This is a genomic window from Maribacter aurantiacus (assembly GCF_005780245.1).
GTDB lineage: Bacteria > Bacteroidota > Bacteroidia > Flavobacteriales > Flavobacteriaceae > Maribacter > Maribacter flavus.
The window spans coordinates 57672-115342 of record NZ_VBUK01000011.1; the positions used below are offsets into that span (position 1 = coordinate 57672).

General features: G+C 42.4%; 47 protein-coding genes and 1 tRNA gene (2 of these 48 cut by a window edge). 26 read left to right on the top strand and 22 right to left on the bottom strand.

Features of this window, described 5'->3' with window-relative positions; genetic code table 11:
* The 15 genes from FEK29_RS15435 to FEK29_RS15505 form a co-directional block, all read left to right on the top strand.
* Positions 1–90, top strand: partial view of a UDP-N-acetylmuramoyl-L-alanyl-D-glutamate--2,6-diaminopimelate ligase gene (locus FEK29_RS15435; RefSeq protein WP_138259338.1) — the end only. It extends 1374 nt beyond the left edge of the window; 90 of the gene's 1464 nt are visible here — the last part of the coding sequence; its start codon lies off the left edge, out of view; the stop codon is at positions 88–90.
* 76 nt (positions 91–166) lie between these two features.
* The gene (gene mraY / locus FEK29_RS15440) at positions 167–1387 is read left to right on the top strand and encodes a phospho-N-acetylmuramoyl-pentapeptide-transferase (protein WP_138259339.1); all 1221 of its coding nucleotides are present in this window, start codon (positions 167–169) and stop codon (positions 1385–1387) included.
* Positions 1388–2722: a UDP-N-acetylmuramoyl-L-alanine--D-glutamate ligase gene (gene murD / locus FEK29_RS15445; RefSeq protein WP_138259340.1), complete on the top strand. Its 1335-nt coding sequence runs from the start codon at positions 1388–1390 to the stop codon at positions 2720–2722.
* Between the two features lie 3 nt (positions 2723–2725).
* Positions 2726–3928, top strand: a complete 1203-nt coding sequence (locus FEK29_RS15450; RefSeq protein ID WP_138259341.1) for an FtsW/RodA/SpoVE family cell cycle protein — start codon at positions 2726–2728, stop codon at positions 3926–3928.
* On the top strand, positions 3915–5003 hold the full coding sequence (gene murG, locus FEK29_RS15455) for an undecaprenyldiphospho-muramoylpentapeptide beta-N-acetylglucosaminyltransferase (RefSeq protein ID WP_138259342.1): 1089 nt from the start codon (positions 3915–3917) through the stop codon (positions 5001–5003). The genes FEK29_RS15450 and murG overlap by 14 nt, the downstream gene beginning before the upstream one ends.
* 5 nt (positions 5004–5008) lie before the next feature.
* The gene (gene murC, locus FEK29_RS15460; RefSeq protein WP_138259343.1) at positions 5009–6361 is read left to right on the top strand and encodes a UDP-N-acetylmuramate--L-alanine ligase; all 1353 of its coding nucleotides are present in this window, start codon (positions 5009–5011) and stop codon (positions 6359–6361) included.
* Positions 6351–7070, top strand: coding sequence for a cell division protein FtsQ/DivIB (locus tag FEK29_RS15465; protein WP_138259344.1), 720 nt, complete (start codon positions 6351–6353; stop codon positions 7068–7070). The genes murC and FEK29_RS15465 overlap by 11 nt, the downstream gene beginning before the upstream one ends.
* A 4-nt stretch (positions 7071–7074) precedes the next feature.
* Entirely contained in the window at positions 7075–8400 is a 1326-nt protein-coding gene (ftsA, locus tag FEK29_RS15470) for a cell division protein FtsA (protein ID WP_138259345.1), read from the top strand.
* Between the two features lie 40 nt (positions 8401–8440).
* Positions 8441–10351 carry a cell division protein FtsZ gene (ftsZ, locus tag FEK29_RS15475; RefSeq protein WP_138259346.1) on the top strand — a complete coding sequence of 637 codons (1911 nt, stop codon included), beginning with the start codon at positions 8441–8443 and terminating at the stop codon, positions 10349–10351.
* 85 nt (positions 10352–10436) lie between these two features.
* Complete coding sequence (locus FEK29_RS15480) at positions 10437–10886, top strand: GatB/YqeY domain-containing protein (protein ID WP_138259347.1); 450 nt, start codon at positions 10437–10439, stop codon at positions 10884–10886.
* Positions 10887–11003: 117 nt separating this feature from the next.
* Positions 11004–11077: transfer RNA gene (locus tag FEK29_RS15485), tRNA-Arg, on the top strand.
* Positions 11078–11381: 304 nt separating this feature from the next.
* Positions 11382–11840, top strand: a complete 459-nt coding sequence (locus FEK29_RS15490; RefSeq protein ID WP_161595367.1) for a GbsR/MarR family transcriptional regulator — start codon at positions 11382–11384, stop codon at positions 11838–11840.
* Between the two features lie 20 nt (positions 11841–11860).
* Positions 11861–12982: an efflux RND transporter periplasmic adaptor subunit gene (locus FEK29_RS15495; protein ID WP_138259349.1), complete on the top strand. Its 1122-nt coding sequence runs from the start codon at positions 11861–11863 to the stop codon at positions 12980–12982.
* Between the two features lie 29 nt (positions 12983–13011).
* Positions 13012–16149, top strand: a complete 3138-nt coding sequence (locus FEK29_RS15500; protein ID WP_138259350.1) for an efflux RND transporter permease subunit — start codon at positions 13012–13014, stop codon at positions 16147–16149.
* Between the two features lie 15 nt (positions 16150–16164).
* The gene (locus tag FEK29_RS15505; protein ID WP_138259351.1) at positions 16165–17568 is read left to right on the top strand and encodes a TolC family protein; all 1404 of its coding nucleotides are present in this window, start codon (positions 16165–16167) and stop codon (positions 17566–17568) included.
* Here the strand turns inward: FEK29_RS15505 and FEK29_RS15510 are convergent.
* Complete coding sequence (locus FEK29_RS15510; RefSeq protein ID WP_138259352.1) at positions 17565–18548, bottom strand: YpdA family putative bacillithiol disulfide reductase; 984 nt, start codon at positions 18546–18548, stop codon at positions 17565–17567. The two genes, FEK29_RS15505 and FEK29_RS15510, sit on opposite strands and share 4 nt — an antisense overlap.
* 299 nt (positions 18549–18847) lie before the next feature.
* On the opposite strand from FEK29_RS15510, the gene FEK29_RS15515 reads away from it, so the two are divergent.
* Positions 18848–19273 carry a CBS domain-containing protein gene (locus FEK29_RS15515; RefSeq protein ID WP_138259353.1) on the top strand — a complete coding sequence of 142 codons (426 nt, stop codon included), beginning with the start codon at positions 18848–18850 and terminating at the stop codon, positions 19271–19273.
* A gap of 59 nt (positions 19274–19332) precedes the next feature.
* On the opposite strand, the gene rpe is transcribed toward FEK29_RS15515, so the two are convergent.
* The 12 genes from rpe to tamL all read right to left on the bottom strand — a co-directional run bounded on the left by rpe (position 19333) and on the right by tamL (position 37887).
* Positions 19333–19998: a ribulose-phosphate 3-epimerase gene (gene rpe, locus FEK29_RS15520; RefSeq protein WP_138259354.1), complete on the bottom strand. Its 666-nt coding sequence runs from the start codon at positions 19996–19998 to the stop codon at positions 19333–19335.
* 67 nt (positions 19999–20065) lie between these two features.
* On the bottom strand, positions 20066–21049 hold the full coding sequence (locus FEK29_RS15525) for a tetratricopeptide repeat protein (RefSeq protein ID WP_138259355.1): 984 nt from the start codon (positions 21047–21049) through the stop codon (positions 20066–20068).
* Positions 21050–21051: 2 nt separating this feature from the next.
* Positions 21052–24174 carry a VPS10 domain-containing protein gene (locus FEK29_RS15530; RefSeq protein WP_240042767.1) on the bottom strand — a complete coding sequence of 1041 codons (3123 nt, stop codon included), beginning with the start codon at positions 24172–24174 and terminating at the stop codon, positions 21052–21054.
* A gap of 70 nt (positions 24175–24244) precedes the next feature.
* Positions 24245–26887, bottom strand: a complete 2643-nt coding sequence (locus FEK29_RS15535) for a c-type cytochrome (protein WP_240042768.1) — start codon at positions 26885–26887, stop codon at positions 24245–24247.
* Between the two features lie 159 nt (positions 26888–27046).
* A complete protein-coding gene (locus FEK29_RS15540; protein ID WP_138259356.1) occupies positions 27047–27259 on the bottom strand; it encodes a VF530 family protein in 213 nt (70 codons plus the stop codon).
* 6 nt (positions 27260–27265) lie between these two features.
* Positions 27266–29248, bottom strand: coding sequence for a type I pullulanase (gene pulA, locus FEK29_RS15545; protein ID WP_138259357.1), 1983 nt, complete (start codon positions 29246–29248; stop codon positions 27266–27268).
* 209 nt (positions 29249–29457) lie between these two features.
* Positions 29458–30321 (bottom strand): sigma-70 family RNA polymerase sigma factor, encoded by an 864-nt coding sequence (locus FEK29_RS15550; RefSeq protein WP_073180565.1) that lies wholly within the window; start codon positions 30319–30321, stop codon positions 29458–29460.
* A gap of 152 nt (positions 30322–30473) precedes the next feature.
* A complete protein-coding gene (locus tag FEK29_RS15555; RefSeq protein ID WP_138259358.1) occupies positions 30474–32696 on the bottom strand; it encodes a polyribonucleotide nucleotidyltransferase in 2223 nt (740 codons plus the stop codon).
* A 200-nt stretch (positions 32697–32896) separates the two neighbouring features.
* On the bottom strand, positions 32897–33166 hold the full coding sequence (gene rpsO / locus FEK29_RS15560) for a 30S ribosomal protein S15 (RefSeq protein ID WP_138259359.1): 270 nt from the start codon (positions 33164–33166) through the stop codon (positions 32897–32899).
* Positions 33167–33266: 100 nt separating this feature from the next.
* On the bottom strand, positions 33267–34136 hold the full coding sequence (accD, locus tag FEK29_RS15565; RefSeq protein ID WP_138259394.1) for an acetyl-CoA carboxylase, carboxyltransferase subunit beta: 870 nt from the start codon (positions 34134–34136) through the stop codon (positions 33267–33269).
* A gap of 30 nt (positions 34137–34166) precedes the next feature.
* Entirely contained in the window at positions 34167–35234 is a 1068-nt protein-coding gene (gene fbaA / locus FEK29_RS15570) for a class II fructose-bisphosphate aldolase (protein WP_138259360.1), read from the bottom strand.
* A gap of 61 nt (positions 35235–35295) precedes the next feature.
* Positions 35296–37887 carry a translocation and assembly module lipoprotein TamL gene (gene tamL / locus FEK29_RS15575; RefSeq protein ID WP_138259361.1) on the bottom strand — a complete coding sequence of 864 codons (2592 nt, stop codon included), beginning with the start codon at positions 37885–37887 and terminating at the stop codon, positions 35296–35298.
* 42 nt (positions 37888–37929) lie between these two features.
* Here tamL and FEK29_RS15580 point away from each other — a divergent pair, with 42 nt between their 5' ends.
* Positions 37930–38634, top strand: a complete 705-nt coding sequence (locus FEK29_RS15580) for a TrmH family RNA methyltransferase (protein WP_317129185.1) — start codon at positions 37930–37932, stop codon at positions 38632–38634.
* 15 nt (positions 38635–38649) lie between these two features.
* Here the strand turns inward: FEK29_RS15580 and porT are convergent, their stop codons facing one another.
* Positions 38650–39378 carry a type IX secretion/gliding motility protein PorT/SprT gene (gene porT / locus FEK29_RS15585; protein ID WP_138259363.1) on the bottom strand — a complete coding sequence of 243 codons (729 nt, stop codon included), beginning with the start codon at positions 39376–39378 and terminating at the stop codon, positions 38650–38652.
* Positions 39379–39407: 29 nt separating this feature from the next.
* Complete coding sequence (gene ubiE / locus FEK29_RS15590) at positions 39408–40199, bottom strand: bifunctional demethylmenaquinone methyltransferase/2-methoxy-6-polyprenyl-1,4-benzoquinol methylase UbiE (RefSeq protein WP_262710142.1); 792 nt, start codon at positions 40197–40199, stop codon at positions 39408–39410.
* Positions 40200–40463: 264 nt separating this feature from the next.
* On the opposite strand from ubiE, the gene trkA reads away from it, so the two are divergent.
* Together trkA and FEK29_RS15600 are read left to right on the top strand one after the other, a co-directional pair.
* A complete protein-coding gene (gene trkA, locus FEK29_RS15595; protein WP_138259365.1) occupies positions 40464–41813 on the top strand; it encodes a Trk system potassium transporter TrkA in 1350 nt (449 codons plus the stop codon).
* Position 41814: 1 nt separating this feature from the next.
* Positions 41815–43308: a TrkH family potassium uptake protein gene (locus FEK29_RS15600; protein ID WP_138259366.1), complete on the top strand. Its 1494-nt coding sequence runs from the start codon at positions 41815–41817 to the stop codon at positions 43306–43308.
* Between the two features lie 80 nt (positions 43309–43388).
* Here FEK29_RS15600 and FEK29_RS15605 read toward each other — a convergent pair whose 3' ends face one another.
* The gene (locus FEK29_RS15605; protein WP_138259367.1) at positions 43389–44579 is read right to left on the bottom strand and encodes a pyridoxal phosphate-dependent aminotransferase; all 1191 of its coding nucleotides are present in this window, start codon (positions 44577–44579) and stop codon (positions 43389–43391) included.
* 13 nt (positions 44580–44592) lie between these two features.
* On the bottom strand, positions 44593–45693 hold the full coding sequence (locus FEK29_RS15610; protein ID WP_138259368.1) for a fatty acid desaturase family protein: 1101 nt from the start codon (positions 45691–45693) through the stop codon (positions 44593–44595).
* Between the two features lie 119 nt (positions 45694–45812).
* Here FEK29_RS15610 and rsmG point away from each other — a divergent pair, with 119 nt between their 5' ends.
* Positions 45813–46448, top strand: a complete 636-nt coding sequence (rsmG, locus tag FEK29_RS15615; protein WP_138259369.1) for a 16S rRNA (guanine(527)-N(7))-methyltransferase RsmG — start codon at positions 45813–45815, stop codon at positions 46446–46448.
* A 264-nt stretch (positions 46449–46712) separates the two neighbouring features.
* Here the strand turns inward: rsmG and FEK29_RS15620 are convergent, their stop codons facing one another.
* From FEK29_RS15620 to FEK29_RS15640, 5 genes are all read right to left on the bottom strand, one after another.
* Positions 46713–47228, bottom strand: a complete 516-nt coding sequence (locus FEK29_RS15620) for a DinB family protein (RefSeq protein ID WP_138259370.1) — start codon at positions 47226–47228, stop codon at positions 46713–46715.
* A 107-nt stretch (positions 47229–47335) separates the two neighbouring features.
* Positions 47336–48964 carry an L-glutamate gamma-semialdehyde dehydrogenase gene (gene pruA / locus FEK29_RS15625; RefSeq protein WP_138259371.1) on the bottom strand — a complete coding sequence of 543 codons (1629 nt, stop codon included), beginning with the start codon at positions 48962–48964 and terminating at the stop codon, positions 47336–47338.
* An 86-nt stretch (positions 48965–49050) separates the two neighbouring features.
* Positions 49051–49437 carry a Co2+/Mg2+ efflux protein ApaG gene (apaG, locus tag FEK29_RS15630; protein WP_138259372.1) on the bottom strand — a complete coding sequence of 129 codons (387 nt, stop codon included), beginning with the start codon at positions 49435–49437 and terminating at the stop codon, positions 49051–49053.
* Between the two features lie 5 nt (positions 49438–49442).
* The gene (locus FEK29_RS15635; RefSeq protein WP_138259373.1) at positions 49443–50573 is read right to left on the bottom strand and encodes a DUF3667 domain-containing protein; all 1131 of its coding nucleotides are present in this window, start codon (positions 50571–50573) and stop codon (positions 49443–49445) included.
* Between the two features lie 32 nt (positions 50574–50605).
* Positions 50606–51856: a type IX secretion system plug protein gene (locus FEK29_RS15640; protein WP_138259374.1), complete on the bottom strand. Its 1251-nt coding sequence runs from the start codon at positions 51854–51856 to the stop codon at positions 50606–50608.
* Between the two features lie 152 nt (positions 51857–52008).
* Here FEK29_RS15640 and FEK29_RS15645 point away from each other — a divergent pair, with 152 nt between their 5' ends.
* The 6 genes in view from FEK29_RS15645 to nqrF are tightly spaced (at most 22 nt apart) and all read left to right on the top strand, a layout consistent with a single transcriptional unit that may run on beyond the window.
* Positions 52009–53361: a Na(+)-translocating NADH-quinone reductase subunit A gene (locus tag FEK29_RS15645; RefSeq protein ID WP_138259375.1), complete on the top strand. Its 1353-nt coding sequence runs from the start codon at positions 52009–52011 to the stop codon at positions 53359–53361.
* A 3-nt stretch (positions 53362–53364) separates the two neighbouring features.
* Positions 53365–54627 (top strand): NADH:ubiquinone reductase (Na(+)-transporting) subunit B, encoded by a 1263-nt coding sequence (locus tag FEK29_RS15650; protein ID WP_138259376.1) that lies wholly within the window; start codon positions 53365–53367, stop codon positions 54625–54627.
* Between the two features lie 2 nt (positions 54628–54629).
* A complete protein-coding gene (locus tag FEK29_RS15655) occupies positions 54630–55379 on the top strand; it encodes a Na(+)-translocating NADH-quinone reductase subunit C (protein WP_138259377.1) in 750 nt (249 codons plus the stop codon).
* A gap of 1 nt (position 55380) precedes the next feature.
* Positions 55381–56028, top strand: a complete 648-nt coding sequence (locus tag FEK29_RS15660) for an NADH:ubiquinone reductase (Na(+)-transporting) subunit D (protein WP_138259378.1) — start codon at positions 55381–55383, stop codon at positions 56026–56028.
* Positions 56029–56050: 22 nt separating this feature from the next.
* Positions 56051–56812: an NADH:ubiquinone reductase (Na(+)-transporting) subunit E gene (nqrE, locus tag FEK29_RS15665; protein ID WP_138259379.1), complete on the top strand. Its 762-nt coding sequence runs from the start codon at positions 56051–56053 to the stop codon at positions 56810–56812.
* Between the two features lie 5 nt (positions 56813–56817).
* Positions 56818–57671 carry the 5' portion of an NADH:ubiquinone reductase (Na(+)-transporting) subunit F gene (gene nqrF / locus FEK29_RS15670; RefSeq protein WP_138259380.1) on the top strand. Its footprint extends 454 nt past the window's final position, so only the first 854 of its 1308 coding nucleotides appear in the window; its start codon is at positions 56818–56820; its stop codon lies off the right edge, out of view.

Consider the following 57671-nt stretch of genomic DNA (forward strand, 5'->3'; position numbering starts at 1 on the left):
CATGAAACCTATCAAGAAACCAATGGTACACGCATTGATTTCGATGATTTTAAAATAGTTAAGGAACTGTTGCAAAGCTTGGATAAATAAGAAAACGAAAATGAATGGTTAAGCGTTGATTCGATACTTTTTGAACTTGACACTTGCGCTTGAACTTAAATAAATTATGTTAACCTACCTGTTCGAATATTTGGAGAAACAATACCAGCTACCTGGGGCGAGCCTGTTCCAGTTCAGTACGTTTCGTGCGGGTATGGCCATTTTGTTTTCGCTGATAATCGCTACAGCTTACGGTAAAAAAATCATACTTTTTCTTCAAAAACAACAGGTGGGCGAGACCATCCGAGACCTAGGTCTGGAAGGGCAAAAGCAAAAAGCAGGAACTCCTACAATGGGGGGAATCATCATCATCATGGCCACTTTGATCCCTGTGCTACTTTTTGCCAGATTGGAGAATATCTACATCATTTTATTGATTTTTACAACTGTATGGATGGGGGTTATCGGTTTTATCGATGACTATATCAAGGTTTTCAAAAAGAACAAGGAAGGTTTAAAAGGTAGGTTTAAGGTAATGGGTCAGGTCGTTTTGGGCCTCATTGTGGGTGCGGTACTATACTTTCATCCAGAAGTTACCATGCGAGACCATAATAAGACCATTATTACGGAGCAATTTACGGTTGAAGAGGTACGAGGTGAGGAAATCAAATCGACCATGACCACGGTTCCCTTCTTCAAGAACAATGAATTCGATTACGGCAGTTTTATTGGTTGGATGGGAGAAGGCGCCAAGGAGTACGCCTGGTTGATTTTCATTCCTATTATCATCTTGATCGTTACGGCCGTTTCAAACGGTGCCAATTTAACCGACGGTATTGACGGTCTGGCAGCAGGGACTTCCGCCATTATTGTATTTACATTGGGGGTATTCGCCCTGGTTTCCGGTAACATCATTTTTTCAGAATACCTGGATATCATGTATATCCCAAGGGTAGGAGAGTTGCTAATATTCATCACAGCATTTGTTGGTGCCTTGGTAGGCTTTCTTTGGTACAATACCTATCCCGCCCAAGTTTTTATGGGTGATACGGGAAGTTTGACAATAGGCGGGGTGATTGCGGTTATCGCCATCATCGTTAGAAAGGAACTCTTGATTCCCGTCTTATGCGGTATTTTTTTCGCGGAGTCCCTATCGGTAATGACGCAGGTGGCCTATTTCAAGTATACCAAAAAGAAATTTGGGGAAGGAAGACGTATTTTTTTGATGTCCCCTTTGCATCATCATTACCAGAAGAAAGGCTACCATGAAAGCAAGATCGTGACCCGTTTTTGGATTGTTGGGATTATGCTGGCCGTGGCCACAATCGTTACCTTAAAAATACGATAGATGGCATTTTTGGTGGTGCTTGGCGGTGGAGAAAGTGGCGTGGGTACGGCCATCTTAGGGAAGCAAAAAGGCTATGAGGTTTTTGTTTCCGATAAAGGGAAAATAAAGGAAAAGTATAAGAACGTTCTTGAACATTTTGGAATCGATTGGGAAGAATCCAAGCATACTGAGGACAAACTATTAAAGGCCGATTTGGTCATGAAGAGTCCGGGAATATCGGATACCGTTCCATTGGTAAAAACCATGGTCGAAAAGGGAATTCCAGTAATATCCGAAATCGAATTTGCATCCAGATATACCGATGCAAAAATCATAGGGATTACCGGAAGTAACGGCAAGACTACCACCACGATGCTTACCTACCACATTTTGAAAAATGGTGGACTAAACGTAGGAATGGCGGGTAACATAGGTGACAGCTTTGCAAAAATGGTCGCTGAGAAAAGCTTTGATTACTATGTATTGGAAATCAGCAGTTTTCAGTTGGATGGAATCCAAGATTTTAGACCGCATATTTCCGTCCTAACGAACATTACCCCAGACCATTTGGATCGCTATGAGTACAAATTCGAGAACTACATAGCCTCCAAATTCCTGATAACAAAAAACCAGGATTCGGCCGATTATTTCATCTATGACCAAGATGATGAAGTTATTGGCAGTTGGCTGAGCGAGCACCCGATCAAATCCAAATTACTCCCTTTTTCGGTGAAGCGAACATTGAAGGAAGGGGCCAGTTTAGATAAAAATGAAATTAAAATAACAACTCAAGAATACACGATAAAAATGATGACAGACAGCTTAGCATTGGAAGGCCAGCATAACTTAAAGAATACCATGGCAGCCGCTATGGTAGCAAAATTGGTGGGTATCCGTAAAGAAACCATTCGGGAATGCATTTCCAATTTTCAGGGAGCTCCCCATAGGTTGGAGAAGGTATTGAAAATACACCATGTACAGTATATCAATGATTCCAAGGCCACCAATGTAAATGCCACTTACTATGCTTTGGAGAGCGTAAAAACTCCCGTTGTCTGGATTGTTGGTGGTGTTGATAAGGGCAACGAGTACAAGGAGTTGATGCCCTTGGTGAGGGAGAAGGTTAAGGCCATTATCTGTCTTGGTGTCGATAATGAAAAAATAAAGGAAACCTTTGGTAACGTAGTGGACCTATTGGTGGAAACTTTTGCCATGGAGGAAGCTGTAAAGGTCGCTTATAAAATCGCGGAAAGGGGCGATACGGTATTGTTGTCCCCAGCCTGTGCAAGCTTTGACCTTTTTCAGAACTATGAAGATCGGGGCAATCAATTCAAAAACTGTGTAAAAAACCTATAATCCGTGCGAAACCTATTGCAAAATATCAACGGTGACAAAGCCATTTGGGCCATTGCGGCACTTTTGGCGTTGTTTTCGTTTTTGCCCGTTTACAGTGCCAGTAGTAATTTGGTCTATGTAGTGGGTAATGGCACAACGGTTGGCCATCTAGTGAAGCATGCCTTGTTATTGTTCTTAGGTTTCGGTATCATTTACGGGGTACATAAAATACCCACCCATTTTTTCAAGGGTCTTTCCTTAATAGCCATGCCAATTGTCATCGTGCTCTTGATCTTTGTGCTGGCCCAGGGGACTACTGCGGGGGAAACCAATGCAAGCCGTTGGATTCGTTTACCCTTGGTAGGATTCGGGTTTCAGCCTTCCAACTTGGCAGCCGTAGTTTTGATGATCTATGTTGCCCGGTATCTTTCCAAGGTTCGGGATGTAAAGGTTACCTTTTCTGAAAGTATTGTACCCTTATGGTTGCCCGTCTTTTTGGTAGTGGTGTTGATCCTGCCCGCAAATTTTTCTACGGCCGGGATTATTTTTTCTATGGTCTTGATGCTTTGCTTTTTGGGGGGATATCCCATAAAATATTTACTGGGTATCGTTGGAACGGGCATCGCCTGTTTGGCCCTGTTCATTTTGGTGGCCAAGGCGGCACCCGATTTGTTCCCAAATAGGGTCGATACCTGGATGAGCCGTATCGATAGTTTTAGCAATCCGGAGGATACCGAGGCCAACTATCAGATAGAAAAGGCCAAAATAGCCATCGCTACGGGCGGTGTTATGGGCAAAGGTGCTGGGAAAAGCGTACAGAAAAATTTCCTTCCCCAGAGTTCGTCGGATTTTATCTATGCCATTATTGTAGAGGAATATGGGCTATTGGGCGGATTTGCCCTTATGTTTTTTTACCTGTTTTTGTTGTTCAGGATCGTGGTGGTCGCCAATGGCTGCACCACCATTTTTAGCAAATTGTTGGTGCTAGGTGTTGGTTTGCCCATAGTTTTTCAGGCTTTGATCAATATGGCAGTGGCCGTGGAGCTGTTTCCCGTAACGGGTCAAAATTTACCATTGATCAGTAGTGGGGGAACTTCCAGTTGGATGACCTGTCTGGCGATAGGCATCATTCTAAGTGCCAGTAACAAAAGCATGCAGCAGACGACGGAAAGTACCGTGGATATTGATGAAAGCAACCCTTTAGAAGTATTGAGTGGGCAGTTATAGGTTTATCATATCCGGTGGCGGAACGGGGGGACATATTTATCCGGCGATTTCAATTGCCGACGAACTTAAAAGAAGACATCCCAATGCGGAGTTCCTTTTTGTTGGGGCAAAAGACCGAATGGAAATGGAGAAGGTCCCACAAGCGGGATACAAAATTGAGGGATTGTGGATAACGGGGATACAACGGAAACTGACCCTAAAAAATGTAATGTTTCCATTGAAACTGATAAGTAGTTTGATAAAGGCACATAAAATAGTAAGCAAATTTAAGCCCCACGCCGTAGTGGGTACGGGCGGTTTTGCCAGTGGTCCTTTATTGAAAGTGGCTACAAGCAGCGGAATACCTTGTGTACTACAGGAACAAAACTCCTTTGCCGGAATCACGAACAAACTACTTAAGGACAAGGTGGCCAAGATTTGTGTGGCCTACGATGGTATGGAACGATTTTTTCCTGCCGATAAAATCGTGAAAACCGGAAATCCCGTAAGGGCCGATTTAATTTCCTTACAGGAGGATAGGTCTGATGCGTTACGATTTTTTGGTTTGAACACGCAAAAGAAAACCCTTTTGGTGCTAGGGGGCAGTTTGGGTTCCAAGCGAATCAATGCCTTGATTGCGGATAACCTGGAGTTTTTCAAATCCTTGAACCTTCAGTTGATCTGGCAATGTGGAAAGGGGTATGTAAAGATGTACGAAGGTGAAAATTCGGATTATGTAAAGGTACATGCCTTTTTGAACGATATGGCAAAGGCCTATGCCGCGGCGGATATGATCATTTCCAGATCTGGAGCGGGAGCGGTTTCGGAGTTATGTTTGGTAGGAAAGCCTACCATCTTTATTCCATCACCTGTGGTGGCGGAGGACCATCAGACAAAAAATGCACAAGCCTTGGTGGCCGAAGATGCCGCCGTCATGATTAAGGAAAGTGATTTGGAAGAAAAGTTTAAAGAAGAGTTTTTGTCGGTCTTCGAATCGGAAGAAAAACGGGAACGACTTTCTAAAAATATAGAGGCTTTGGCACTGCCCAATGCCACGAAGGACATTTGTGATGAAATTGAAAAATTGTTGAATTAGCCAACATGAAAATAAAGGATATACATAGGGTTTACTTCATTGGTATCGGAGGTATAGGTATGTCCGCATTGGCCCGGTATTTCAAGTTTATCGGGAAGGAAGTGGCTGGTTACGATAAGACCGAAACTCCTCTGACCATTGAACTATCCGACCATGATATTTCCGTGCATTATAAGGATGATTTGGAATTGGTTCCCAAACCGTTTCTAAACCCAGAGGAAACCTTGGTGGTGTATACGCCGGCGGTAAAAAGTACACATTCAGAATATCAATATTTTCTAAGGAACGATTTTGTTATCAAAAAGCGCTCTGAAGTCTTGGGTTTGATTACCAAGGATTCCTTCTGTTTCGCCGTTGCGGGCACCCATGGAAAGACGACCACATCAAGCATTCTTGCTCATTTGCTTCGTGAAACGGGAACTCCGTTAACGGCATTTTTGGGCGGTATTTCGGAGGATTTTAACAGCAATTTTCTTTTAGAGGGAACCGAGTATTCCGTGGTGGAAGCGGATGAGTTCGATCGGTCCTTTTTGAGATTGTCGCCCAATGTGGCCTGTATAACCTCTATGGATGCGGACCATTTGGATATTTACGGGAATGCCCAGGAACTACAAAAGTCGTTTCTTGACTTTGTGGCCCGAATAAAGCCTGGAGGAAAGCTTTTTGTTCGTAAGGGTTTGCCTTTAAACGGCATAACCTATGGGATAGAGGATGATTCGGATTATTGCATCCGGAATTTAAAAATAGAACATGGTACCTACATTTTTGATTTGGGAACTCCGGAAGGAACATTTATCGGGGTTCGATTCAACAAACCGGGAAGACACAACCTGTTGAACGGTTTGGTCGCTTTTGCCATGGCGATACAAGCAGGTTCCCCACCGTATCGCCTGGCCGAAGCTTTGGCATCTTTCAAGGGTGTTCAGAGACGATTTTCCTACCGTATCAAGAACGAGGATTTTGTCCTCATCGATGACTATGCCCATCACCCCACTGAAATAGATGCCGTGTATGATGCCATTGTTGAAATGCATCCCAACAAAAGGATTTTGGCCATTTTTCAGCCACATTTGTTCAGTCGGACCAAGGATTTTGGGGATGATTTTGCAAAAAGTCTATCAAAATTTCCGAGTGTTTTGCTATTGGAAATTTATCCGGCCAGGGAAGAGCCCATGGAGGGAATTGATGCTGCTTGGTTGATGGGAAAGATGACCAACGCCCAAACAAAAGTTGTGGAAAAAGGGGATTTGGTATCGGAAATAAAAGCCCAAAATCCAGAAGTGCTCGTCATGATGGGTGCAGGTGATATTGGGTTGGAAATAATGAAAGTAACAAAAGAATTGGAGTATGCGCATTGATTGGAACTTATTGAAAATAGTTGCGCTATTGTTCGTAATAATGGCGCTTTACGCGTTTTCTAACAATAGGAGCAATAAGAAGAACGTAGTCCGTTCCAGAGTGGAATTTCTGGGTGACCAAAACCTCTATATTACTGAGGGAGCGGTTAATAAATTGTTAATACAAAATTATGGGCGGCTCGAAAATGTGCCTAAAGAAAATATAGTTTTGAATACTATAGAAAAGGCCCTTGAGGCCAATGAAATGGTGAAAAGTGCCCAAGTCTATGTCACTATAGACGGTGAGCTAACGTCTAAAATTGTTCAACGCAAACCCATTGGACGCATTGAGGGGGATTCAAAGTACTATCTGGATGATGAAGGAAAACGTATGCCGTTTTCATCCAATTATTCGGCTAGGGTGCCTATTATAACAGGCAATATAACGGGTAAGAGCCTTGAGGACGTGTACAGGATTTTGGAGTTTATAAACAAGGACGATTTTTTACGAAAGAACGTGATTGGTATTCATATAAAGGCGGAGGATGATTACCAATTGAAGTTTAGGCTGAACCAGTTTGTGGTGAATTTAGGGGGTATTGAAAATTTGGAAGGGAAGTTCAGCAATTTTAAGGCCTTTTATGCCAAGGCGAACAAGGATAATACCTTGGAGGATTTTGCGGAAGTAAGTTTGGAATTCAATAACCAGGTAGTGTGCACTAAAATATAACAACATGGAACAAGGAAATTATTCGGTAGGATTGGACATAGGGACCACTAAGATCGTGGCCATCATCGGAAAAAAGAATGAGTACGGCAAAATCGAGATTTTGGGAATCGGTAAATCCAAAAGTCTCGGCGTGCACAGGGGCGTTGTTAACAATATCACGCAAACGATAAAATCCATACAGCAGGCCGTGGAACAGGCCGAAACCAATTCCGGACTAAAAATAGGTTCCGTTGTGGTAGGGATTGCTGGTCAGCACATCAGAAGCCTGCAGCACAGTGACTATATTACCAGAAAGGATTCAGAGGAAGTTATCAATGAGGACGATTTGGATTCCTTGGTCAATCAGGTCTATAAACTGATCATGCTCCCCGGGGAAGAAATCATTCATGTATTGCCACAGGAGTATAAGGTGGATGGCCAGGCCGAAATAAAGGAGCCTATCGGAATGTACGGGGGCAGGCTGGAGGCCAATTTCCATGTTGTGGTGGGCCAGGTTTCCTCTATCAAGAATGTAGGCCGTTGTATCAAAAGTGCCGGATTGGACTTGGGGAACATTACCCTGGAGCCACTGGCATCTGCCGATGCCGTGTTGAGCATGGAAGAGAAGGAAGCGGGAGTCGCTTTGATCGATATAGGGGGCGGAACTACAGATCTGGCCATTTTTAAAGATGGCATTATCCGTCATACGGCCGTAATTCCTTTTGGTGGCGGCGTTATAACCGAGGATATTAAGGAAGGCTGCTCCATCATAGAGAAACAGGCCGAAAGTCTTAAGGTACGTTTTGGTTCCGCTTGGCCCGGAGAGAACAAGGACAATGAAATCGTATCCATACAAGGTTTGAGGGGCCGTGAACCTAAGGAAATCACCTTAAAGAACCTTTCCAAAATCATACATGCCAGAGTGGTCGAAATTATAGAGCAGGTATATGTAGAGATCAAGAACTATGGACATGACGAACAAAAGAAGAAATTGATTGCGGGCATCGTACTCACTGGAGGTGGAAGTCAATTGAAGCACTTAAAGCAGTTGGTGGAATATATTACGGGAATGGATACCCGTATAGGCTACCCCAACGAGCATTTGGCAGGGGATTCAGACGAGGAAGTGGCCAGTCCACTTTACGCCACGGCCGTAGGTTTGTTAATGAACGCCATTAGGAAGGAAGAAAGGAAGTCGGCCATCAATAAAAATAAGATCAAGAAGGAGGAGGAACCTGTCATGGCTGGTTTTGAAGAAGAGGTTAAGGTGAATCAACCTATGAAGGAGCGGAAATCCGTTTTTGACCGATGGTCCGAAAAGTTGAAGGATTTTTTGGATAACGCCGAATAAGAACTAGAATAAGCGCATAATAACCAGTAATAATAATAGTATGAGTAATCACAACGAATTTGATAGTATCTCTTTTGATCTTCCAAAAAATCAAAGCAATGTCATAAAGGTCATTGGAGTGGGTGGCGGGGGCAGTAATGCCATAAACCACATGTTCCAGGCCGGTATCAACGGGGTAGATTTCGTCATCTGCAATACGGATGCACAGGCCTTGGACAATAGTCCGGTACCCAACAAGATTCAATTGGGCGTATCATTGACGGAGGGATTGGGAGCTGGTGCCAATCCGGAAATCGGTGAGCAGGCCGCTATGGAGAGCATGGAAGATATCAAAGGAATGCTGGACCGTACGACAAAAATGATTTTCATTACCGCTGGTATGGGCGGGGGAACAGGAACTGGTGCTGCTCCCGTAATTGCCAAGTTTGCCAAGGAAATGGATATTCTAACGGTGGGTATTGTTACCATGCCGTTCCAGTTTGAAGGTAAAATGCGTTGTGATCAAGCCCATCAGGGTATAGAAAAGTTGCGGAAGAATGTAGATTCCTTGATTGTTATCAACAATAATAAATTACGGGAGGTCTATGGAAACCTTGGGTTTAAGGCAGGTTTTTCAAAGGCCGATGAGGTTTTGGCAACCGCTGCTAGGGGAATTGCAGAGGTGATAACACATCATTATACACAAAACATCGACTTGCGCGATGCCAAGACCGTTCTTTCCAATAGCGGAACAGCAATCATGGGTTCAGCCATAGCTTCAGGTTCCTCAAGGGCGAACGAGGCCATTATGAAGGCATTGGATTCCCCATTATTGAACGATAACAAGATTACCGGTGCCAAGAACGTATTGTTGCTTATTGTTTCCGGGGCGCAGGAAATTACGATTGACGAAATTGGGGAAATCAACGATCACATTCAAATTGAAGCGGGTTATGGTGCCAATATCATTATGGGTGTTGGTGAGGACGAGTCCTTGGGCGAATCTATCGCGGTTACCGTTATCGCCACGGGATTTAACGTGGAACAACAGGATGATATCGTAAACACCGAGTCAAAAAAAATCATCCATACATTGGAGGACAACCAAAAGGCGGAAGCTGAACTCTTAACTACAAAACGTACTGTCCATACCTTGGAAGTTGAAGAGGAAGAGGAGGAGATTGAAAAACCCCAGGAGCGCTATCAGTTTTTGGATTCGGGCGATTTTGACTTGATTCCTACTACCAATTATATCCGGAATTTTAACGTCTTCTATGACGAGGTAATTGCCGAATGTGTGTCCGAGGATGATTTTGTAATTATAGATGCAACGGCCAAAATTAGGGATATCGAAGTGGTAGAGCCTGAAGTTTTAAGGTACGAAAGGGAAGAAGAGGACCAATTTGCCATGAGTTTTGAAATGCCCTTGGAGGATGATGAAAAGGACAATGTTGTAGTCTTTAACTTGGATGATGAAATCAAGGATTTGGACGTAAACGATAGCGTGGAGATAATCCCTGTTTTGGAGTACAATAAAAAAGGAGAGACTCGATACAGTTTGGACGATTATATGGAATTGGAGAATAGGTTAACCGGGGCCAAATCCAAAGCAGAGGAATTTGAACCCAAAATTATAGAGGACGAACTGGTTTTTGAAAAAAGAACAGTTGCCCCAAAGGAACATAATAGGGATGAAACCTCTATAGATCCCATGGAGACCCCAATTGAGGAATTGCTTAGACAGCGTGCGGACGAACGAAGGAGAAAGTTAAAGGATTTCAATTACAAGTTCAAAAACAGCTTGAGCAATATTGATGAAATTGAGAAAGAGCCTGCCTATAAGAGGCAGGGCGTTAATTTGAACGAAAACCCTAGGGAAAAAAAAATTTCAAGAACGACCTTAAGTGACGATAGTAACGATGAGATTCAATTGCGGTCCAATAATTCGTTCTTGCACGATAATGTAGATTAGTGTTATTTCGATATCTATTTGAACCCGAAAACAAATTTTGTTTTCGGGTTTATTATTTATCTTTGCAATCCAAAAACCACAAACGATGAGTTTACAGGCAAAAGTAATGGAGCAAATGAAGGTCGCTATGAAGGCCAAGGACACGGTGGCCTTGGAGTCTTTAAGGGCCATCAAATCCGCTCTTTTGTTGGAAAGTACCAGCGGCTCAGGAAAGGAATTAAGCGAAGAGGATGAAATAAAGCTGGTGCAGAAATTGGTTAAGCAACGGAAGGACAGTGCCGCTATTTTTGTGGAACAAGGAAGACAGGATTTGGCGGAACCGGAGTTGGCCCAGGCTGCCGTAATCGAGCAGTTCTTGCCAGAACAGCTTACTGAGGAAGAAATTGAAAAAGTTGTGGTCCAAACCATTGATGCCACGGGTGCTTCTGGCATGAAGGACATGGGCAAGGTAATGGGAATCGTGTCCAAGGAGTTGGCCGGTCAGGCGGATGGTAAGACCATATCAGCCATCGTAAAACAAAAATTAAGTTCTTAGTTTATAATATAATGACCGAGTGGCACTCCCGATAGCTACCGGGAGAATCCAGCATCGGATTTGTGAATTGAATATTGTAACGGTAAATTTGAGTTTTTTACTCATATTGTTAAATAAGGCCGCGTGGCGCAACTGAATAGCGCATCAGATTTCGGCTCTGAGGGTTGGGGGTTTGAATCCCTCCGCGGTCACGAATAAATAGTTCAAAAAGAAAAAACGCCAAGCTTGCTTGAGCGTTTTTTTGTTTGGACTATTTTCAAAGCGGAGCTTTGAGGGAAAGGCGCAGCCAATCCCTCCGCGGTCACTAATTAAATCCAGATTCATTTAAATGTATCTGGATTTTTTGTTGGTATTCCACAAATATCATTCAATTCTCTCGATTCTATTTTTAAAAAATTAACGAAATTTTATTATAGTTAGTTCGGAACAAAACGAACTGTAAGGTAGCTTTGTTACAGAATTTGTACTATGGGGCTATGCTCAGAACATAAACGAATGTTGATAGAGGAATTGGGGCTTTATTTTGAAAGGCGCCACAATTTGCCGCCATTGGCCGCCCGAATCTATGCGATAATGGTTTTATCCTCTCAAGAGGGCTTTTCTTTTGAAGAGCTCATGGAGATTACCCAGGCCAGTAAAAGTTCTGTTTCCACAAATTTAAATCTCCTGTTGCAATTAAAGTACTTGGAATACTATACACGGCCCGGTAAGCGGAAAAGATATTTTAGGAGTTCTGGTAGTTTTTTGCAAAACATGCTAAAAGAGCGGTTTGAAACGATAATTTCTGATCTAGAACTTACCCAAAAAGTAAATAAGTTCAATCAGGAGAACAATCCTGAAAATTATAGAAAAAAGGGGTATATCGGAAATATATTCCACGACTTCCTAGAGCAGGAAAAATTGAATATTGAACAGACCTTACAACGAATAAGGGATTTCAAAGAACAAAATTAAAAACTATTTAGTTATTCAAAATGAAGAAAATCTACACTCTCCTATTTGTAATTTCAACTCTGATCTTAATTTCCTGTGGAGGTAAAACCAATGAAAATTCGGGTAATCAATCCGCAGCCCCTTCATTTCAGGTAATAGAAATACCCACCAAGGATGTCACTTCTTTTACTACCTATCCGGCAAGTATTGAGGGCATTGTTAATAGTGAGGTTAGGGCCAAAATCTCAGGTTATATTACGGATGTTTTGGTGGATGAGGGGGAACAGGTAAAAAAAGGAGAGACCCTTTTTAAATTGGAAACCCAATCCCTAAGTCAGGATGCCGCTGCTGCTTTGGCAAACGTCAATGCCGCTCAAGTGGAAGTGGATAAATTAAAACCTTTGGTTGAAAAGAATATTATCAGCAGTGTGCAGCTGGAAACTGCAAAGGCAAAGTTGCAACAGGCAAAGAGCACGTATAATTCTATCAATGCCAACATCAACTACGGGAGTATTAAAAGTCCAGTTGATGGTTTTGTAGGGTCCATCAGATTTAGAAGAGGAGCTTTGGTCAGTCCAAACAACGCCCAGCCTCTTACTATTGTTGCGGATATCAGTAAAGTGTATGCTTATTTCTCCATGAACGAAAAGGATTATCTGAATTTTATTCAAGATACGAAAGGCAATACCATAAACGAAAAGATACAGAACTTACCCGAAGTTGAATTAATTCTCGCCAATGGAAGGGTATATGATCAAAAAGGGAAAATCGAGACCATAAATTCACAAGTGGACGCCGCTACGGGTGCTATCACCTTTAGGGCCAAATTTGACAACCCTTCAAGGATTTTGACCAATGGTAACAGCGCTAAGATCAGAATACCCAAAAAGTTTGAGAATGTTGTGGTAGTTCCCAAGGAAAGCACTTTTGACAGACAGGGCGGTGTATATGTATACCAGGTCCATTCAGATAGTATGGCCGTATCCAAAAGTATTGCTGTTATTAACGAGGTGGATAATCTCTACATGGTGGAAAGCGGTATCGAAGAAGGTGATAAAATTGTGGGTCTAGGGATTGATAAATTAAGGGGGGATACCAAAATTATTCCAAAATCCGTTGCCTTCGATAGCGTTGCAAAGCCCATTAAAATTTTATTCAGATAATAGTAGAACTGCGGATAACACATTAGAATATGCTAAAAAAGTTTATTGAACGGCCAGTACTTTCAACCGTAATTTCGATTATAATCGTCATCTTGGGATTACTGGGTCTTACTTCACTGCCCATTACCCAATATCCGGATATTGCGCCTCCTACTATTAGCGTGAGTGCCAACTATCCCGGTGCGAATGCCGAGACTATTTTGGAAAGTGTAATTATTCCCTTGGAGGAACAAATTAACGGTGTGGAAGGGATGACCTATCTTACATCCACGGCCACCAATAGCGGTACTGCCACTATTGACGTATTTTTTGACCAAGATGTAAGTCCCGATATCGCGGCGGTAAACGTACAAAACCGGGTAGCTAGGGCCAATTCACTTCTACCACAGGCCGTTATACAGACAGGTGTTACTACACAAAAACAACAGACCAGTGCACTGATGTTTATGTCTTTTTATAGTACCAATCCGGATTATGATGAAACCTTTGTGCAGAATTACCTTAAAATAAATGTAATTCCTGAGATTCAGAGGGTAAATGGTGTTGGTAATGTCAATGTATTTGGCTCCAAGGATTATGCCATGCGAATTTGGTTGCAGCCCGAAAAATTAGCGGCCTATGGATTAATACCTTCGGATGTGGTAACCGTCTTGAACGAACAGAGTTTAGAAGCTGCAGCAGGCTCCCTAGGTGAAAACGACGGTGAGGCCTTTAGCTATGTAATAAAATATGGAGGAAGGTTTAAAACGCAGGAACAGTACAGTAATATTGTGGTAAAGGCTTTGGATAATGGACGTTTTCTGAGGCTTGAAGATATTGCCGAAATAGAATTAGGTGCCCAATCGTATGCGGCAAGCTCCATGACGTCTGGCTATCCGGCAGTAAATATGGGAATCTATCAAACCAAAGGATCTAATGCCAGGGAAATAATTCTTGAAATTGAAAATAGGCTAGAACTAATTAAGGAAGACCTCCCGGCTGGTATCAACGTTTTTGTTCCGTATAACACCAACAATTTCTTGAACGCTTCTATAAAAAAGGTGGCCAGTACCTTGGTAGAGGCCTTTTTGTTGGTATTCCTCGTCGTTTTTATTTTTCTACAGGACTTTAGGTCTACCCTCATTCCTGCCATAGCCGTTCCTGTTTCCATAATTGGAACATTTTTCTTCTTGAATCTTTTTGGTTATTCCATCAACTTGTTGACTTTGTTTGCCTTGGTATTGGCAATTGGTATTGTGGTGGATGACGCCATTGTTGTTGTGGAAGCAGTACACGCCAAATTGGATAAGGGAGCCAAGGATGCCAAGCAGGCAACATTAACGGCTATGAACGAAATATCGGGAGCGATTATATCCATCACTCTGGTCATGGCGGCCGTATTTATACCAGTAACGTTTGTTACGGGACCTACAGGGGTATTTTATGAACAATTTGGTGTAACCTTGATTGTGGCTATCATTATTTCTGCAATTAATGCGCTTACCTTGAGCCCGGCGCTTTGTGCATTGTTCTTAAAGCCGCATACGGAGAAGGATGAAGGAAAAAAGAAAAATTTTAAGGAGCGATTCTTCGATGCGTTTAATAGCGCTTTTAGGGCTACTACCCAGAAATATGGCCGTTCCGTTCATTTTCTGTACAAACATAAGTGGGTAACCGTATTTATTCTTGTCCTGGCCTTTGTTGGTATCTGGTGGTCATCAAGTATGGTCAGGACTGGTTTTGTTCCCGATGAAGATCGTGGTATCGTATTTATGAACATTGAGCTTCCCCCGGGTTCCTCCATTGACAGAACCCATGAGGTCAACGAAGAGTTGTATTCTAAAATCAAGCAGATACCAGGGGTTTTGGATGGGTCCGTTATTGAGGGGCGTAGCTTTTTGGGTGGTGCAGGCAGTAATTACGGTCTAGGTTTTGTTCGTCTTAGGGATTGGGACGAGCGGGGAGCAGATTCGTTGTCTATGGAAGCCATAACCGCAAAAATGTTTGGAGCGGCAGCAACGATTCCTGAAGCCAATATAGTATTCTTTGCCCCTCCAAGTATTCCAGGTTTTGGACGTTCCTCAGGTGTAGAGGTAAATTTATTAGATCGCGCCAGTGGTACTTTTACGGATTTGGATAAAGTGAACAAGGAATTTATTGCCAACTTGACCCAAAGGCCGGAGATTCAATATGCACAATCCTCATTTGATACGGGATATCCACAGTATGAGCTGGAAATAAACGTGCCAAGGGCCAAGGAACTTGGGGTATCCATAAGTAGTATTTTTGCTACCCTACAGGGGTATATCGGGAGTATCTTTGCTGCGGATTTTTCCCGTTTTGGTAAACAGTACCGTGTGTATGTTCAGGCGCTTCCAGAGGATAGGGCCGATCGCGACAATCTGAACCAAATGTTCGTTAGAACTTCCGAAGGTGTCATGACCCCCATTACGGAATTTATCAGTTTGGAAAGGGTGTATGGACCACAATCCGTAACACGGTTTAATCTTTTTAACTCCACGAAGATTACGGCGGCCACGAATCCCGGATATAGCTCGGGAGATGCTATAAAGGCCGTGGAAGAAGTGGCCCAATCCCTACCAACAACGTTTTCAATTGCGTATTCTGGCCTGACACGTGAAGAAGTGAATGCCGGAGACCAGACCACGACCATCTTTTTATTGTCACTGGTCTTCGTGTATTTCCTGCTTGCGGCGCAATATGAAAGTTATCTAATACCTTTTTCTGTATTGCTTTCGTTGCCCTTAGGTGTTTTTGGTGCCTATTTCACTACACAATTGGCGGGACTGCAAAATAATATATACTTCCAAATCGCCTTAATCATGTTAGTAGGACTTCTTGCCAAGAACGCGATTTTAATTGTGGAATTTGCCCTGCAGCGAAGAAAGCATGGGTTATCTATCCTAAACGCTGCCGTGGAAGGTGCAGAATCAAGACTGCGTCCAATTTTGATGACCTCCTTTGCTTTCATACTGGGATTAATGCCTTTGGCGCTCGCAGGTGGAGTAGGGGCAGAAGGAAATAGGTCTATTGGTACTGGTGCCGTAGGAGGTTTGTTCATTGGTACCGTAGTGGGTGTCTTCGTTATTCCCACCTTGTTCATTTTCTTTCAGTGGTTACAGGAAAAAGTATCCGGAGGGCCAAAATTCGAAACGGTAGAAAAATAGAATAACTAATATAGTATGCGATTGTCAAAATATATAAAAATTGGTTGTACGGTACTTTTGCCAATAATCTTGGTTTCATGCTTTTCTGCCAAAATGTATGAAAGACCAAAGGATGTGGTATTGGAGTCACAATATTTTAGAACTGATTCCTTACAGAGGGATAGTGTTTCCCTGGCAACAATTTCATGGAAGGAATTGTTTACAGACTCATATCTTCAAGGTTATATAGAAGAAGGTCTTCAAAATAATATTGACATTAGAAAGGCCATTCAACGCATTTTGATTTCTGAAGCTTATCTGAAACAGGGAAAGGCCGGCTATTTTCCTACCCTGAATCTCAACCCAAAATATACCCATACGGAGATTTCCGGGAATAGTCAGTTTGGAGGTCTTTTTAGTAGGTTGGATCAATACGAGGTAAGTGGTGGACTGTCTTGGGAGGCAGATATTTGGGGTAAAATCAGAAGTAATAAAAGGGCTTTCGAGGCGAGTTACCTACAATCAGTCGCCGCCCATAAAGCAGTAAAAAGTACCTTGGTGGGAAATATAGCTTCTCTCTATTATCAACTATTGTCTTTGGACGAGCAAATCCAGATTACGAAATTAACCATAGAAACCCGTTCCAGCGGATTGGAGACTACCAAAGCTTTAAAAGAGTCGGGAAATGTTACTGAGGTCGCCGTAAAACAAACGGAGGCCCAATTGTATACGGCCCAAGCCTTGTTGATCGACTTGGAAAATTCAGTAAAGCTTTTGGAAAATTCCATGTCCTTGATTTTGGGTGATGAACCAAAGGAAATTGTAAGAAGTACCTTGGAAGAGCAAAAAATAAATACACCACTGAGTATTGGGGTACCCACCCAACTCTTGGCAAACCGGCCCGATGTTATCTCCGCCGAGTATGGCCTGGTAAATGCTTTTGAACTTACCAATGTAGCCCGAAGTAATTTTTATCCATCCATTACCCTAACCGCCAATGGAGGACTTCAAAGTTTGGATTTTAATACATTGTTTGATACAAATTCCTTATTTGCATCCGTAGTTGGGGGTCTTACACAGCCATTGTTCAATGGTAGGAGAATACGAACACAATATGAAGTAAGTCAGGCCCAAAAAGAACAGTCTATGTTGGATTTTAAATTTGCCTTGCTGAACGCCTCTAAGGAAGTATCCGATGCACTTTATTCCTACCATGCGGCCATGAAAAAAATTGAAGTGAAGAAAAAGGAATATGAAGCTTATACAATGGCTCGGGAATATTCCCAAGAACTATTGGATAATGGTTTGGCTAATTATCTGGAAGTATTGAACGCAAGACAAAATGCGCTGAATACAAATTTGGACCTTATCTCTACCAAAAACAATAAGTTACAAGCCGTGGTAAACTTATACCTTGCTTTGGGTGGAGGCTGGAATTAAGGATGTCTTTTATGGTTTTTGTCCAGAATATGTGCAACAATCATTTTTGCATGGATCCTTGAATTTTCTATAAACCATTTGTGGGTTTCCATACCGCCACAGATTACCCCTGCCAAATAAAGATTTTCTACATTGGTTTCCATGGTTTCCGGGTCGTATTCCGGTAATCGCTTTTCATCTTTGGTAATATGTATACCCAGCATTTCCAAGAACTGAAAATTGGGCTTATAGCCTGTAAGGGCCAGTACAAAATCATTGGGAATCGTTTTGGTCTCTCCCTTTTCATTTGTAATTTCCAAGGTGTCTTCGTGAATGGCCTTTACAGTGCTATTGTAGAAGGCGGTAATGCTGCCTTCCTCAATTCTGTTGATGATATCCGGCCGTACCCAATACTTTACGCGCTGACCGACTTCCGTACCCCTAATAATCAACGTAACTTCCGCACCCTTTCTCCAACATTCCAAAGCCGCATCTATGGCACTGTTGCTGGCGCCTACGACCGCTACTTTTTGACCGGCATAATAATGGGGATTATCGTAGTAATGGGATACTTTTGGCAAATCCTCCCCAGGTACGTTCAGTAGGTTGGGAATATCATAAAAACCCGTGGCTACGATACAATTTTTGGACTCATAATTTCCCTTGCTAGAGCGCAATTTAAAAATCCCGTCCAATTTTTTAACACTTTCTACCCGTTCAAAAAGATGGATATTGAGTTTGTTGGTAGTTACGATCCTTCTGTAGTATTCAAGGGCCTCGTCCCGCTTCGGTTTGGCCTCTTTGCTTATAAACGGTATTTCGTCTATTTCCAATCGCTCCGAGGAGGAAAAGAACTGCATGTTTGCTGGGTAGTTGAACAAGGAATTCACAATGGGCCCTTTTTCCAGTATAACATAGGAAAGTCCTTTCTTTTGTGCTTCCAGTCCACAGGCGATACCAATTGGCCCTCCTCCTATGATTGCAATATCCAATAATCCCATTTTCTATATTTTATTGGCACCGTCAAAGGGTTTAATACCCCTTGCTTGCCCGCCTGAACGCTTGTTGGGCAGGCCTCGAAATTAAAAATTCGTTTTCAAAGAATACCTTGTGGGCTTGCCCAGAGGTAGTTTACTGAATTAGACTTCGAAATACCGTTTTGCAAAATTAGCCATTTTAGTTAGAAATAAAGGCCGTAAATAAATTGACAAAGGGACGCAATTTATTGTTGTCTATGATTTATATCATGCTTTATGCCCTTTGTTTACCCGAACTTTAAATATCATTAAAAATCAAAGTTATGAGTCTAAGACATAGAGTACCCGTATCCACCATTATGACAAAAAAGATCATCACCTTAAACAGTAACGATCAATTGGAAACCGCGGAACGCCTTTTTAAGGAGCACCATATTCGCCATATTCCCGTTGTGGAAGGTGATGCCATCATTGGAATGTTGAGCTTGACGGATTTACTTCGTATCAGTTTTGCCGATGGCGCTTACGAAGAGGATTCCGATGTGGAAACCATTGTCTATAATATGTTCACCATCTCACAAGTGATGGCCAAAAACCTGAAGAGTATTTCCTCAAATACAACGATCAAAGAAGTGGCGGAAATTTTAGCAAATAAGGAATTTCACGCCCTTCCGGTCGTTGATGATGAAAAATTGGTAGGGATTGTTACCACTACAGATTTGATAAAATACCTTTTGGAGCAATATTAGTTTTAGGTTACGCAAAGGGTGGTCAAAATCATTGTGATGCATTGGCCACCTTTCGTTTTTTATTTTCCGTCTGCTACCGATTTAAGTTCCAAAATTGTTTGCAAAGGTTTTTCACTTTTGAAGACAAAGCTGCCCGCTACCAATACATCCGCACCGGCATCGGTCAATTTTTTGGCATTTTCCGTGGATACGCCGCCGTCTATTTCAATTAAGGCCGAAGCATTTTTTCGCTGGATAAGCTCCTTTAGGGCCTTAATTTTTTCATAGGTGTTTTCAATGAAGGATTGTCCCCCAAAACCCGGGTTCACGCTCATGATCAATACCAAATCTAGATCACTGATAGTGTCCTCCAACAGACTGATATTGGTATGAGGATTTAAGGCAACCCCAGCTTTCATCCCTGCGGCCTTGATAGCCTGTACTGTTCTGTGCAAATGGGTACAAGCTTCGTAATGAACCGTTAGAACGGTGGCACCAAGTTCGGCAAAGGTGCCAATATATCTGTCCGGATCAATTATCATCAAATGTACGTCCAAGGGTTTAGTGGCATGTCCTTGAATAGCCTTGATAACGGGCATTCCGTAGGAAATGTTGGGAACAAAAACGCCGTCCATGACATCGATATGGTGCCAATCGGCAACACTGTTGTTCACCATTTCAACATCACGTTGCAAGTTTCCGAAATCCGCTGCAAGTAGTGATGGGGCTATTTTTGTTTTTTGCATTTTGTAACTGCTAAATGATCATGCAAAAATAGTGATTTGAGTTTTGCATAACCCAATGTGATTCGCTTTACGGTTTCATTTTGTCAAAGTAATGTATCAAATCACTTTCCGCCGCTATATATCCAAAAGAACTCCATGAAGGGCTATCCACTAAATCCAACATTATCTCTTTGGCTTTTTCTTTATCGTTGTTATAAAAATACCAGTTAGAAAGTCCATAGGCCACTGCATCGTTTGATGGATTACCAGATTTAGTTCGAAGGAGGGAATCTATGGGAATCAAACCTTTGTACAGTTTACAAAGTTCATAATAACTTTGGTTTTCAATAACATCCATTTTTTGGGTAATTGGATCCAGCATTTCATTTGCCATTGTTTCGTTTCCAAGCCTACGTTGAATCATATAGAGCCAATGTGTACTTGAAACAATATTGTCATCCAGCTCTCCTGATTTCCTGCAGTTTAGATACGCATCAAATGCTTTTTCATAGTCGTGTTCCAGATAATACGCCAAACCCAAATGATACCAAATATTTCCGTGTAGTGTGCTTACCGGAATGTTCATGGCATTTGGCATTCCATCGGGTTCTATTTCATTGGGCTTTCCTTCAATGAGTTTTGTCGCAAACTCCAAATCTGAGATTGCCTTTTCGAATTCCCGGATAGAGATGTACCGATGTCCGCGATGGCGATAAAAACGGGCGTCCTCAGGGAATTTCTCGATTCCTCTGGAGTACAAATCGATCGCATCTTGATACTTTCCAAGATAGGCGGTCCGCCTCCCGTACCAAATCAGGGCATTGGCGCTATCTGGATTGCTTTCATACGTTTGTTTGGCCTCTTCGTACTGGGCTATCATTTTTTCGGAAGGTTCAGGTATACTGAATTCCTTTCCCAAGGGCGTTGTGAATCTACGAGGTGTTCGCAAGGAATTGGATACCGTCTCTAGAGTTTCTGTTTTTTCCTTTTTGATTTCTTGGCAACCGGAAAAAACCATCAAAAAACCCAATAGAAAAAATATCTGGCCTACTGTTATTCTGAATTTACTCATGTTCATTCCCCAATTTGAACAGCGTTTTTCCCGGCTTTTTCTAAAATGGCGTTTATCTCGGGCAATTGAGAATCCATTACTTTATTCAAATTAGACAAGTGGGTTTGAAGTTCGGCAGAAAGCTCCTCAAAAACTTTATAGGCCCCGTCAGTGGGTTTTGCATCACCGGTCTCAACACTTCTACGTAAGGAGGCCAAACGGTTGTTTAACTTGATCGGAAAATTCAAGGGATCCTGTGGGGACTGGTTCCTTACCTGATATAGTTCTTCCTCAATGGCTGTCAACTTATCCAAAAACGGAGCGACTTTCCGCTTGTAAGTGGAACCCGAAAGGGCCTCTTTATGCGCGTTCAACTGTTCTCTAACCTTTCGTATTTTAATGACAGCTTCATTGGCGGCACTGGTCTTGTTCATAATCTTGTTGGCCAGTTCAAATTGTTCTTGAAGATTGGCCTTGGTAATGCCCTTTAAATTGGGGTCCATTTCTATATCGAAAGTATATGTTTCTTCATAATCTCCTGTTTTCATTTTCACCTTGTATGTTCCTAAAGGAGCTTTAGGACCACGTTGGGGGCGTCCGCTCCAAATGATCATCCCGTCGAAAACGGTTGCACCAGGGTAGCGCAAGTCCCATGTGAACGTATTCAGGCCTTTTGCCGTTGTGGGTTTTGAGGAGCCCCCTCGTTCCCACCAAGGTGCGTCCGGGTCTTTTTCATATTTAGGCATACTACCTGTAAATGTGTCGATAACCTTGTTAGCTGCGTCCAATATTTCGAAAGTAATCGTGTCCTGTTCAGATTTGAGATAATATTGGATTGTTGCATCGGAAATGCCACGAATGGCGTTTCTTGGCTTAAAGAGAACGGCATCTTGATCCTTCATTTCAGGCGTGTACTGTCGCAAAGGTTGTATGTCGTCCAATATCCAAAATCCACGCCCGTGGGTTCCAAGTACTACATCATTGTCCTTAATGACCAAATCCCTTACAGGGGTGTCAGGCAGTTTTAACTGTAGACTTTGCCATAATTCCCCATCGTTCATTGAGAAGTAGACGCCATGTTCCGTGGCAAGGAACAAAAGCCCTTCCCGAACCGGATCTTCCCGTACCGCCCTTGCAAAATGTCCGTCCGAAATTCCGTTGATGATCTTCTTCCATGTTTTTCCATAATCATGGGTCTTGAAAACATAAGGTTGCCTGTCATCCACCTGATATCGGTTTGCCGCAACATACAAGGTGCCGGGGTTGTGAACTGACTCGTCAATAATGCTGACCCTTGAGAATTTGGGGAGGCCTTCCGGCGTGATATCCTCCCAATTTTTTCCGCCATCCCTAGTAATATGAATTTTACCATCGTCCGAACCGGCCCAAATGGTATTGATGTCATGGGTTGAAGGTGCAAGGGCGAAAACCGTGGCATAAATTTCGGGCCCGTTCATATCCATGGTAATGACTCCGCCCGTTTTTCCCAAAGTGGATGGGTCGGCATAGGTTAGATCCGGGCTTATCTTCTCCCAGGACTGGCCGTCATCCGTCGTTTTCCAAACATGTTGGGAACAGGTATACATAACAGTGGGATCTTGTGGGGCAAACATAATAGGGAAGGTCCATTGCCAACGTTCGGGCAGGGCACTTGCAGGTTCGCCCGAAAAAAACCTTGGATACACCTGTATATCGCGTATCTGTCCGTTGCTGCGATCGTAGCGGGTCAAAAGGGCACCTTGGCTACCTGCATAAAAAATATCCGGATCGGTTGGATGTTGGGTTATCCAACCACTTTCACCACCGCCAACTGCATAATACCAGCCATGGTTAGGGCCTCTTGCCTGCATGTGGTCCCAGCCATCGCTGGGCATGGCCAAGGTACTATTATCCTGTTGCGCGCCTGCTACATGATAGGGGACATCGCTTGTGGCCATAACATGATAAAACTGTGTAGTAACATAATCTTCTTCCGTCCAGGTCTTTCCACCGTTAATACTTACGATTCCCCCACCATCGTTGGAAGAAATCATTCGGTCCGGATTCTTTGGATCGATCCATAGGTCATGGTTATCCCCGTGTGGCACTTTTATTTCGGTGTCGAAGGTTTTTCCACCATCAGTAGATTTCCAAAAATCGACATTTAGGCAATATACCGTTTCCTTATCCAGCGGATCGGCATAAATTCTAGAGTAGTAAAAGGCACGTTGCCGTAATTTTCGCTCGTCGTTGGTTCTCTCCCATGTTTTTCCACCATCATCGGACCTAAAAACACCGCCTTCATTGGCCTCTACGATGGCCCAAACCCTGTTGGAATCCACAGGGGAAACGGTAACACCTATTTTTCCGATCGGTGGTGCGGGCATTCCCTCGTTGCTGGTAAGATCGGACCAGGTATCTCCTCCATCCGTGGATTTCCATAATTTGGAATCGCCACCACCGCCCCACATTTTCCAAGCTTTTCGTTGTACTTCCCAAGTGCTGGCATACAGCACAGTTGGATTATTGCGGTCGATAATCAAGTCCACAGCACCTGCTTTGGGGCTTACGTACAATACTTTTTCCCAGGTTTCGCCACCGTTTTTACTGCGGAAGACCCCTCGTTCCTCATTATCGCCATAGGGATGGCCCAGGGCGGCCACGTAAACCACATCAGGATTCGTAGGATGTATTCTGATACGGGCAACCGCTTGGGTTTCCTTAAGTCCTAGATGTTTCCATGTCTCTCCGGCATCCGTAGATTTATACACACCATCTCCCTGTGTAATGCTTCCCCGTAACTGTACTTCGCCCATGCCTATGTACACAATATCCGGGTTGGTTTCCGCAACGGCCACGGCACCTACGGAAGAACTAGTAACCTGCCCATCCGTAACGGGTTTCCATTCATTGCCTCCGTCCGTAGTTTTCCATAAGCCACCACCGGTGGCCCCAAAGTAGTATTCATTGGCTCTGGAAGGGCTTCCAGCGGCACCTAAAGACCTTCCTCCGCGTGAAGGGCCAATATTGCGCCATTCCAGTTTTTCGTAAAACGATGGATCGATGGGAAGCTCCTCCGTTTGTGAAAAACCCAGCGTAAAACATAAAATGAAAATAAAGAGCAACGGAAATTTATACTTCAGATTCATTAGTGTGTTGGTTTTCATTTTTGGTATAGTTTTAAATTATGTGAGTAGACATTGACTAAGATATTGCTTGAATTTTAAGAAAGGCCACTTAATCCTGACTTTCATTTTCATTATAGGATTCATGGTTTTCATCCCCACCCGATTGTAAATATTTGAACAGGTCCTTAATTTCTTGCGGATTGAGTCGGTTCAACAAACCTCCGGGCATTGGTGAAATGGGCGAAGGTCCGCGTTGGACTACCGTTTCTTTTTTGATAGTTACCGTGTACGTTTCGTTGTAGGGATTGGGCATTAATACAATTTCTTCCTCGTTTTCTGATTGTATCCTACCCGCCAGATTTTTGCCATCCGCCAGCTCCAACAAGGTGTGGGCATACTGATCCGATATTTCATCATTGGGACTGAGAACTGCATGGATGAGGTCATAAGTACCAAATTTCGTATGGGCTTGAGTAAGGTCCGGTCCTGCGGCCCCTCCTTCGCCCCGAATTCTGTGGCATAAAACGCACATGGCCGCTTCAAAGGCTCGCTTTCCTGCTTCAAAATCACCCCCATTCATTTCTTCGTTCCAAACAATATTCTGAATATCTCCCGCGGTATAGATGCCTCCAGGTCCCTGGGGCTGGGGAAGATCCGCTACGGCATCGGTTGGGGAATATTCGCCCGAAATTTCCTTGAAATAGGCCTTTTCTGCTTCGGGAACATGCGTCATGGCCCTTTGGCGTACGTTTTCCATATAGGCTTTAAAGCTCATTCCGCCCTTGCTTCCCAGCACATCATAGAACCACGAGAAATAGGTTTCCCTTAATTCTTTGTTCCATCCTTTTTCGGCATTGCTCAAAAGCATCCCGTAATAAATGGCCTCACTTGGCGGCATTTTTGCCAGCACTTCCCGTATGATTTCTCCATATTGTTCGCTCCTAAGGGTGGTTTCCTCATCTAAAAGTCCAACCCCTTCCGAAACCGTCCTTTCTTCAGTATGTTTTACCAATTGGTTGACCAAACCTTCCGTTATGCCATCCGCTTCCAAATACAGTAGAATCTGACCCAATTCCTTGTTTACGCTGTTGTTGGCATGGGGGAAAGAATTGTTCAGTTTTTTGGCTATCACATTTCCGGCAGCATTTGCTGGTTTGCCCATCCTGATGAAGGATAGGGAATAGGCGCGCAAGAGGGCCAACTGGTTTTCTTTGGTAAGTGTTTCTAGTTGAATGGGCTCCAATTTTTTATAAAGCAGTTGTTGGTGCTGTGGGTCATCCGTTCTGGCAAGTGCAATACTGGCATTGATAAGTTTTGTAGCCTCGGTTTCTGAAGAAAATCGGTCTTTCCAAGTATCGAATTCGGCATGCTCCAAGACCATACGCGCAGCATAACGAATAAATCGGTCCTCATGGTCCAAATTTTCCCACGCAAGGGAAAGACCTTCTTCCAGTGAGCTTTTCTGGAAGGATTCCAAGGTGCGTCTCAGCTCCCTCAATTGTTTGTTTTCGGCATTTTCGACAGTATCCGCTTTGGCAGTAGCATCACCGGTATAGGTCAACCGGTAAAAATGGGAATCCAAATTTCTGCCTCCAGTAGCAAAGTAGAGGTTACCGTCAGAGCCGGAAATCATATCCGTTAGCGGCAACGGGGTCCCTGAAAAAAACTGTTCCCTCGTGGCTTCGTAGCTACTGCCTTTGGGAACCAAATCGATAAAATACACCGTCCCAAAGCTCCAATCCATGACCAAAAGCCCGTTTTTGTATTTCGATGGAAAATTTAGGGAAGCGGCGGAAAGGACGGCCGTCGGCGAACCTTGCTCCAAGTTATGAACGGCCGGTAAATTATCGGGATAATAGGCCGGCCATTTACCCGAACCGGTACGCCATCCATACTCACTTCCAGGGACTACATGACAAATGCGGGTGGGCCTGTACCAAGGCATACCTATGTCCCATTCCATGTCTGAATCGTAGGTAAACAATTCTCCATCGTTGTTAAAGGCAATATCAAAGGGGTTTCTGTAACCGGCGGACAGCAATTCCCATTCCGTTCCTTCCGGATTAAACTTAGCGACCCAACCCCCTGGCGCCTTGATATCGTTTGCATGGCCCCTGGCATCCAAATAGGTAGGTAACAGGTTGTCCTCGTTCCAGTTGTTGGGCAACCTGCTGTTGTTCTTTAAAACATCTGGAACCAAGGTATGGTTGCCCGCGATGAAATAAATTTCATTTCCATCGGGCGAAAGAACCAGACTGTGGGGCCCGTGTTCCCCATTGCCCTGCAATTTTAAAAGCATGGTGCTTTGGTCCAGAACTCCGTCACTATTGGTATCCTCAATTTTGTAAATACCGCTTCCATAGTCCGAATCTTCCTCCCATCTTTTATTCACGGAAACATACAGGCTATTGAAAGCCCAAAGTAGGCCGTGAGCCTGTCCTATTTCAATATCCAACGGTGTAACATCCACTTTGGAAAGTTCTTCCCCTTTTTTAGGTGGGGTAAAGGAATAAATTTTGCCGTACTGATCACAGGAATAAATAATGCCATTGGGTCCCTGGGCCAAAGCCACCCAAGACCCTTGTTCATTGGCACTGGGATGATAGATTTCCTCCAATGAGAAGCCATCGGGAATGTTGAACTTGATTTCGGAATCTTGTGTCGTTGTTTCGTTTTGGGTATCGTCCTTACAAGCAATTAATATCGTGATACTAAGGGCCATCACGATATATCTGAAGAAAGTTCTGTTCATGGATGAAAAAGTTGGTTTTACGAATAGGTAAAAGATACAAAACTTGCACTAAAGAATTCAATAGTTATTTTTTTGAACTGCCCATTTTACTAAAGAATATTTACCACAATGTTGCCCACATTTGGGCCCACCTTAAAAGGGCCTAAAAAATTGCAGTATCTAGGCCAGACTCTTTAAGTAAAGAGCTTCTACTTTTTCTCTGGCCCACGGCGTTCTCCTTAGAAAAACTAAGCTCGACTTTATGGATGGATTATTCTTGAAGCAGTTGATATTTATTTCTTTCGATAATTCTTCCCAAGTGTAAATTTGTGTAAGGTGTTCTAGGATATCGACCAATTTTACACCATGTAGTGGGTTGTTTTTTTGTTCCATTATTTTTTAATATTTAAAGGCTACCAACATGGATATGGGAGGAACATCGATGTATTCCTGAATGGTTTTGGAGCCGCTGAAATCAAACATATCATTATATACTGCCAATTTGTAGGCCTCATTTAACGGATACCGAAAAGCTTCTTTTTTGGCATTATAAATGACCAGAATCTCTTTCCAAGAGTCGCCGTTGGCGGAATTCTCTAAGGTATATGAAATGAGGCCTTCTTCCACCATCTGAAAGTTTAGGTGTTCATTGACCGCTTTGGTATTGGACATGGAGAAGGCTGGGTGCGACTTGCGTAAACGAATCAGATTTTGATAATACGTAAAAACATCCTTATGCCTGTCCTTGAGTCCCCAATCTATCTGATTGATACTATCCGGAAGGTTGTAGGAATTGTGTTCACCTTGTTTGGACCTCAAAAATTCAACACCAGCGTGTAAAAACGGGGTGCCCTGCGAAGTCAAAACAATGGCATTGGCCAGTTTGTGCATGGCGATCAATTCCTCTTGACCAGCGGCAGGATTCGAAATTTGCAGTTTATCAAATAAGGTGTGGTTATCGTGGCAGGAGATGTAGGATATGGATTGCCAAGGGGCTTTTGTCCATGGGGCCTTGGAGTAATTGACACCCTCATAATCGATTTGAGGATGTTGGATGCCGCCCACAAGTCCAAACTTTATGGATTCCTCCTTTTTGGTTCCCCCGTTTACGAAACCGGTGTCCAAATCTTCAAAGACGGAACCCTTTAAACCGTCCCGAATATCATCGCTAAAGGCCGCAATTTGCGGCAGTTGTTGCATGTGTTTTTTTAGGGACCTCTTTTCTTCTGGGAGCGGGGAGTCCTTGGCGGTCCAGCCTTCGCCATAGAGGAGCGCATCTGGGTTTACTTTTTTTAGGGCCGACGCAATTTCGTTCATGGTCTCAATATCATGGATGCCCATTAAATCGAACCGAAAACCATCGATATGGTATTCCTTTGTCCAATATAAAAGGGATTCCAGCATGAATTTTCGCATCATGATTCTTTCCGATGCCGTTTCATTCCCACAGGCGGCCGCATCTGAATAGCTGCCATCTTCGTTATGACGGTAATAATAGCCGGGTACTTCCTGATTGAACAGCGATTCCTCCGTCTTGCCCGTGTGGTTGTAAACAACATCCAGAATCACCCCGATACCGTTGTCATGAAAGGATTTCACCATTTGTTTGAATTCCTTGATTCGCACCGATGCGTCATAAGGGTCGGTCGAATAAGAACCTTCCGGTACATTGTAATTTTTGGGATCGTAGCCCCAATTAAATTGAGGTGTCTCCAACCGAGTTTCATCAATGGAGTAATGGTCAAAGGAAGGCAGTAAATGCACATGGGTGATGCCAAGTTCCTTTAGATGATCGATACCCGTTTTTATATTCCCTGGCCCCATGGTGCCCTGTTCCACCAAACCAAGATATTTTCCTTTTTGCTCAGCACCCGACTGCGGATGTAGGGTCATGTCCCGCAGATGCAGCTCGTAGATTATCGCTTTATTGGGCACTTCAAGTTTGGGCCCTTTGTCCATTTCCCAGCCTTGAGGGTTGGTAGTTGCCAAATCTAATACCATGGCCCTGTTACCGTTGACCCCAACCGCTTGGGCATAAATACCTGGGGTTTCGAACAACCATCCCGAATCTGTTTTAACCTGAAAGGTATAATACGTGCCGTTCAGGTTTCCTGTTAGTTTTTTTATCCAAACGCCATTCTCTGAACTTTCCATCAAGTGGCTCTCCTTTATTTGGGAGTCGTTGCCGTTTTCGTAGAGATTGACTTTTACCCCCTTTGCTGTCGGCGCCCATAAAGTAAATTCCGTAGCTTCCTTGGTATACTGTGTCCAAAGGTTTGCATTTTGGGCGGTAGGGTAGGCGTGGTAGTGGGATTTATCAAAACCCTTGCGGCAAGAAGTGGTCAATAACATCAAAATGGTAGGGATAAAAACGTATTTCATTAAGAGAATTCTTTTTAACAAGATAGAAAATATATAGTAGGGTTACACTATTAAGGAAAGTGTCTAAAATGAAAAAACTCCGGTAATCAGCCGGAGTTTATTCATCAATCAAAAAACGAACAGTCATGATAAACTGTTTGTAACCTTAAAATTACAACTTATATGCCAAATTTGCAATTTAACATAAGTTTCACGTGTAATTTTTACGTTTAACCTAGATAGGTCTTTAAAATCTTACTTCTAGAGGTGTGTTTTAACCTACGAATGGCTTTTTCCTTGATTTGTCGTACCCTTTCCCTAGTAAGGTCAAAAGTTTCACCAATTTCCTCCAAGGTCATGGAGTGTTGCCCTGCAAGGCCAAAATAAAGTCTAATAACATCCGCTTCCCTTGGAGTCAAGGTTTCCAATGCGCGTTCAATTTCTGTACGAAGCGACTCATGTAGCAATTCCTTGTCCGGATTTGGGGACTCACCACTACGTAAAACATCGTACAGGTTGGAATCCTCTCCATCGATTAAAGGGGCGTCCATGGATACGTGACGACCAGAGTTCTTCAGGGATTGTTTTACGTCCTCAACGGTCATATCCAATTCCTTGGCAATTTCTTCTGCAGAGGGTACCCGTTCATGCGCTTGCTCCAAGAAGGCAAACGTCTTGTTAATTTTGTTAATAGAACCAATTTTATTCAAAGGCAAACGAACGATACGAGACTGTTCCGCCAATGCCTGTAATATAGATTGACGGATCCACCATACGGCGTAGGAGATAAACTTAAATCCCCGCGTTTCGTCAAAACGCTGTGCAGCTTTGATCAGACCAAGGTTTCCCTCGTTGATCAAATCCGGTAAAGTAAGCCCTTGGTTTTGGTATTGCTTCGCAACCGATACCACGAATCTGAGGTTGGCCTTTGTTAGTTTTTCAAGAGCGATCTGGTCGCCTGCCTTGATGCGTTGTGCCAACTCTACTTCTTCATCAGCGGTAATCAAGTCCACTTTTCCAATTTCTTGCAAGTACTTGTCCAAGGATGCGGTCTCCCTATTGGTGACCTGTTTTGTAATCTTAAGCTGTCTCATTAAAGTAAATTAAGTTCAATTTGCATAGACTGCATATACTTATACGTAGATTTTTCCAGAATGTTACAATTGGGTATAAAAAACTTCAAATAATCGATTAAGTGAATAAAAAAGCCCCAACAAATGGTCGGGGCTCTAAATTTTAAGGATTTTTAATCCCTTCTTGGTTTTCTATCGCGATCGCGGTTTCTGTCGTTTCCACGACGGTCGTCCCTACGATTGTTATCGCGTGGAGGCCTTTCCTTAAAACCTTCAGGTTTTGGCAAAAGAGCCTTACGGGAAACCTTATCCTTTTTAGTTCTTGGATCAATACCGAAGTATTTCACATCAAACACATCGCCCATGTTTACCACATCAGATACATTTTCAGTACGCTCCCATGCCAATTCCGAAACGTGTAACAATACTTCGTTGCCCGGTGCTTCCATATATTCCACAACGGCACCAAAATCTAACATTTTAATGACCTTCACTTCATAAACGCTACCCACTTCAGGTTTGAACATCAAAGAATCGATTTTTGCAATTACTGCGTCGATTCCCGCCTGGTCCGTACCCAGAATTTCCACGATACCTTCTTCTGTAACCGGATCTTCGTTGATAACGATCGTCGTTTTGGTCTCTTTTTGAAGCTCTTGGATTACTTTTCCACCGGGTCCGATCAAGGCACCTATGTACTCGTTCGGGATGATTCGTGTAACCATTTTAGGTGCATGCGGTTTCACATCCGCTCTTGGTGCCTCAATAGTTTCCACCAATTTTTCCAATATATGTAAACGTCCGTCACGGGCTTGTTTCAAGGCCTTGACCAAGATTTCATAAGAAAGTCCCTTTACTTTGATATCCATCTGGCAAGCAGTGATACCATCGGCCGTACCGGTTACCTTAAAGTCCATATCCCCTAAGTGATCCTCATCTCCCAAAATATCGGAAAGCACGGCATATTTACCTGATTCCGTATCGGTAATCAATCCCATGGCAATACCTGAAACGGGTTTTTTCAATTGGACACCGGCATCCATTAGTGCCATAGTTCCCGAACAAACTGTTGCCATGGATGAAGAACCGTTGGACTCCAACACTTCGGATACTACCCTTACTGTATATGGACAATCCTCAGGAACCATGCCTTTTAGGGCTCTTTGTGCCAAGTTGCCATGACCGACTTCCCTTCTGGAAGTGCCACGGATTGGTCTAGCCTCTCCCGTTGAAAAAGGAGGGAAATTATAATGTAGGTAAAAACGCTCCTCGCCTTCAAAAGATGGCATGTCTATTTGATTGGAATCCCTAGAAGTACCCAAGGTGACCGTAGCCAATGCCTGTGTCTCTCCTCTGGTGAATATAGCAGAACCATGTGTGGATGGTAAATAATCCACTTCGCACCAAATAGGCCGTATGTCCGTAGTTTTACGACCGTCCAATCGAAGACCTTCGTTCAAAGTAAGGTCTCTTACTGCTGCTTTTTCGGCCTTATAGAAATATTTGGAGATCAATCCACCAAATTCTTCCTGCTCCTCTTCGCTGAAAGAGGCTTTCACCTCCTCTTTTATTGCCTCAAAAGCTGCGCTTCTTTCATGTTTAGCAGAACCGGCTTTCGCTATTTCATACACCTTACTGTAAGTAAGATCGTGCACTTTTTTCGCCAACGATTCATCCTCTGCTTCCGGTTCGTACTCACGGGTTTCTTTTTTTCCGAATGCCTCTGCCAACCGAACCTGGGCCGCACACTGTACCTTTATGGCTTCGTGGGCAAATTTAATGGCCTCGGTCATTTCCTCTTCGGAAATTTCATCCATTTCCCCTTCCACCATCATTACAGAATCGGCAGATGCGCCAATAATCATATCGATATCGGATTCCGCCAATTGAGCTAACGTAGGGTTGATTACGAATTCACCGTTGACCCTACCTACACGTACTTCGGAAATTGGGCATTCAAAAGGGAAATCAGATAACTGAATAGCAGCAGAAGCTGCCAAACCTGCCATAGCATCCGGCATTACGTTTTCGTCATGGGACATCAATTGGATCATCACCTGGGTTTCCGAGTGGTAATCCTTGGGGAACAAGGGCCTCAAAACCCTGTCAACCAAACGCATGGTCAAAACTTCTCCATCGCTGGGACGCGCCTCTCTCTTGAAAAATCCGCCAGGGTAACGCCCCGCGGCGGCAAATTTTTCACGGTAATCCACCGTTAGTGGCAAGAAATCCACATCGCTTGCCTTGTAGTTGGAAACAACTGTACATAACAGCATACATTTTCCAGATTGAACAACAACAGAACCATGTGCCTGTTTTGCCAATTTTCCGGTTTCGATAGAAATCTCCCTACCGTCCCCAAGGTCAATGACCTCTCTAAATACTTTTGGAATCATAAAATGTGATTAAAACCCGAATCATTTCAGGTTCGTTAAACAATGGTCTCTCCGACGTTTTGTATGGTCGGGTGTTGTTGTGTTGTTGTGTGGACCAATGAAAAACTGTGTGTAGCTTTTTGTGTTTGTCTATTTTTTTGGCTCCTTGGACATGGAGTATATTTTAAAAAAAGGGGATGGTCAACCATCCCCTTTTGTGTTTATTTTCTAATACCAAGTTCTTTGATAAGCTCCCTGTACTTGACGATATCCTTATTTTTAAGATAGTCCAACAAGCTTCTACGCTTACCTACCAATTTTACCAAAGACCGCTCGGTGTTATAATCTTTGTGGTTGTTTTTTAAATGTCCGGTCAAGTGATTGATCCGGTGTGTGAACAAAGCGATTTGTCCCTCGGTAGAACCTGTGTTCTCCGCTTTCCCGCCATGCTTTTTAAAGATGTCGGCCTTAATTTCCTTGGTTAAATACATTCCAATATTGTTTTAAATGATTTTTATGTATCCGATTTTTTGTAAATCAGGGTGCAAAGATAGGTCTTTTTTCATTACCCGACGAACATTTTTACAATGCTCAGGCTTTTGCCTTTCGGATGGGTTGATTTTGGATGAGGTCTATGTATAGATTGATGTTCTTCTTCAAGTCCTTTCGGTGTGAAATAAAGTCCAAAAACCCGTGTTCCAAAACAAATTCGGCGGACTGGAAACCTTCCGGCAATTCTTTACCTGTGGTATCTTTTACTACCCTTGGTCCCGCGAAGCCGATCAAGGCCCCGGGCTCCGATATATTGATATCGCCCAACATGGCATAGGAGGCCGTGGTGCCACCCGTAGTTGGGTCCGTACAAAGCGAAATATAGGGTAGGCCAGCGTCTGCCAATTGCGCAAGTTTGGCCGAGGTTTTGGCCAACTGCATCAAGGAAAGGGCAGCTTCCATCATTCGGGCCCCCCCAGACTTTGAAATCATGACAAAGGGAACCTTTTTCTTGATGGCATAATCGATTCCCCTCGCGATTTTTTCACCTACGACGCTACCCATAGATCCACCAATAAACGCAAAGTCCATACAGCAGATTACGATATCCTTTCCCAAGGATTTACCGAACCCGGTACGAACTGCATCGGTAAGACCTGTTTTCTTTTGGGCGGCCTTTAACCTGTCAACGTATTTTTTGGTGTCCTCAAACTTTAAAGGGTCCTTGGAAGAAAGTTTGGCATCCAATTCGGTGAATTTGTTGTCATCGAACAAAATCTGGAAATATTCCTTGCTGCCAATACGTACATGGTAATCATCTTCCGGACTTACGTAAAAGTTTTTGGCAAGGTCCTCAGATTCTACGATTTTACCGGTAGGGGATTTATACCAAAGTCCTTTAGGGGTGTCCTTTTTTTCCTCTGTGGAAGTCTGGATTCCTTTTTCCTTTCTTTTAAACCAAGCCGTCATGTCTTCCATTTAAAAAGTTATCGACTAAAATTATAGCGTATTCACGTTATTGAGATCCTCAAAGGCTTTCTTTAAGCGCTCTACAAAGGAGGTCTCGCCATTTCTCAACCAAACTCTTGGGTCATAAAACTTTTTATTGGGCTCATCGGCACCTTTTGGGTTCCCTATTTGGGATTGTAGATAATCCTTGTTGTCTTGGACATAATCTCGTACGCCCGCCAAGAAGGCATATTGCAAATCTGTATCGATATTCATTTTTATCACCCCATAGCTGATGCCTTCCCTGATTTCCTCAACGGAAGAACCGGATCCACCGTGGAATACAAAATCGATATGGTTGTGCCCAACGCCGTATTTTTCCGAAATAAATTCTTGGGAATTTTTAAGGATTTTTGGGGTAAGCTTTACGTTTCCTGGTTTGTATACACCGTGAACGTTCCCAAAGGCCGCTGCGATGGTAAATCGCTGACTTACTTTGGAGAGCTCCTCATAAGCGTATGCTACTTCTTCCGGTTGGGTATACAGTTTTGAATCGTCCACATCAGAATTATCCACACCATCTTCCTCTCCACCGGTAATTCCCAATTCTATCTCCAAGGTCATTTCCATCTTGCTCATGCGCTCCAAGTACTGCTTGCAGATTTCGATGTTTTCCTCCAAAGGCTCTTCTGATAAGTCTATCATATGCGAACTGAACAGGGATTTTCCAGTTTCGGCATAATGTTTTTCACTGGCGTCCAAAAGTCCATCGATCCATGGCAATAGTTTTTTTGCACAATGGTCCGTATGCAGGATTACCGTGGCTCCATACGCTTCAGCCAATTGATGTACATGTTTGGCACCGGCAACCGCTCCTAATATGGCCGCCTTCTGCCCCTCATTGGAAAGTCCTTTTCCTGCGTTGAACTGGGCACCACCATTTGAAAATTGGATGATGACCGGTGCGTTCAAGCTTGCGGCGGTTTCAAGTACTCCATTTATGGTGTTGGAACCTATTACGTTTACGGCAGGTAATGCAAATGCCTTTTCTTTTGCATACTTGAAAATTTCCTGAACCTGATCTCCGGTAGCTACGCCCGGCTTAATATTGTGAGCCATAATCTTTGTGGGTCTAATTAGTTTCTAAAAATGTGCAACAAAAGTAATAAAACAAATATACTTAGAAGGGATAGTTTATGCCAATTTGCAAAACTGAATTGGCAAAATTATAATCGCGAAACCATCTTTTTGAAGGAATTTCAGCGGGATTATAGGTCTTAAATCCAAGGTCTAACCGGAATAAAAAGTAGGTGAAATCATAGCGTAGCCCAAAACCCGAGCCCAAGGCAATATCCCGTAAGGATTCCAGTCCGTTAAAGGTGGCATCCTCGTTCTCCACATCGTCAAAAACATTCCAGATATTTCCTGCATCCGCAAATAAGGCGCCGTTTAAATCGCCAAACAGTGGAAACCTATACTCCAGGTTTAAGGCCAATTTTAAATTAGCTTCATTAAAGTCATTTAGGGCAGACGTACGCCCCGGCCCTAAAGAATAGGGGAACCAGGCCCGGTTGTCGTTCGAGCCTCCGGCAAAATAACTACGTACGAAGGGTATGTTATCCGAATTTCCATAAGGGATGGCGATACCAAAAAAGGTTCTGGCCGCCAGTACATTGGAACGGGACAGGTCCCAATATTTCACATAGTCGAACTCGGTCTTTATATACTGTGAAAAGGGTACGTTAAAAACCAAAAGCTGTCCATCATCATTTTCATTAAAAGGGATAAAATTGGAAAAACCGGAGAGTAAGTTCCCGGCACTTTCAACCTTGAACCGGAACTGATAAAAATTGTTATCCAAAATACCATTTCGGTTATTCTTATTGAACGTGTAGTTGGTAGTGAAAATTAGGTTGTTCTCCGTTAACCGTTGTTCTCGCTCGGCAATACTTCTCACATCGCCAATCTGTTCTTGATTGAGATCGTTTATTTCACCTGAAATTACGTCCCTTATAAAGCTGGAAGTACCAATGGTATCATTAGTGCTAGTAGTTATGGTAGAGAGGTTATCGTTCTCATCAAAATAATCTGGATTCACCACGTCGGAATTGGCCGCTATTGCATTTAGTTGATTGTAGGTTGTTCTATACACATCATAAAAACGATTCCGGTTCACGTTTCTAACGAATTGGATATTCAATAGTTCGATAGCGTGTTTTTTAAAATCATTGGGGGACCAATTGTAACCCAAAATAGCATTCAGGGTCTGTTTGTCCAAACCAATATTTTTTTGAAAACTGGTACCGGCCGAAATTCTTGTTTTTGGCAGGGAATAGTCAGGTATTAGGTTGGTCCTGTTTACAAACGGAAACCATATTCTTGGAAAGTCAAGTGAGATGTCCCCACCGATTTCGGAGAAAAAATCATCGGGGAAAATATCGGTACTTAAAAGGCCAAAGGTGCCATCGGCCGAAATGCTTAAATTTTCAGCGCCTTTAAAAATATTTCGTATCAATAAAGAGGCACCCATACCCACACCGATGCGACGTAAATTCGACCGGCTCACTTCAAAATTTGTACCCAAGGAATATTTAGATTTTGGAGCAAGATAAATATTGGTGTTCACCAAATTTTGGATGCTGTCCTCCTCAAAAATAATATTGGGATATTTAAAAATGTTAAGACTGTTCAGCTGTCTGGATGTTCTGATTTTGTCCAGATCCCTATAGATACTGTCTTTTTCAAAGAAAATGGCATCTGCCAGGGTCTTTGGCCTGATTTTGAATTTTCCGGAGTAGTAAATATTCAGGTCTTCGTATTGAATGGAATCCAAGGGTGCACTGTACACACTCGATAAGAAATTCGTAAAAACATTGATTTTGTTGATTTTCTCTACCTTATATTCCGATGTGGTAACCTGATTTTCGCCCCGTCTCCTTAAATCGCCAATATTGAGATTGATATTCATCTTTTGATCGTCCGATGCCCTTACGGTATCCCTTTCAATATCAAATGTGATGGAACTTTCCTGAAAATTTCTAATACCACTGTTTCTAAAAATGCCCGTCAAGCGTTCCCGCTCCAGGGTAAAATTGTTGAGGTCAAATTGTTCGCCTTTCTTCACCAGGGATGCATCAGCATGTAAAAAATAAAGGGAATCGATCGCTTTTGAGGAAATATCATTGGAAAGGGAATCGATGTAATAAGGCTTACCCAAATTGATCCTATAATCTACCGCCACCTTTCTTTTTCCGTTCGTGGAATCAATGAGGTAGGTGGTACTGTTATTAAAATACCCTTTGCTGTTGTAGAAGGCACTCAGCCGTTCCAAACTTCGTCTGGTTTGGGTGGTGTCCAAAATTACCGGGGCCTCGCCCACATCCTTGAGCCATACACTTAGACCCTTTACCAGAAAGGACTCGCCCAATCGGTCCACTTGTTTTTTGGAGAGCAGTTTCTCAAGTCGCTTCTCCCTATTCGGTTTTTTGTTGAGCCAAGCCTGATAGAGGGAATCCGGATTTTCCTTTGCCAAGTTATAGAGGTTCAGTCGCAAGGGATATCCTAAAATAGCGGTATTGGTCTTCTGATAAATGAGACTTTGAACGTCCTCGTTCGTTACCTTCACAGAATCCACCAAGATGGTGTTTTTCACGATCAGATACTCGTCTTCCTCAACCTTTTTGAGCGAATTACAGGATGTGGAACCTATTGCCAGTAGCAAGATTAAGCTTATTTTAGCTATGTGGTATTTATAGCATGCTACCGTCTTCATAGAAATCAAAAATACATCATTTGAATGGTTGTGAAAAGTGAATTGAAACTTATAAAAAACCTACAGCAAAAAAAATACCGAAATGAAAATGGCCTTTTTGTGATGGAAGGTAAAAAGGCGGTGGAGGAACTTTTGGAGTCTGGATTTAAGGCCTATAAAATCTTTACGACTGGACAAGAATTGCAAGGAGCAAAGGCTTTTGAAGTAGCACCTATATCCATGAAGGAACTGAAGCAGATCAGCAGTTTAAAAAATCCGAACGGGGTTTTGGGGGTTTTCTATAAGAAAATAACTACCGATTTAAAGTTGGAAGGGTGGACGGTCGTTTTGGATGGGGTACAAGACCCCGGAAATTTAGGTACTATCATCAGGTTGTGCGATTGGTTCGGGATTGAGAACCTCATTTGTTCCAAAGAGACCGTAGATTGCTATAATCCAAAGGTTTTGCAGGCCACCATGGGCTCCATTGCCCGCGTCACTATTTTTTATACGGACTTGACAAACTTTCTAAACGCTACCAAAGTACCTGTATACGGCACTTTCATGGAAGGTGAAAATATCCATAAAACAAATTTGCCGGAAAATGGCATCCTGATTCTTGGAAATGAAGGAAACGGTATTTCAGATACCGTTCGAAAGTTGTGTGATTATGAAGTTAGTATTCCGCAATTCGGGAAAAAAACCACCGAAAGTTTGAACGTGGCCACTGCCACGGCCATATTTTTGAATGAAATTAAACGCAAGTAGCAAACTTATCCACCTCTATTCAAAGGTGAAATTGATAAAGATGCCTCGGGATTTCATGGAGGCGATATTCCCGGTCCAGGGGCTGTTGGGATCGTTGTCCCTTATCAATTCATCGGTAAGTGCAAATACCCCTCTTATGGACGGGCTGAATTTAAAATACTCCAGATAGAAATCGATACCAAAGCCCAACTCATAATTATAGACCCATTTGGTCATTCTAAAGGTACGGGAAAGGTTATCGTCCAAGCTAGCTTCGTTACTACCCAAATTTAGGGACGCTGAACCACCACCTATTAAAAACGGTTTCCAGTTACCTAGTCTTCGGGTGCTTACTTTTAAAAGTAACGGAAAGTTTATGTAGGTCGATTTTACCTCTCTAAGTGCATCCCTTTCTTCTTCCAATAATGGGGAGGGAAAACCTAAAAGTCTTGAAGTATAGTGAAGGCCCGGTTCCAACCGTACGTCCAGAAATTCGTTAATACGCATTTCCCCAATTAATCCTACGTTGAATCCCAATGACTTGGCAACTTGTACGTTGGTAAGATCCTTGCCGTTGGCATCGAACCCCAAATCGTCCTCGTATTCAAACTTGAAGTCATACTGGTTCAAACCTAAAAAATATCCCCAGTTCAGGAATTTTTTATCTTCGTTCTCCTTATTTAGAACGGGGTTTTCGTTGAACTGGCCATAAAGGTTCGGGGTCAATATAAGGATACCCAAACATGTGAAAAACCATTTTTTCATTTACTCAAATGTCAATCGTTGTAATACCCTTATTTTTTGGCGATGTATATTGACGATACGCCAAAAGTTTGAGGTTTGTTCGCTACATCTATAAACCCGATTTCCCGTAAAATATTGTTGAAGTTTTCTCCATGGGGAAAGGCAGCGGCAGATTCGCTTAGGTAGCCATACGCAGAATTGTCTTTAGAGAACAGTTTTCCGATCAAAGGGAGGATGTATTTTGTGTAAATGGTATAACCTTGTTTGAAGGGTGTTTTGGTTGGTACCGATGTTTCAAGAATCACCAAGGTGCCACCTGGCCTTAAAACACGGAGTATTTCGGCCAGACCCTTTTCAAGGTTTTCGAAATTACGGACCCCAAAAGAAACGGTTACGGCATCAAAGGAGTTGGTTTCGAAGCTTAGGTTTTCACTGTCGCCCACCACCATTTCAATAATGGGGGATAGGTTTTTTTCATTGATTTTTTTTTCCCCAACCGCAAGCATGCCTGGGGAAATATCCAAACCCACAATTTTTTTTGCCCCCGTTTTTACCATGGCTATCGCAAGATCCCCGGTTCCTGTTGCAATATCCAAAATGGTTTTGGGAGCTTCCTCCTTTAGAATAGCCACTACCTTTTTTCGCCATTTTACATCTATACCAAAGGAAATTACGCGGTTTAGGCCATCATAATCCGTAGAAATGGTATCGAACATCTTAGTGACCTGTTCTTTTTTCCCTAAGTTGGAGTCCTTATATGGGGTAACCTTTTTGGCCATTTGCAAATTTTTGGGCAAAGATACAATATAGCAAGAGGTTCTTTCAAATTTTACGGAATTCATTGGTAGCGTCGAAGCGCATTGAAATCCAATACCGTTTCAAGACCGAGATTCTTTTTCTTTAAATGCCATTAGGACTAACAATAAGGTTGGTTTAGGTATCGATTAAATCCTTCTTAAAAGCTTGAAAATAAATTGAAACCTCATAAAATTATGTAATTTTGTACCCATTAATTCACTTACTTGTAGAACATAGCTATTGACCCAATGAGGGTTAGGACCTGGAGGTGAAGACACGTTTCCAGGGAAGCTAGCTTAAGATTTTAAATGAAAATAATAATTGCTGGAGCTGGTGAGGTTGGATTTCATTTGGCGAAATTACTCTCCTACGAATCCCAGAATATTACTTTGATCGATACTGATAAGGAAAGTCTGGCATATGCGGACAACCATTTGGACATTAGGGTGCTCAGGGGCGATGCCACTTCCATTTCCATTTTAAAGGATGCATCGGTACAGGATTCCGAGCTCGTTATTGGCGTAACATCTTCGGAGACCACGAATTTGACCTTGTGCATGTTGGCCAAACAATTGGGCTGTAAAAGAACCATTGCCAGAATTTCCAATACGGAGTTCGTCGATAACAAGGAATTGTTGAAATTTTCCCAATTGGGCATTGATGAGCTTATTTCCCCGGAAGAGCTCGCCGCTACAGAGATTCAGCTTTTATTGAACAAATCGGCCTTTAACGACACGTACGAATTTGAGGATGGCGAGTTGATAATGGTGGGGGTTTCCTTGCCTAGGTCGGCACCTTTTGTTGGAAAAATGGTCAAGGAGGCCGCCAAGGTATTTCCGGAATTACACTTCATGCCCATCGCCCTCCAAAGATTGGGGACACAATATACGGTAATACCCCGTGGTGATACCTATTTCAAGGAAGGTGATCAGGTCTACTTTATAACGGTTAAGGAAGGGGTGGACGAGCTCTATAAGCTCACCGGCAAGAAAAAGGAGGATATTAAAAACGTGATGATTCTTGGAGGGAGTAAGGTAGGGTTCAAAACGGCCCGGGATCTTTGCTCCAAACGTTTCAATGTAAAATTGATAGAAAAGAACAAGGAAAAGGCCTTTGATTTGGCCGATGACCTTCCCAATGCCTTGGTAATCAATGGAGATGGTAGAAATGTGGAGTTGTTGGACGAGGAGAGTCTGGAGTCCATGGATGCCTTCATCGCGGTAACCGGGAATTCAGAAACCAATATCATGTCCTGTTTGGTGGCTAAATCCAAACATATCAAGAAAACCATCGCATTGGTGGAGAACATGGATTATTTTCAGTTGTCCCATTCCATTGGTATCGATACCTTGATCAACAAAAAACTCTTGGCGGCCAATAATATTTTCCGTCATATACGAAAGGGTGAAGTGGTAGCCTTGATGCGCTTGAACAACCTGAATGCGGAAATTTTGGAGTTTATCGTAAAAAAGGATTCCAAGGTTACCGGTTCCACCATCCGGGAATTGAACTTTCCCAAAGATGCCACGATCGGTGGTGTGGTAAGGGACGGTGAAGGAATCATTGCCTTGGGTGGCTTTACGATCCAAGCTGGGGACAGGGTGGTCGTTTGTTGCCATCCGGAGCAAATCCCTAAAATAGAACGAATGTTCCTCTAGCATGCGCTTGAATTCAAGAATTATTTTTCATCTGATGGGGCTATTGCTTCTTTGCAATGGCGGATTTATGCTTTTGGCCGCTTTGGTAAGTGGCATCTACGATGACGGTGCGACCCTAAGTATTACCTTGGCTTCCGTGGCCACCATGTTTACAGGGGTTTTTGCCATGTATTACACGAGGGGACACCGAAAAGAGGTAAAGCAAAAAGAAGGCTATATCATAGTAACTTTTGGATGGTTGGTCATGTCCATTTCAGGAATGCTTCCCTATATTTTTTCCGGTGCGGTGCCAGATATTACCAATGCCTTTTTTGAAACGGTTTCGGGCTATACGACTACCGGGGCCTCTATCATGGATGATATTGAATCCATGCCCGAAGGAATCCTTTTTTGGCGAAGCCTTACGCATTGGATCGGGGGTATGGGTATCATTGTATTGGCCATAGCTATTTTGCCTCTTTTGGGAATTGGAGGCATGCAGCTATTTTCGGCCGAAGCACCCGGACCTAGTGCCGATAAACTACATCCAAGAATTACGGATACCGCAAAAAGGTTGTGGTTGATCTACTTGGGATATACCATAGCGGAAACAATACTTTTGAAGTTGGCCGGTATGTCCTTCTTTGATGCTATCAACCATGCCTTGGCAACACTTTCCACGGGAGGTTTCTCTACCAAGAACGCCAGTATTGCGTATTGGAACGATCAGCCGTTGATACAGTATATCATTATCCTTTTCATGTTTTTGGCCGGAAGCAATTTTGTAATGAGCTACTTTGCCTTTAAGGGCAAGGTACAGCGAATTTTAAGGGATGAGGAATGGAAATATTATTCGCTCGGCATCTTGATATTTTCCGTGGTCGTGGCAGGGGTCATTTATTTTCAGGCCAATATTACCCAGGACACCCCGGGTTATCCCATGGTGCTTGGAAAGGCGGAAAGTTCCATAAGGCATGCCCTGTTCCAGGTTATTTCCGTTATAACGACAACGGGATTCGTTAGTGCCGACTTTACCCAGTGGACCCCATTTTTGACTGTCTTCTTCTTCGGTTTGTTCTTTATGGGAGGATCTGCAGGGTCGACAGCGGGCGGCATAAAGATTATGCGGCATCTTTTAATCATAAAAAATGGACTATTGGAGTTCAAAAGGACCTTGCACAGCAATGCCATCATCCCTGTACGGTACAACAACAAAACGGTAAAGGAAAAGATCGTCTACAACATCATTGGCTTCTTTATTTTGTATATGCTCTTGTTCATTATTGGGGCCTTGGTATTGGGGATGCTAGGTCTTGATTTTGAATCGGCCGTTGGTGGGTCGGCTTCATCCTTGGGCAATGTGGGTCCTGCCTTGGGCAGTTTAAATCCCGTTAGCAATTTTAATAGCCTGCCCGCTTTGGCAAAATGGTGGTGCGGGTTTTTGATGTTGGCCGGTAGGTTGGAACTTTTTACCGTTTTGATATTATTGAATCCTTATTTTTGGAAAAGGACTTAAACTATTGATCAACTCTTTTGAAAACAAAAATCCCGTATTATGAAAATGCGGGATTTTTGTAAATATCCTTTTCGTTAGATTTATAAAAGTGCTTTTTTAATTCTTGCTATCGCTTCCTCTATTTCCTTGACCGATGCCGCATAAGAAATCCTGATGCAGTTTCCATTGCCAAAAGCGTCACCTGTGACCGTGGCCACATTTGCATGCTCCAATAAGTACATGGCAAAATCCGAAGCATTATTGATTTTTGTTCCGTTCAAGGTTTTTCCAAAATAGGCGGTTACATCTGGGTATACATAAAATGCCCCTTCCGGTTCATTGCATTTAAATCCTGGGATATCGTTCAGCAAATCCAGAATCAGCTTTCTGCGTTTTTTGAATTCATCCACCATATACTGAATTCGGTCGGGAGATTCTTCCAAGGCGGTTATTACGGCCCTCTGCGCAATACAGTTGGCACCACTGGTCACCTGACCTTGTAATTTATTACACGCCCGGGCAATATAGCTAGGAGCTCCAATGTATCCAATTCTCCATCCTGTCATGGCGAAGGCTTTCGCTACCCCGTTTACCGTAACGGTACGGTCATACATGTCCTCGAATTCTGCCATGGAGGCGTGTTTGGTAACACCGTAGTTTATGTGTTCGTAAATTTCATCGCTGACCACAATAATCTGTGGATATTTTTGAAGTACATCGGCCAATGCCCTCAACTCCTCTTTACTATAGATAGAACCACTAGGGTTGCAAGGAGAACTGTACCAGAGCATTTTGGTTTTTGGCGTAATGGCGGCTTCCAATTCCTCTGGGGTCATTTTAAAATCGTTCTCCAATGAAGTTGGCACTTCCACTGGAACACCATCGGATAACTGAACAATATCCGCATAGCTGACCCAGTAGGGGCAGGGTAGAATTACTTCATCGCCCTTGTTGATCATCGCTTGCGCAACATTGTACAAGGATTGTTTGGCTCCTGTAGAAACCACGATTTGGGAGGGTTCGTACGTAAGATTATTGTCCCTTTTAAATTTTGTGATGATGGCCTTCTTTAGCTCCACGTATCCATCCACCGGGGTGTACGCATTGTAATCGTCGTTGATTGCCTGTATAGCGGCATCTTTGATGTATTCCGGGGTATTAAAGTCAGGTTCCCCTAAACTCAACCCGATAATATCTTTTCCAGCCGCCCTAAGTTCACGGGCTTTCGCGGCCATTTCAAGTGTAGCGGAAGGAGTAAGGCTATTTATCCTGTCCGAAAGTTGATTGTTCATATCAATAAAATTACTAGTACTGTAAAGTAGGCTGCTTGCCTAATTCCCTTAAATGTTTGAAGTGCGAAATTATAGCTTTTCTAGTAGTTTCATATTCGTGATATGGTAAATTAAATTCCCTTGCAGTCTGTTTCACAATTTTTGAAATTTTTGTGTAATGGATGTGACTGATATTCGGGAAAATATGATGTTCCACTTGATGGTTCAAACCACCGGTGAACCAATTTACAATCCTATTTTTGGTGCTAAAATTCACGGTTGTAAACAGTTGGTGGATGGCCCAGGTGTTTTTCATGGTGCCGTGATCATCGGGTAGGGGCGTATCGGCATGGTCCACGATATGTGCCAATTGGAAAACCACACTTAAAATTACTCCTGCAACATAATGCATCAGAAAGAATCCAATGAGGATTTTCCACCAAGCGATGTCCAAAATCAACATAGGCAATACGATCCAAATCGTCACATAAAGGATTTTGGTGATTATCAAAGTACTCCAATTGATGGTCGCGCTGGGCAACTTGCCATAGGAAAGTTTACGCTTCATATATCGATACATCTGCATAAAGTCTGTAGTTATGGCCCAGTTAAAGGTCAATAACCCATAAAGGAAGATGGAATAATAATGTTGGAACTTGTGATAGCGCTTCCATTCCGCATGCTTGGAGAAGCGCAATATCCTTCCTGCTTCCATATCCTCGTCGTGTTCATGGATATTGGTATAGGTGTGGTGGAGCACATTATGCTGCACCTGCCAATTGTAAACGTTGCCAGCAAGAATGTAAATGCTACTTCCCATGATTTTATTCACCCATTTTTTATTGGAATAAGACCCATGATTTCCGTCATGCATTACATTCATGCCCACACCGGCCATTCCAACGCCCATGACAATGGTAAGCAATATATTGGCCCAAGTTGGTAGTCCCAAGGTTAAAATTAGGAAATAGGGAGCCAAGAATAGGGTAAACATTACTAGGGTCTTTAAGTGCAATTTCCAGTTGCCTGTTTTCTTGATCTTGTTGTTCTTAAAATAATCATTGACCCTAGCGTTCAGGGTCTTGAAAAATTGTGTTGAATCTCTTCGGGGAAATCTGATGGTTTTGTTCTCCATAACCGATAATCTTTTTTAAAAAATCGAGCAAATAAATTTTTATTTGTTGGGTAGGTTACCCAAAATAGAAATCTTTGCAAAAAATAATGTATTCTTTTTCTAATTCTACAAATATACGCATGACAGCCGAAACCATTTTTAAATATTTCCCCAATTTAACAGTAGAGCAGCAAAAACAAATAAATTCATTAGAGGAGCTCTACAAAGATTGGAACCAAAAGATCAATGTGGTTTCTAGAAAGGATATTGACGAACTGTACCAAAGACATGTGCTCCACTCGCTTGGGATTGCCAAAGTCCAAACATTTAAGGATGGATCTGAAATTTTGGATGTAGGTACTGGGGGTGGATTTCCGGGTATTCCCTTGGCAATTTTATTTCCTGAAGTGAATTTTACCCTGGTGGATTCTATCGGAAAAAAAATAAAGGTCGTCAATGAGGTAGTGGAGGGGCTTGGCCTCACGAATGTCCAAACCGTTAATTCAAGAGTGGAGGAGGTTCCAAATCAATTTGATTTTATAGTCAGTAGGGCGGTCGCGGCCATGCCTACGTTCGTATATTGGGTAAAGGGAAAAATAAAAAAGGAGTCGCAACATGAAAGAAGAAACGGTATTCTGTACCTGAAGGGAGGGGATTTACAGGAGGAATTGGAAAGCTATCGCACAGCTGAAATATTTGACCTTACTGATTATTTTGAGGAGGATTTTTTTGATACCAAAAAGGTCGTATATCTTCCCATGAAATTTAAAGGCTAAAGACTATAAATGGTCTTATAAACCTTCCGACTTTTTTTTGCATATTCCTTTAACCGATTCCAATAATGTATCCGAGTACAGAGTATGTACATCCTACAATGCTTATATGTTCTGAAAATCAAGTTCATATCCATTCAAAATTCCACAAAAAACATTTAATTTACAATTAATTAACGTTAAATTTACATTGAAATTGTTCAATTGGATGTTTTTGGAAATAAAAAAGCGCCGGTAAGGCGCTTTAAATTTAGTTTGTGAAAAAGATTATTCGCTCCAGGGTGGCACCACGCCATTAGTTCTTGCATAAGCAATAAGTTGGCCCTTATGCTCTCCATTATGTTCCATGATGATCAATAGACCTCCTAACTTATTCATTTTCATAAACCCAAAATCAACTTCATTTCCCAATTCACCGCTTTCCACTTCACCTACTTTGTCCAACACCCATGCATTGGATTTTTTTAGGGCCGTAATAATATTGTCTTTACCCGTTATTTTGGTCAGCCCCATAATATCGACATCTTCTGGAGGTGCAAAGCCCATCTTGGACCCAATGAAATAGTTGGCTCCAGCTACATGGAGCAATGCTTCCGCCACCGAATTAACGCCCTCCATAGGTCTCCAATCATATTGTTCCTCAGAAAAGGCCTCCGCCAACTGGATTACTTGAGCTTGATTTCCCTGTAACAATCCCTGAATGGTGTTTTGTGTTAGGTTTTCCTGTGCTTGGATACCCAATACGCAACCTGTCAGACAGAGTATTGAAATTAATTTTTTCATTTTAGTGCTGTTTAAAAGTGAAGGGTGTTCCCGGATTTTCCGGGAACACCCTTAAAAGTAATCAAAATCTTTGTGACTGTAACTTTAGCTTGTTAAAATTCAGACACTTAACCTAAAAAAGGATATCGATAATCTTCCGGGGTCACAAAAGTCTCCTTTATCAGGCGTGGGGATACCCATCGCAATAGGTTTTGAGCAGAGCCCGCCTTGTCATTGGTCCCGGATGCCCTTGCTCCACCAAAAGGTTGTTGGCCCACGACCGCTCCCGTAGGTTTATCGTTTATATAAAAATTCCCTGCACAATTTTGTAAGGCTTTGGTAGCCTCGTCAATCGCATAACGGTCTTGTGAAAGTACGGCTCCCGTTAGGGCATATTCAGAAGTGCTATCTACCAACTTTAGCGTTTTGGACCAGTCCGCATCCTCATAAACATAAACGGTTACCACAGGCCCGAAAAGCTCGGTCTCCATGGTGGTATAATGTGGGTCGGTCGTTACAATAACCGACGGTTCTATAAAGTAGCCTTTAGATTTGTCGTAACCACCTCCAACGATAATTTCCGCTTCTTTATCATTTTTTGCTTGGTCAATGTATTTGGCAAGTTTATCAAATGAGGCTTCATGAATGACAGCGGTGATGAAGTTCCCCATGTCTTCGGGCGATCCTGGTTTGTTAAAAGAGGCCACATCCTTTTTAACCAAATCCAATATTTCTTTCGACGTGGATTTAGGTAGGTATACCCTGGATGCCGCACTACATTTTTGCCCCTGAAATTCAAAAGCGCCCCGCGTAATCGCCGTGGCAACTTGTTGAGGTTTTGCTGTGGGATGCGCAATGATAAAGTCCTTTCCGCCGGTCTCGCCAACAATTCTAGGGTATGTTTTGTAGGTATGAATATTGTTTCCTATCTGTTTCCAAAGTTCCTTAAATACATGAGTTGATCCCGTAAAATGAATGCCGGAAAAATCTGGACTCGCCAAAACCGTTTCCGTTATCATTACCGGGTCTCCGTAGACAACGTTGATTACCCCATCCGGTAGTCCTGCTTCCTTGAATACATCTACGATGACCTTTGCGGAAAATATTTGGCTGTCACTTGGTTTCCATACCACCACGTTGCCCATCATGGCCGCACTTGCGGGCAGATTTCCTGCAATTGCCGTAAAGTTGAAGGGTGTAATGGCATATACGAATCCTTCGAGAGGTCTATATTCCACGCGGTTCCAAATGCCTTCGGACGAATAGGGTTGCTCTTCGTAGATCTGTGACATATATTCCACATTGAATCTCAAAAAGTCTATGAGTTCGCAAGCCGAATCAATTTCGGCCTGATGTATAGTTTTTGATTGCGCCAACATGGTCGCGGCATTTATTTTTGCACGATAAGGACCTGCAATAAGTTCGGCCGCTTTTAGGAAAACCGCAGCACGCTGCTCCCATGTCAAGTTTGCCCAAGCCTCCCTGGATTCTAGGCAGTTGGAAATTGCTTCCTGAACGTGTTTTTTTTCAGCAAGATGGTAGTTGCCCAAAATATGTTGGTGATCATGTGGGGGCGACATCGGTTTGGTGTTTCCGGTACGCACCTCCTTGGGGCCAATATACATTGGTATATCTACCGTGCTAGTGTAATAGGTTTTGTATTGCTTTAATACCTGTTCGCGCTCAGGAGTTCCTGGAGCATAACTTTTTATTGGCTCATTTATGGCGGCCGGTACTTGGAAAAATCCTTTGCCCATGGTCAATTTTTATTTTTAAAATTAGTAGTTGACCAAAAGTACTAAAAGGGGTTTGTTATAAAAACTAAATTGAGGTTAAAACCTATTTAGTTCAGGGCAAATGGGGCACTAAACTTGAATGTTGGGATATACACCCTAAAATTTTCCGTGGTGGTAAAGTTTATCATGTTGTAATGTCCCTTCATAGCTCCAATTGGGGAGGTTAGAAGACATCCCGAATTATAAGTGTGCGACTCACCGGGTTTAATAACAGGTTTTTTCCCTATTACCCCTTCACCATCCAAGGTTTCCACATCGTTCAAAGAGTCATAGATTCTCCAATGGCGTGACGTAAGTTGAACGGAATCCTTGCTCTGGTTTTCGATGGTAATGGTATATCCAAAAGCATAATGCATCTTGTAATTTTTGAAGAAAGTACCTTCAAAATTCGTTTTAACGGAAATCTTAATGCCTTTGGTAACTTGTGTTGTCATAATATCTAATAGGTAAACATACTACCTGCAAACAATAGTGCAGCTCCTATACCAGCTAAAATAACGAAAATTGTATTTAGGAAAATATATTTAACAATAGTTTTAAATCTGCCCTGTTGGTAAAAGTTCCGCATTGCCTTATAAAGGTAAACGGCGAAAATCAGGATAAATATAGCACTAGTGTCAATTCCAAAAACGGCATCGATCATATAGCTAATAATGAGCAAGATAAAGAACAATGATTGATTGTGAAAACTAAAGATTAAATGATCGGTATAAGTATATTTTTTTCTGATATATACCAACCAAATGAAGAGCGAGAAGACCGGTAAAAAGAAAAATGTGGTAAAAGGCAATTTGGAAAAAACGGAACTTATATAGGCCCCCGGCTGTCTTTTTACCCGTATCAAACTTTGCGCTGTATTGAAGGAAAAATTATTGTGCCAGGTGTCCTCTAACCCATATTTTGTCTTTGCTTCTTCAAATATGTAAAAAGTATCCTTCTCGATCAACGTTGTGAAAATTTCCTGTTTCCGAAAAAGTGATTCAAAAAATGGTTTCTGGTTGGCCGCTTCCACTTGCTTTTTTGGATCTTTCATAATGATGGAATCCCGTATCCTAATCCTTTCCGAAATAAGTCCATTTATGTTCAGGGAATCCAGCTGGGCCATGACTTCTTTTTTATCGGCCTCATTATCTCCAAAATCATAATCTTCTACCATGGAACTACCAAAATTTATAGGCAAGTCCTTGGAGTTGGAACCGTAACGGTTCAACTGATCAAAATTACCCGAAAGTCCAATGAGCAAAAAATAAATGATGGCCAAACTTAACAGAAACCTAAATGGATTGGTATAGGACATCCTTTTGCCCATGATATAGTCTGCGGTAATCCTACCGGGCCGTAAAAGCAAAGCCGCTAGGGTTCTAAGTAGTCTTGAGTCGTAGGAAATAATGTTGGAAAAAAACTCCTCGAAAAAATCCTTTAAGGTTAGTTTTTTAGTGCTGTTTGCCTGCGAGCAATGTGGGCAGTATTTATCGCTTATGTCCAAAGGGTGACCACAATTAAGGCATTCCACTCCCCTGTACCGAAGCTGGTAACGCCCTTTTGTATTAACGCTTGGTTTGGTCTCCATGGAATATGTTAGATTACAGGGACCCGATAAAATCAGTTACTGATGTTTCTGGAATTTGCGGAGCCCACTCCTATAATACTATCGTAAAGGTCTCCAAAATTTCTGTAATATACCAAGATCATGTAGTTGTTTTCCGTAAAATGAAAATTTCCGCCAACGGTATTCAAATTTATTTTGCCAGCTTCGTTTTTTGTAACGTATTTATAATTGTAAAAACCTTGCTTCAAAATCAAGGTGGCTTCCATCATTCCGTTATTCTCGTTGTAGGTCATTTTATTTTCCTCGGATAGGGCATAGTTATTGAATTTCCCAAAAATGTATACATCGTCAAGTCCTAATGCTTCTGTATATGGTAGGCTGAAATGGACCTTGGTGTATTCCGCTTCCCTAGAGGCATCGTCCCCTTGCAAGGTCCTAACCACAAAGTCCCCGTTGATATCCGGAAAGTAGGTGTAGGGTTCATTCGCCCTAAAATTGTCACTGAATAGATAATGATTGTAAAGGCGATCCCCTATTTCTATTCTTGCGATTTGGGAACTCGGGGCCCTTAGGTCACTGGTGTCGAACAACAAATATTCATTGCCCCCAAAAAATGCGGTTTCCTGATCATACCGGTACACCAGTTCAGCCCCCAAGGTGAACTGTGGCTTTATATTGTAGATGGCATTTTCCCAATAATTGTTTTGGATAATGGCAACTTTGACTTCCTGTTTTGGATTTACCAATTGAAAATTACCTGGATTGATCCTAAAATGAACCACCTGCTTTTCATTTAAAAAGTTGAAATCCCGCGAACGCTTTACCTCGGCACCAACTTTTACGACATCCTTATAAACCATGAACCTTCTTGAGAATTGGAGCTCGTAACTACTGTTGTAGATTTCGATTAGGTAGTTACCGGTAACCCTTAAACGTACATTTTCATTTGGTATGGTAAGCTGATAGTTGGAATAGGTCTCCAACGTTGTGTAGCTATTTTCGTAATTTATGATTCGTTGATTATCGATACCGTCCAGATATTGGGATTTAAGAAGGTCCGATGGGGTCCAGTCATAATCACAATGGACTATTTTATAATAATAATCCTGTTCGTTTGCCAATAGGTCATCGAATTCCAATCGAAGGGTTTCCCCAATCTGAACTACAGGAAATTGATCGTCCGTAGGTCCTCTAAATATGACCGACTTAATATGGTCCGGGGGATTGATTTCCTCTTGTATCTGGGCCAACGCGCCTTGAATACAGAGAAGGCCAACAATTATTTGTTTAAGGAAAAATCGCATTTAACAATTAATATTTGGGTTAAAGGTAAACAAAAAGGATGCCTAAAAAATTTACCTCGATAGAATGCCTAATTTATGGTTAATTATTATGAAAACTTTTCATTTAGTAGTAAATTCGCAGCAAATTTTGTTAACCTAAGGTCTACAATAATATGTCAAAAGACATTCGAATTAAAAAAGGACTGGACATCAATTTGGTAGGAGCTTCCGAGTTGTCTACTTCAAAAGCCGTCCTAAGCAATGTTTACGCAATAAAGCTTGATGATTTTCACGGAATAACTCCTAAAATGTTGTTAAAGGAAGGGGCCGAGGTAAAAGCTGGAGAGCCATTGTTCTACAGTAAAGCCAATGAGAAAATGTTGTTTGTTTCTCCGGTAAGTGGTGAATTGGTGGAAATTGAGAGGGGCGCGCGTAGAAGGATACTCAGGTTGAAGATTTTGGCCGATAAGACCCAAGAAGTTGTTGAGCACAAAAAACTGGATCTGGTAAAGGCCTCTGGTCAAGATATTAAGGCTGCCTTATTGAAATCCGGCTGTTGGCCTTTCGTAAAACAACGTCCCTATGATGTTATAGCCGACCCTAACACTACTCCAAAAGCTATCTTTATTTCTGGCTATGCCACGGCTCCATTGGCCGCTGATTTGGATTATGTTTTGAAAGGCAAGGAGGAGGAGTTGCAGACAGCGATAACTGCTTTAGGTAAACTTACTCCCGGAAAAATACATGTTTCCGTGGGTGCTTCCGGAAATTCGCCATTGTCGGGTTTAAAAGGAATCGAATTACATACAGTATCCGGCCCACATCCTGCTGGATTGGTCGGGACACAGATAAACAAAATTGACCCTATTAACAAAGGCGAGTTGGTTTGGACCGTTTCTCCCCAAGATTTGGTCATCATCGGGGAGTATCTCAATACGGGTAAATTCAATGCGGAAAGAATCGTGGCATTGGCTGGATCGTCCGTTAAATCTCCTAAATATTATAGTACTAAAATCGGTGCCGAAATCTCTACGTTCCTCTATGCTAGTGGTGTAAACGATGAAAACTTTAGAGTCATTAACGGTGATGTGCTAACCGGATCCAAAAGTGCCCCAGATGGTCATTTAGGTTTTTATAATAATACGGTTACTGTGATTCCGGAAGGTAATGATTATGAGTTGTTCGGATGGAACAAGCCCGTGTTTAATAAAGTTTCAACTACCAGGGCCTTGACTTTTTCTTGGTTACAGCCTAAAAAGAAATATGATTTGACCACAAACACTAATGGTGAACATAGGGCATTTGTGGTAACAGGGCAATATGAGGAAGTTTTTCCAATGGATATTTATCCCCTACAATTGCTAAAAGCATGTATGGTGAAGGATTTGGATGAAATGGAACAATTGGGGCTTTATGAAGTTGCACCTGAGGATTTTTCTCTAACTGAATTCATTTGTATTTCCAAACAACCCCATCAAAAAATTATTCGTGAAGGATTGGATTTATTGCAAAAAGAAATAGGATAAGATATGAGTTTAAAAAGTAAAATGCATGAGTTGAAAATGAAGTATCAAGGCAAAAAGATGGCGCCTGCTTTCAATGCTTTTCATACTTTTTTGTTCACTCCCAATGAAACTACCCATGGCGGTACGCATGTAAAGGCTGCTGACGACTTAAAGAGGACCATGAACACTGTGATAATGGCGCTTATTCCTGTGTTGCTGTTTTCCATGTTCAACGCGGGCTATCAGCATTATGCAGCCATTGATGCGGCCAATGGAACTCCAAGGTCATTGTCTTTTTTCGAAAACTTTTTGACATGGGACAATTTCTGGATTGGCATAATCAAAGTTTTGCCTTTGGTCGTTGTTTCCTATGGGGTAGGACTTATTGTGGAATTCATTTTTGCCGTAATTAAAGGGCATGAGGTTGAAGAGGGTTATTTGGTAACCGGAATGTTGGTTCCCCTGATTGTTCCCGTTGATACCCCGTTGTGGATGTTGGCCGTTGCCGTCGTTTTTGGAGTTGTAATTGGCAAGGAAGTATTTGGGGGTACCGGAATGAATATTTTGAACCCTGCCCTAACAATACGTGCATTCCTGTTTTTCGCGTATCCTACATGGATGAGTGGTGATAAGGTTTGGGTGCATGGTGCCGTGGAACGAGCAGGTGGTCCGGATGCCATTTCAGGTGAAACAATCTTAGGTTCCTTGGCCCAAAATGCCGAGGTGAGTTATTCAGTGTCCGATATGTTTTTCGGTTTTATTCCGGGTTCTGTTGGCGAAACTTCCACACTTTTGATATTGATTGGAGGCCTCTTTTTGATTTTCAGTAAGATTGCCAGCTGGAGGATAATGCTTAGTGCCGTAATTGGATCTTTGGTTATGGGTCTAATTTTCAACCAAGTGGTCGAAATGGGTTGGATTACCGAAACCAGTAAGTTTTATGGTTTGATGAGCTTTGAATTTTGGAAGCATCTGATAGTGGGCGGTCTGGCTTTTGGTATTGTTTATATGGCCACTGACCCTGTTACAGGTTCCCAGACCAATCGCGGTAAATGGATATATGGCTTCTTCATTGGTTTTATATCTGTAATGATTCGCGTTTTCAATCCCGCCTATCCAGAGGGTGTCTTCTTGGCGATATTGTTGATGAACGTGTTCGCGCCCACCATCGATCATTACGTGGTACAGGCAAACGTAAAAAGAAGAATGAAGCGATTTAAGAATGCCGTTGTACTACCAAAGGATACGGACGGTAAAGCTGAAGAATTAAAAGTAGAAACGGTTTAATTATGGCAATAAATACAGATAAAAATGTGTACACCGTGGTTTTTGCCTCGGTCATGGTGGTCATTGTAGGTTCAATACTTGCTTTTCTAGCTACAGGATTAAGCGGTAGGATCAACGAAAATATGCGTTTTGAGAAACAGCAAAATATACTCTATGCCATGGGTATCAATGAAAATGCTGACGAAGGAAGCGTTAATTTTGTCCCAACAGATGAAGTTGAGAGTGAGTTCTCCCAATACATAACCGAGCAAATTGTTATCAAAGGGGATGAGGTCTTTGAAAACAAGGAGGCTTATTTGATTGATATGAAAAAGCAACTAGCCATGGCTAAAAAGGGTCAAACTCCAGAGTTGCCATTGTTTATCGGTGAAAAGGAAGGAAGGAAATTTTATGTGATACCCATGTACGGAAAAGGTCTTTGGGATGATATCTGGGGTTACATCGCCTTGGATAGTGAAATGGTAGTTCAAGGGGTATTCTTTGATCATAAAGGGGAGACTCCCGGATTAGGAGCCAATATTAACCAACGATATTTCATGGATGACTTTTCAGGTGAAAGTATTATGGATGGTACTAGGTATGCGGGTATAAATGTTGCCAAAGGAAACAATGATCCCCTGAACAATGACAAGGACGATAATGAAGTAGACGCTTTGGCAGGTGCAACCATTACCGGCAACGGAGTTGCGGCTATGATTAAGGAGACCATAAATCTATACAAAGATTATTTACAAACTATTAGAACCAATTAATATGGCACTTTTATCAAAAAAGGATGCGAATCTTATAAAAGATCCCCTAGCGGACAACAACCCGATTACTATTCAGGTATTGGGTATCTGTTCGGCTTTGGCAATTACCGCAGAACTAAAGGCTTCCGTGGTTATGGCCATCGCGGTTATGTTCGTTTTGGGTGTGGGGAACGTAGTTATCTCGGCTATGAGAAATATAATCCCTTCCAAGATTAGAATTATCGTACAGTTGATAGTGGTAGCCACCTTGGTAATCGTAGTGGATCAGGTGTTAAAGGCATTTGCTTATCCACTAAGTAAAACACTATCCGTTTTTGTAGGATTGATTATTACCAACTGTATCATCATGGGACGTTTTGAAGCCTTTGCCTTGGGAAATGGTCTTTGGAGATCATTCTTGGATGGAATAGGGAACTCCTTGGGTTATGGAATTATTTTGGTAATCGTAGGTTTCTTTAGGGAACTTTTGGGCTCAGGAACCTTATTTGGATTTCCAGTTTTGGGTGATCCAATTGAAAAGACTGGCCTTTATTCCATTGGCTATGAAAACAATGGATTCATGATTATACCTCCTGCGGCCCTCATAGTTGTTGGAATTATTATCTGGGTGCAGCGATCTAGAAATCCTGCATTGGTAGAAGAGAATTAAGAATACACTTACACACAATATTATGTTAGAGCATATAGAATTATTTTTTAGGTCCATTTTTATCGATAATATGGTATTCGCCGTATTCTTGGGGATGTGTTCCTATTTGGCGGTTTCCAAAAAAGTGGCCACGGCCGTAGGTCTTGGGGCAGCGGTCATTTTCGTACTTGCTGTAACTGTTCCCATGAACTGGCTCTTGGATAAATATTTATTACAAGATGGAGCATTGGCCTGGTTGGGACCTGAGTATGCGGATTATAACCTAAGCTTTCTTTCTTTTATCTTGTTCATTGCTACCATTGCAACCATGGTACAACTTGTGGAAATCGTAGTGGAAAAGTTCTCACCGTCACTTTACAATTCCTTGGGGATTTTCTTGCCCTTGATTGCTGTAAACTGTGCCATACTTGGTGGATCACTTTTTATGCAGTCCAGGCAAATAGAAACCTTTGGATTGGCGTTTAACTACGGATTAAGCTCAGGTATCGGTTGGTTTTTGGCCATTTTAGCCATCGCGGCCATCCGTGAAAAAATCCGTTATTCCAATGTTCCAGCACCATTGAGGGGATTGGGGATAACCTTTATCATAACCGGATTAATGGGAATTGGTTTTCAAAGTTTCGGTGGTATGTTGACCGGTGGGGATGACGCCGCCGAAGATGCTCAGGAAACCGTAAATATCGAAACTCCAAAGAGCGAAGAAAAGGATGTGACCAACCAAGAGGTAACTGAAAATAATTCTGAGATCGACAAAAAGGAAATCTCCTATAACGACGTAAAATAATTAGCATGATTTTAGCTGCAAGCACAGGCGGAACAATATTGATTACAGTAGTCGCTTTTTTAATTCTACTGATGATATTAGTGGCTTTATTATTGTTCACCAAGGAAAAATTATCCCCCTCAGGTCCCGTAACCATTACAATCAATGGTGAAAAAAAGATAGAAGTGGGATCGGGTAGTTCTTTACTTTCTACATTGGGAAATCAGAAAATATTTTTACCATCCGCTTGTGGTGGTGGTGGAACTTGTATTCAATGTGAATGCCATGTGCTTTCCGGTGGAGGAGAAGCACTACCGACCGAGACACCTCATTTTTCAAAAAAGGAATTGAATCATGGAGCGCGTTTGGCCTGTCAGGTGAAGGTAAAACAGGACATGGAAATTACCATACCTGAAGAGGTTTTCGGTATTAAGAAATGGAATGCCAAGGTGGTTAGAAATTACAATGTTGCCTCTTTCATTAAGGAATTTGTAGTTGAAATTCCAGAAGATATGAACTATAAGGCTGGAGGATATATTCAGATAGAGATTCCGGAGTGTGAAGTCAAATATGCGGATATCGATATCACGGCCCACCCAGAGGAACATGAAACTCCTGATAAGTTCAAGGCAGAATGGGATAAGTTCAATCTATGGCCTTTGGTGATGAAAAATCCGGAAACGGTAGAAAGGGCCTATTCAATGGCTTCCTACCCGGCTGAAGGACGCGAAATTATGCTGAATGTCCGTATTGCCACACCGCCATGGGATCGCAATAAAAATGGTTGGATGGATGTAAATCCCGGGATTGCTTCATCTTACATATTTAACCTGAAGCCAGGTGACGACTGTATTATATCAGGTCCTTACGGAGAATTCTT

Coding starts and splice junctions, on each gene's coding strand:
- mraY (WP_138259339.1), top strand. CDS start 167: ATGTTAACCTACCTGTTCGAATATTTGGAGAAACAATACCAGCTACCT.
- murD (WP_138259340.1), top strand. CDS start 1,388: ATGGCATTTTTGGTGGTGCTTGGCGGTGGAGAAAGTGGCGTGGGTACG.
- murC (WP_138259343.1), top strand. CDS start 5,009: ATGAAAATAAAGGATATACATAGGGTTTACTTCATTGGTATCGGAGGT.
- FEK29_RS15465 (WP_138259344.1), top strand. CDS start 6,351: ATGCGCATTGATTGGAACTTATTGAAAATAGTTGCGCTATTGTTCGTA.
- ftsA (WP_138259345.1), top strand. CDS start 7,075: ATGGAACAAGGAAATTATTCGGTAGGATTGGACATAGGGACCACTAAG.
- ftsZ (WP_138259346.1), top strand. CDS start 8,441: ATGAGTAATCACAACGAATTTGATAGTATCTCTTTTGATCTTCCAAAA.
- FEK29_RS15480 (WP_138259347.1), top strand. CDS start 10,437: ATGAGTTTACAGGCAAAAGTAATGGAGCAAATGAAGGTCGCTATGAAG.
- FEK29_RS15490 (WP_161595367.1), top strand. CDS start 11,382: ATGTTGATAGAGGAATTGGGGCTTTATTTTGAAAGGCGCCACAATTTG.
- FEK29_RS15495 (WP_138259349.1), top strand. CDS start 11,861: ATGAAGAAAATCTACACTCTCCTATTTGTAATTTCAACTCTGATCTTA.
- FEK29_RS15500 (WP_138259350.1), top strand. CDS start 13,012: ATGCTAAAAAAGTTTATTGAACGGCCAGTACTTTCAACCGTAATTTCG.
- FEK29_RS15505 (WP_138259351.1), top strand. CDS start 16,165: ATGCGATTGTCAAAATATATAAAAATTGGTTGTACGGTACTTTTGCCA.
- FEK29_RS15510 (WP_138259352.1), bottom strand. CDS start 18,548: ATGGGATTATTGGATATTGCAATCATAGGAGGAGGGCCAATTGGTATC.
- FEK29_RS15515 (WP_138259353.1), top strand. CDS start 18,848: ATGAGTCTAAGACATAGAGTACCCGTATCCACCATTATGACAAAAAAG.
- rpe (WP_138259354.1), bottom strand. CDS start 19,998: ATGCAAAAAACAAAAATAGCCCCATCACTACTTGCAGCGGATTTCGGA.
- FEK29_RS15525 (WP_138259355.1), bottom strand. CDS start 21,049: ATGAGTAAATTCAGAATAACAGTAGGCCAGATATTTTTTCTATTGGGT.
- FEK29_RS15530 (WP_240042767.1), bottom strand. CDS start 24,174: ATGAAAACCAACACACTAATGAATCTGAAGTATAAATTTCCGTTGCTC.
- FEK29_RS15535 (WP_240042768.1), bottom strand. CDS start 26,887: ATGAACAGAACTTTCTTCAGATATATCGTGATGGCCCTTAGTATCACG.
- FEK29_RS15540 (WP_138259356.1), bottom strand. CDS start 27,259: ATGGAACAAAAAAACAACCCACTACATGGTGTAAAATTGGTCGATATC.
- pulA (WP_138259357.1), bottom strand. CDS start 29,248: ATGAAATACGTTTTTATCCCTACCATTTTGATGTTATTGACCACTTCT.
- FEK29_RS15550 (WP_073180565.1), bottom strand. CDS start 30,321: ATGAGACAGCTTAAGATTACAAAACAGGTCACCAATAGGGAGACCGCA.
- FEK29_RS15555 (WP_138259358.1), bottom strand. CDS start 32,696: ATGATTCCAAAAGTATTTAGAGAGGTCATTGACCTTGGGGACGGTAGG.
- rpsO (WP_138259359.1), bottom strand. CDS start 33,166: ATGTATTTAACCAAGGAAATTAAGGCCGACATCTTTAAAAAGCATGGC.
- accD (WP_138259394.1), bottom strand. CDS start 34,136: ATGACGGCTTGGTTTAAAAGAAAGGAAAAAGGAATCCAGACTTCCACA.
- fbaA (WP_138259360.1), bottom strand. CDS start 35,234: ATGGCTCACAATATTAAGCCGGGCGTAGCTACCGGAGATCAGGTTCAG.
- tamL (WP_138259361.1), bottom strand. CDS start 37,887: ATGAAGACGGTAGCATGCTATAAATACCACATAGCTAAAATAAGCTTA.
- porT (WP_138259363.1), bottom strand. CDS start 39,378: ATGAAAAAATGGTTTTTCACATGTTTGGGTATCCTTATATTGACCCCG.
- ubiE (WP_262710142.1), bottom strand. CDS start 40,199: ATGAATTCCGTAAAATTTGAAAGAACCTCTTGCTATATTGTATCTTTG.
- trkA (WP_138259365.1), top strand. CDS start 40,464: ATGAAAATAATAATTGCTGGAGCTGGTGAGGTTGGATTTCATTTGGCG.
- FEK29_RS15600 (WP_138259366.1), top strand. CDS start 41,815: ATGCGCTTGAATTCAAGAATTATTTTTCATCTGATGGGGCTATTGCTT.
- FEK29_RS15605 (WP_138259367.1), bottom strand. CDS start 44,579: ATGAACAATCAACTTTCGGACAGGATAAATAGCCTTACTCCTTCCGCT.
- FEK29_RS15610 (WP_138259368.1), bottom strand. CDS start 45,693: ATGGAGAACAAAACCATCAGATTTCCCCGAAGAGATTCAACACAATTT.
- rsmG (WP_138259369.1), top strand. CDS start 45,813: ATGACAGCCGAAACCATTTTTAAATATTTCCCCAATTTAACAGTAGAG.
- FEK29_RS15620 (WP_138259370.1), bottom strand. CDS start 47,228: ATGAAAAAATTAATTTCAATACTCTGTCTGACAGGTTGCGTATTGGGT.
- pruA (WP_138259371.1), bottom strand. CDS start 48,964: ATGGGCAAAGGATTTTTCCAAGTACCGGCCGCCATAAATGAGCCAATA.
- apaG (WP_138259372.1), bottom strand. CDS start 49,437: ATGACAACACAAGTTACCAAAGGCATTAAGATTTCCGTTAAAACGAAT.
- FEK29_RS15635 (WP_138259373.1), bottom strand. CDS start 50,573: ATGGAGACCAAACCAAGCGTTAATACAAAAGGGCGTTACCAGCTTCGG.
- FEK29_RS15640 (WP_138259374.1), bottom strand. CDS start 51,856: ATGCGATTTTTCCTTAAACAAATAATTGTTGGCCTTCTCTGTATTCAA.
- FEK29_RS15645 (WP_138259375.1), top strand. CDS start 52,009: ATGTCAAAAGACATTCGAATTAAAAAAGGACTGGACATCAATTTGGTA.
- FEK29_RS15650 (WP_138259376.1), top strand. CDS start 53,365: ATGAGTTTAAAAAGTAAAATGCATGAGTTGAAAATGAAGTATCAAGGC.
- FEK29_RS15655 (WP_138259377.1), top strand. CDS start 54,630: ATGGCAATAAATACAGATAAAAATGTGTACACCGTGGTTTTTGCCTCG.
- FEK29_RS15660 (WP_138259378.1), top strand. CDS start 55,381: ATGGCACTTTTATCAAAAAAGGATGCGAATCTTATAAAAGATCCCCTA.
- nqrE (WP_138259379.1), top strand. CDS start 56,051: ATGTTAGAGCATATAGAATTATTTTTTAGGTCCATTTTTATCGATAAT.